Consider the following 51,694-nt stretch of genomic DNA (forward strand, 5'->3'; position numbering starts at 1 on the left):
TGATAGCTCCGAGCGTGTCGACGAAATCCTGGCCAATGAGGTGTGGAAATAACCGCGGTCATCGTCGACGCCGGGCCGTTGATCGCCTACGGCAACGCCGGCGATAAACATCACGAGACGTTCCTCGATTTTCTCGAAACCTATTCGGGCCCTTTCATTGTGCCCATGCTCGTCATCGCGGAAGTCACTCATGTTCTGTGTCGCGACCTAGGTGTAGTGGCCGAGCAGAAGTTTCTCAACGACCTCGATGAGGACGACTTTCAGGTGGAGCCCGTCGTCGATGAGGATTGGCCGCGGATCCGCGAATTGGTCGCCCAGTACCGAGGATTTCCGCTCGGCACGGTGGACGCATCGGTCGTTGCGACTGCTGAACGCCTCGAAATCACCCAGGTCGCGACCGTGGACCTAAGGCACTTTCGGAACGTGGAACCTCGCCACTGCCCAGCGTTCACGCTTCTGCCTTACGACGACACCTAGCCGTGTCCACACCCCTTAATGTTACCTTAAGCTACTCATACTTTTCTTAAGTTTGGTGTACGGTCGCTCGTCATGGGCTTGAGAGGCCAGCAGCACGCCTTTGCGTTCGGGGCGGTCAAACAACCCGTTTGGGGATCGACATCCCGCACGACCGAGGGCCCACCGCGTTGATCGGCAACCAGAAAAGGAGAAGCCCGTGCACGACTCAGCCGGGACGAATATGGACTTTGAGCAGCGATTGTCAGTGATGACCGCCGCAGCGTTGCAGCGACGATGCGTGGTTCGTGACGACTTGCTCGCCGTGCTAGCAAGCAGTGACGATGACCTGCTCGATGTGATCGCCGCGGCGGCACGGGTGCGGCGCAAGTTCTTCGGCCGGCGAGTCAAGCTCAACTACCTGGTGAACATGAAATCCGGTATGTGCCCGGAGGATTGCGGGTACTGCTCGCAACGACTCGGCTCAAGCGCTGAGATCCTCAAGTACTCCTGGATCAACCCCGACGAGGCCGCCGGCCACGCGCGCTGCGCGATCGAGGCCGGCGCCAAACGTATCTGCCTGGTCGCCGCCGGCCGCGGCCCCGCCGACCGCGACATTGAGCGCGTCGCCGACACGATCGCCGCGATCAAAAGCTCCGCCCCACAAGTGGAGGTGTGCGCCTGCCTGGGGCTACTGAAACAGGGGCAAGCCGACCGGCTGCGTGAGGCCGGCGCCGACGCGTACAACCACAACCTGAACACCAGCGCAGAGAACTACGCGCGGATCTGCTCAACCCACACCTTCAACGACCGGGCCGCCACCGTCGCCGCTGCCAAAACCGCTGGCCTGTCGCCATGCTCGGGCGCCATCATCGGAATCGGCGAATCCGACGACGACATCGTCGACGTCGCACTGGCATTGCGCGAGCTCCAGCCGGATTCGGTGCCGGTGAACTTTCTGATCCCGTTTGAGGGCACCCCGATGGGTGGACATTGGGAATTGACCCCACAACGTTGCCTACGCATCCTGGCGATGTTCCGGTTCGCCTTCCCTGACGTCGAAGTGCGCATCGCCGGTGGAGGCGAAATACATTTGCGCACACTGCAACCGCTGGCCTTGCACCTGGCCAATTCGGTGTTCCTCGGCGATTACCTCACCAGCCAAGGACAGCCCGGCCAGGACGATCGGGCGATGATCGCCGACGCAGGCTTCGTGATCGAGGGCCTCGAGGAACCCGCGCTGCCAGTCGAGCGCCACGACCTGGTCATCACCCGCCAGCGCGGTGCCGGCACCACCACTCCGGCCAACACCTAAGCCGTTGATGACGTCGCACCACGAGATGAGCCCAATCGTGTCGCACAAACCGGTGATCATCGTCGGTGGCGGCCCCGTCGGATTGGCCGCCGCCCTGGAACTCGCCAGGTTCTCGGTTCCCAGCGTTGTTGTCGAGCGCCATGATTCGACGTCGTGGCATCCCAAGGCGCGCAATCTGAATGCGCGGACGATGGAGATCGCCCGAGGGTGGGGAAGTGTGGTGTATCAACGGCTGCGCGGCATCGATACCCCGCCGGGCTGGAAGAGCCCGATGAGGTATCTGGACGCGGTTGTCGGCCAGCAGGTGGGTCAGATCGAGACGGGAGGTTTCGAAGGGCCCGGGCCGGCGATCAGCCCGGTGCTGCCGATCATGTCGTCGCAGGATCTGACCGAAGCCATCCTGCGCGACGCGGCACGGGCCACGGGAATCGTCGACCTTCGGTTCGGTCACCAGGTCACCGACATTCTGTCCGGGTCACGCGAGCACGACGTCGAGGCGGCCGTGGCGGTGCGCGTCACCGCCACGGGAGACACCTACCCCCTGGCCGGGGATGCGCTGGTGGCCGCCGACGGTGCCGACAGCACGGTACGTCGCCAGCTGGGCATCGCCTTGAACGGCGAGCAGGGCATCCACCATTTCGTCAACTGCTACTTCCGCGCCGATATCGAACACCACGTCGGAGACCGCCGGGGAGTCGTGTTTTTCGTCGCCAACCCCAACGCCGCCGGTCTGCTGCAACCACTGGACGCGCGCGGGCGCTGGCTGTGTCAGATCGGTGTGTCGCCTGACCAGTGGGTGCTCGAGCTCTGGGACGCCGAACGGGTGAGGAGCTGGGTCCGCGGCGCGGTCGGGGTTCCCGATCTCGAGGTTGAGGTGAAAGGCGTTGGGCTGTGGCAGATGAACGCCGCGGTCGCCGATCGTTGGGTCCAAGGGCGCGTGGTGTTGTGTGGCGATGCCGCTCACCAGTTTCCGCCCACCGGGGGACTGGGCGTCAACACCGGCCTGCAAGGCATGCACAACGCCATGTGGAAGTTAGCCCTGTGCGTGCGTGGGCTGGCTGGGTGGTCGTTGCTCGAGACCTATGAGCACGAGCGGCGAGAACCCGCGATCACCACCATCGAACAGTGTTTGCAGAATCACGGCAATCTCGCGCGGCTTGCCGCGGCTTACTACTATCCGGCCAGCAGTGACCTCAGTGCCCAGGAGGCCGAGCGGGCCAGTCGACGCTTCGGTAATCATTTCGGCGTCGAGTTCGGCACCGTGTATCGCTCGACCGCCGTCATCTCCGATGGCACACCGGCTCCCGAGGTCGACGACGACTACAGCGACTACGCTCCCTGCGCGACACCGGGCTGCCGGGCCCCACATGTCTGGCTCGGCGCCGAGTCTGAACCGGTCTCCACACTCGATCTCTTTGGCGCCGGGTTCACGGTGCTTACCGGTCCAGGCGGGACGATCTGGCGAAAAGCAGCCGCGGTTGCCGCTCGAGAGCTCGGCGTGCCTATCGCCAGCTACGCGATCGGCGATCCGGGATTGGCCGACCACACCAACACGTTCTTCGACCTTTATGGAATCGGCTGCGACGGGGCGGTCCTCGTGCGTCCCGACGGGTATGTCGCCTGGCGCAGCTCGGCCGGCTGCTGCGACGGCGCGCCGCTCATTCAAGCCGTCGAACAGATCCTGGATCGCCGCGCGTAACTGGACTTTCCGGGGACCAGCGAACACGAAGGGTTGCATGTGGCAGACCATGCGGTAGTTGTTGCCGGCGCGGGCCCGACCGGGCTGATGCTGGCAGGTGAGTTGGCGCTGGCAGGAATCGACGTTGCGATCGTCGAGCGCCGCGGCAACAGCGATGAGTTGATCGGCTCGCGCGCGGGTGGGATGACGTCGCGCACGATTGAGGTTCTCGATCAGCGCGGGATTGCTGATCGATTCCTGTCGCAGGGATGGACGGGCCAGATCGGGCACTACTCGGGGATTTCGATCGACATCAGCGACTTGCCCACCCGGCATAACTATGGGTTGGGGTTGCCGCAGTACCGCATCGAGGGCATCCTGGCCGACTGGGTGAGCGAGTTGGGGGTGCCGATCTATCGCGGCCGCGAGGTGAAAGGTTTCACCCAAGACGACGCTGGTGTCGACGTCGAGATCTGCGACGGCCAGCCGCTACGGGCCGCATATCTTGTCGGGTGCGACGGAGGGCGCAGCGTCATCCGCAAGACCGCCGGCATCGACTTCCCGGGGTGGGATCCATCGATGAGTTGCCTGATCGCTGATGTCGAGATGGACGAGCAGCCGCCGTGGGGCATGCACCGACACGGCGGATTTCATTCATTCTTCAAACTCGAGGATGGCGGGCCGGTGCGGGTCATGGTCGCCGAACCGCATCTCGAGCAAACCGGTGAGCCTACCTTGCGTGAACTCAGGGATGCGCTTATCGCCGTTCGCGGAACCGATTACGGAATACGCAGTGCCATCTGGGTTTCCCGGTTCACCGATGTGACGCGACAAGCGGCGTCCTACCGGGACAGGCGCGTGCTTTTAGCCGGCGACGCCGCGCACGTGCACTTCCCGGTTGGCGGGCAAGGCCTCAACACCGGTATCCAGGACGCGGTGAACCTGGGCTGGAAGCTGGCCCAGGTCATCAACACGGCATCGCCGGAACGCCTGCTGGACACCTACCATGACGAGCGGCACCCGATCGCCGCTGGCGTGCTACGCAACACCATGGCCCAAACCGCGCTCCTCGCCACCGGCGAACGTCTCGACGCGTTGCGCGACACCATCTCTGAGCTGCTGAACATGGACGAGCCGCGCAAGAAAATCGCCGCGATGATGACTGGTCTCGACATTCAGTACGACCTCGGCGAAGGACACCCACTACTCGGGCGCCGGATGCCCGATCTCGACCTCCTCACCCCCACTGGTCCACTGCGACTATTCACACTTCTCCACGACGCCCGCGCGGTGCTGCTAAACCTCGGCACGCCTTGGGATGTCGACATCTCTCCATGGACCCATCGGGTCGTAGCTGTCAATGCCAAGTACACCGGGCCGTGGGAATTCCCCGTCCTGGGCGAAGTAACAGCCCCCGAAGCCGTATTGGTTCGACCCGACGGATACATCGCCTGGGTGGGAGATGGCACCGATACGGGTCTGCACGAGGCACTTACTACGCGACTCGGGCTCAGGGAACAATGAAGTCAATCGATGGTGGGCGGTATATCTGCTTCGCCGGCCACCGGGTCATAGCCTGGGAGAGCTCATTTCTGCGAACTCGGGGAGTCGTTCGGCGATCTGTTCCCAGGTGAGTTCGTTGGCGGCGATCGATTGGACAAAGGCTTCGGCGGTGTCGACGTCGAGGGTCGCTGAGATCCGATGTCCGTTGAGGCCGAGCAGCAGCCAGCACGCTGCCCAGCCTGTGCGCTTGTTGCCGTCGGCGAGTGCTTGCGTCGTGACCAACGAATGCAAGAGTGCTGCGGCCTTGTCCCAGATGCCGGGGTAGGCGTCATGTCCGAATACCGTTGCGGTGGGCCGCATTAGGCTCGACTCCAGTAGGCCTGCGTCTCTGACGATGGGGCGGAACCCGCAGGCGTACTCTGCGGCGATGAGGACCTCGGCGGTAGTTGGGTAGTCGGTCACGCCAGGCGTTGATTCAGCTCGGCTGAGCGTTCGGCGATCTGCTGGGCGAGCGCGCGCACGCGGCCTTCTCGGTCGCTGGCCTTGTCGAGGATCGCCTGCTTGGCGAAGGCACGCATGGATGCGCCCGAATCGCTGGCCGCAGATCGAACGAGTGTGAGTTCTTCGTCGGTGAAGTCGATATTGAGTGCCGGCATCTCACCCTCCCTTCCGGTACCACAATAGTACCACTGTCGGTACTATCGTGGTACCAGCGATAGTCCTCGCGGCGCAGGGGCCGGCGCAGCCTACACCGCGCGATGTCGCAGTCGTCGGCGACAATCGGGGCTGTCGAAACAACAGGTAGGAGGGCGGGGCGTGGGTGCACTCGATGCCAACCCAGCTGACCTGTTGCGATTCGCCGACGCCTATTCCGAGCTGGCCACGCGCGCAGCACAAATTTCCCCGCAGGCAGCCCAGGAGGTGCAGCGCATCGCCGACACCCACGGCCCGATGGGTTATGCCACCGCGGTCGGGATCGCTGCGGGGCTCGCGAAGGCGGAAGGTCCACTGCAGGCGAAGGTCGACGACTTCGACGCGTATGCGCAGCGCCTGACTGAACATGCCGCCACCTACACCACCGCCGACGGCGGCGGAGCCGCGAAACTCGACGGTCTTGACTTCGATCCCAGCAACCCTCCGCCCAACGGACACACCGGCGATGTCCACGAAGCGGGCTTCGGTGAACGCGGGCCCGGCACCGACGGAGGACCGCTTCCCCTGGACACCGGCGGTGGCATCGAGTTTCACCGGCGCTGGACCGATAAGGATCTGTTCCCTCACCCGCCCTCGGCGGCCGACATCAAGCAGGACAGCGTGGGTGACTGCTACTTCGACGCCACGATCGGGGCGATCGCGGAGGCCAACCCTCAGTGGATCAAAGACCGGGTCCATTTCGACGAGGACAACAACTCCTTTGATGTGACATTGTGGAACGGCCATGCATGGCAACACATTACGGTCACCCAAGACGACATCCAGACCGATATCGACCATCACGGAGCCAGTTGGTTGGATAACGGGCAGCCCAATGCGCCGTTGTGGCCCAGCGTGATGGAGTCGGCGTACGCGAAAATGCAATGCCCTGGCGATGACCTCGGACATGCACTCGATTACGGGATCGGGCGCGGCGGCTCAGCACCAGATGCGTTGCAGGCATTGACCGGTAACCGCGGTGTGAGCATCGACCCGCGGGAGGTGTGGTGGACCAATCAGCACATCGATCAGTCGATCTCTGGGGCGCTGGCAAGTCATCAACCCGTGACGATCTCGACCACCCCCACCGGTGGCCCACTGCTGAACACTCACGTCTACATCGTCGAAAGCATCAGCGGCAGCGGCAGCGACGCCCAACTGACACTGCGTAACCCCTGGGGAGGCAACCCCAACGATCCGGGCAACCCGCTGATCCAGGTTCGGCTGGGCGACGTCATCGGCTCCGGGCCGACCGGCAAGCTCGGCGGACTAGGAACCCATCCGACATTCAACGTCAACATTGGAGAACTGGGGAATTGACGTCCTCCTCTGGCTGAAGCCAGGGGATTCCAACCTTTCCCTACTACCTATGCGGCAGGAGCGCAGTGTTGAGGTTCACGGTTCATAGACCGGCTAGTGCCGAGGTCTCCCCGTGCTGTCACCGCCCGTCCGGCGGCGATATTGCGTGCAGCGTTTACGTCGGCGTTGCACGGACCTGTGGTGCAGGACTCGCAGTCGAATACCGCTTGGCTCTTGCGGTTTCCGGCAGCGACGTGCCCGCACGCCGAGCAACGTTGCGACGTGAATGCGGCCGGGATCTGCTCGACCCGACCGTAAGCTTTGTGCTGCAGCCGCGCGGCGAGCACTCCCCAACCGCTGCGGCTGATGCCGCGGCTAAGCCCGCGCTTTTGCCCGACGTGACGCCCGGGCTGTTCGATGGTTCCTCGCGCGCTGCGCGTCATCGCCCGCACATCGAGGGCTTCGATACGAATGGTGTCGAACCGCCGCGCGAGATCAGTGGTCAGCTTCTCCACCCAGTCCTTGCGGCGAGCAGCCTCGCTGGCTTTCAGTTTGGCGATAGCCAGCTTGGTGCGGGCTCGCCGGTTCGAGCCGCGCTGCGCGCGGGCGAGCCGCTGTTGGAGCACCCTCAACCGCACAGCTTCACCGCGGCTCAGCCCGGGCACACACAGCAGCTCACCGGTCGACAAGGCCGCGGCCACCGTGACGCCGCGGTCAATGCCCATGACCGAGCCGTCAGCAGGCCCGATAATCGGCTCAGGGACATGGGCAAAACACACATACCAGCGCCCGGCGCGGTCACGGGTAACCCGGTAGGACTTCACGCCATCGGGCACGGGGCGGGTCAGGCGAAATCTCACCCAGCCGACCTTGGGCACCCACACCCGGCCCAACCGTCGATTGAGTTTCTCGACGTGCTGCGGTTTGACCCCGACCTGCCGAAATCCCTCGTGCACACCGGCTTTACGCCACCTCGGGCGTCGGTGCGTCCCGCTGAAAAAGCTGCGCATCGCCTGAGCGAAATCCCGCAGCGCCTGCTGCTGCACGGTCTGAGAACCGGCAGCCAACCAACCATATTCGGCGCGCGCGGCAGTCAGCTGGGCGCACTGCTCGTGATAGCCCGGCACGCGACGGCCCGGCTGCCAAAACTGCTGCTGCTCGACCGCCAAATTCCACACATACCGGGCGTGCCGGCAATGCTCAGCCAACCCCACCACCTGACCAGCAGCGGGAAGCAACCGATAACGCGACACCCCCGCAACCTAACCCCCACCACCGACACCAGAGTGAAAGGAGAAGCGGCGTTTCCTCCCGCGGCTAAAGCCACGGGTCTCCACGCCGCGACAAACCGATGAACCGGTCAAAAAAGCTATGGGCTTCGGCGGCAACAGCGTTGGTCATCGTTGCGGCTGCAGTCTATTTCTGCGCGCAGTACACGCTCGCGCGCAAGCCGGCCTCACTGGCCAGCCTGCCCGAATATCCGTTTGTCGGCTCAGCCTATCCGATCGATGCCGTGCCCGGGCCCGACCGCGCCAGTGTCGAGGCGGTATTGCGCCAATTCGCGGCCGGGATCGAGCCGGGATATCGTCCGACCGCGGAGCGGTTCTTGGCGAGCAAGGGTGAATTCATTTGGGACGCAGTGCGTAACAGCGTTGGCGGCTACCTGTCCGCACCGACATTCCGTGTTGACAATGCTGGGCAAACAAGGCCGAACGGTGAGGACCTCGCGTTCGCGCTGTGGTCGCGCACCAACCGGGTGCAGCAGTGGTTTAACCCCACACACATCCTCGCCGTGGGCATGCAGGACGCCCTCCAGCCCGCAGCGGGCGGCGGGCAAGTACACGTCTATGCCTACTTCGAACTCACACCCGCGGGAGGGTCAGCATGAGTCAGGATCGAATCGACCAAGACGACGCCTACTGGCTGCGGATGATGGGCACCCGGTGGTCAGAGCACACGCTGTCCGCCGGCGACGTCGCCATGCTACTCAATGTCGGCGACCCGGCAGACCTGCTGCGGCGCGCAACCCTGCTGCCGGGCCCTGAGCGTGATCCTGGCGTTACTCAACGGTGGTCGCGCGCAACGATTTACAACTACATTCTGCTGCACCAACCAGAACTCCAAGACCAGGTTCCCCGGCTGTATCCGTTCACCGCGGCGCTGGCCCCGGCCACGTTCCTGTTCGGTCAGGTTGTCGACGGGATGGCCGTGCACGCGTGGCAGCCCGGCGATGGACGGGGCCCGGTCGCGGTGGCCTATGCCGGACACGAGCAGCACGAAAACGAACTTTATCGGCTCGCTGAACCGTTGTTGGCGCGCCTGCCGTGGGCCACAGCGGTGTGCCTGCCGGAAATGTCGACCCACAGGGCCAACGACGGCGCTTCAGCGCCCTACGTCGCCGTAGCAGAACGCCACCGCAAGAGAACCAGCTACGGGTGGTTCGAGGTGGCCGGGCTCCTGCGGGTCGATCTTCCGTGGTGGCCGCCCGTGTTGCGGAATGTCGACGCGATCGCGGCCTGGCAGCCGGGTGCCCCGGTGCAGCGGATCCGAGCCCGGGTGGGGGAGTGGCCGGATCCGCGTCGGCTAGCCGCTCTGGTCACCAAGGACACGTCGGAATACGTCACCTCTCTGGTGGGCCGTGCGATCGAGTTTCTCAACCGCGAGGCGGCATCGGGCTGCATCGGTGATGAGAATCGCGAACAGCTACCCGCCCGGCGTGGTCTGCTGCATGCTGCGGTAGCCGATGTCGACCTTAGCCGCCCGGCGGTGCAGATCACCGAGGCGGAGGTGGCGGTGCTGCTGCACCAGAATTGCGACGATGAGGCGGTCGCCGCCGACGTCCTCAGGCTGCTGGTTGGTCATAGCCCGATCTCCGGTGTTCTTCCGATCCCCATCACGTCGAATCCCTTGGCAGAGGAATGGATGACTCGCCTAGAGCCTGCTGATGGCTCCGAGCTCGGGTTCTGGAAGGCCCGTGGCCACCGTGAGTCCGCGGCGGCCACGATGGCCTACCGGGACCCGCTCAATCCGCACAGCTGGGTTGTGGTGACCGCTGACACCATCTACTCGACGGTGGGCCGATCGGTGCCGGCGACTGGCCAACTGACCGAACTGTTCTACGAGCGCAACGGCGGCATGTTCCGCGACTCGCGGGGCACCGTGTGGCCGTTGCCTGCAACAGGTTTCGGCGTGACCGATACCGGCCCCAGCGGCGGCAGGGCAGGCAAGGAGACGTTGGTGCAAATCCTGACGAACTTGATCCTGGATGCCAGCGGCGACATCACGCGCCGCGAGGTGTCCTACAGCCCCGACTCGCCCTTGGCGCAGCTGGTAGCCCACACGGAGCCGCCGTTGGTAATCAAGCCGGGCGACCCGGTCCTGGCGATCGGAGAGCGCTGATGGCTCTCGCGGCGCTGCCTGACCCGCCGCAAACCTGGGAGGAAGCCAGGCCGTTGTTGCGGTCGATCTTGCGGCCGGCCACCTACGCCAGCTTGCGCCGAGATGGTGAGGCGGTCGCGTGGCGGCAGCCGGTGTCAGCGTTCGCCAATGAGTTGGTGGCGGTGGATTTCCCGCAGGCCCGGCTCATTGTCACGGTCGAGAACACCTCGCTATGGGGGGTGGGCTGGCGTGAGGTGTTCGCCGCGGGCCGAGAAAATGTTGCGGCCCTTCACCCTGTGAGCACGGATGTGTCGTGCACCGAGGCGCCGGCCTTCTACGACGTCGAGCAGGCGACCTACATCAGCTCGGCGATCTTGACACCCGGATGGCTGGCAGGGTTCGGCCGGCCTGAGGGGCCCCGCCCGGTGGCGTTTGTGCCCAGCGAAGACGTCTTGCTCATCGGTAGCGATGACCCTGAGGAGGGGGCGAAGTTCTTCGAGGTTGCCGAGAAGATGTATTGCGAGGCCGAAAGGCCGGTCTCGCCAGAGGGATTCACGGTCCGGGGTGGGCGGTTGGTGCCCTTCGACAAGGCTGGTCCGCATCCGCTGCGGAGCCTGGCGGTGCGGGCGCGAACGTGTGCGGCGTTTCGCCAGTACGAGGAGCAGACGGAATTTTTGAAGCGGACCTATGAGGAGGACCTGGTCGCGGTGTATGTGGCGGCCGCGCAGGTCATCGAGACCGGACATGGTCTGGCCTCGGCCACGGTGTGGGGCGAAGGCGTGACCTACGACTTGCCCGAGGTCGACTACATCCTGTTCATCAGTAACAACGGGGAGCGGTTTGTGGTGCCCTTTTCCGTGGTCGTCGACATAGTCGGGATCGTGCCCACGGCGGCGGGGTTCCCGCGGCGCTATCGCGTTTCCGGGTGGCCCGAGCCAGCGCTGATGGAGTACCTGCGCCTCCACGCCGTGCCGCTCAATGCGTCCTGACGCCGGGGCGGCAGACGACGGTTCTACCGGCCACGCGGTCACCGATAGGTGATGCGGGGCGCCCGGGTGACTCGGCGGCCTGCAGTAACCGATAGGGCGCTCACCCGACGCGCGCGGAGGGAACGTGACCGGGCAGCGGGCTAGGTGGGCGCCCGTGGGGCCGGTAGCATCGACGCTGGTCGAGTCGGCAAGGAGGTGTGTCCCGTGGAACGTAGAACGCCGAAGAAGGTCGTGGTGTCGAAGGCTGCGGTGAAACGCTCTGCGATGCGCGCTGTGAAGGCGTCGGCCAAGTTGGAGGGGCGGGTCGTTCCGGCCGGCCACCAACGATCGGCCGCAGCGAGGGCCTACCTCGCAAAGCAGCAGCCGCCGAAGCGCTGATGCCTCTCGCCCCTGGTTACGGTGAGACCCCTCTTCCGCACGACGAACTTAGTGCACTGCTGCCAGAGGTCGTCGAGGTCCTCGGCGATCCCGTGACGCGCGCGGACGTCTATGACCTGGAGCAGGCCTTACAGGGCCAACTCCAAGAGGAGTTCATGGCGGCGGCGATCGACGGGTCGTTGCCACTTGACGAGCTGTTGACGGACTACTTCGTCCGAGACCTGCATGCCCGCATGTACGGGCCGATTTGGGAGTGGGCGGGGAAGTGGCGCCGGTTGGAGCTCAACATCGGGGTCGCGCCGGAGAGGATCGCTGTCGAGCTGCGAGAGTCGCTGGGCACCATCGCCTACCGGTGGGAGCACACCGAGGACTGGTCAGCGCATGAGTTGGGTATCGCGGTGCACGCCGAGACTGTGCGGATCCACCCGTTCGTCGATGGAAATGGACGGACGACAAGGTTTCTCGCCGATCTTGTGTTTGTCGCGGCGCAGGATCCGGCCGAGTTGAGGTACGACTGGGATCTCGACAAGCCCGTGTACATCGGGCTGCTGCGCGCTTACGACGGGCACCGCGACGTCAACGAGCTAGCGACGTTCGTCAAGAGCGTGCCGATCGAGGTCAACGACTGATCCGGGGACGTCGCACGGAGCTTGTGCTGCTGCCCTTGACGCCCGAGCGCGTCGACCCTTGGGAGCCTGCCGACGCCGGCGGCCGATTCCGCTACTTCCTGGGCACACCGCGTGACGAGGTCGCCGCCGTGCGGCTTGCCGGCCGATCAGCGGCGGCGCCGACGAACCGTTGAACGCGGCGACAACTGAGGAGCTCATCGAGGACCTGGGCGCTGCGCTGAAGGATCTGCCTCACCTATCCAGATGACGCTGACTCCGGTGTCGGGGTAGGCCGCACCGCGGGTGGGTTCCGACCAAAAATTCGTCGGAATCGTTCTGACGGAAACGGTCGATCTGGTCGGTACTTCGTAGGTGTGGGCCTAAGAAGGGCCGCCGTTGATCACATGGAAGGACGCCGATGACCGAACACCAGGACCACCCCCGAACCGACATCCGAAGGGCGTGGCCGGCGGGCGCGATCGCCCGCGCCGCTGCGGCCGTGGCCGTCGGCATCGGCTACTGGTATTGGACCCACGACGTCGGCCAGGCCCTCACCGCGACCCGTGTGGGGCTGAGCCTGCTGCACGACGCCTCCGGCAGCCGCCGCAGTGAGCGCGGACTCCTGCCTGCTGTCCCGCGTGCGTGCCACACTTATGCCATGCCTCGCAATCGCACCAGGGTGAGCACAACGGTCGACGCCGATCTGCTCGCCAGCGCGCGCACTCTGCGGGCCGGCGCCAAGGACCACGCCTTGTTCGACGAGGCCCTGGGCGCGCTGCTGGCCGCCAACCGGGCCGCCGAGGTCGACGCGAGCTACGCCGCCTACGACGAGCACCCGGCCGATGAGCCCGACCAGTGGGGCGAGGTCGCCGACTGGCGCCGGTCTGCGGGTCGACGATGACCCTGCCGGCGCGCGGTGAGCTGTGGTGGTGCGAGATCCCGGGCTCGGGGGCGCGGCCGGTGGTGGTGCTGTCCCGTGATGCGGCGATTCCGAAGTTGCGGCGCGTGCTCGTGGCGCCGTGCACGACGACGGTGCGGGGGCTGGCCAGCGAGGTGGTGCTCGACCCGAGTGACGATCCGGTGCCTCAGCGTGCGGCGGTGAATCTGGATTTGGTGGAAAGTGTGCCGGTGGCGGCGCTGGGGGCGCGGCTGGGTCGGCTGGCGGATTCGAGGATGGCGGCGGTGTGCGCCGCGTTGGTGGTGGCGGTGGGCGGCCGATGAGGCAGTACGCCGTCCCTGGTTGCCGTTGGAACCGCTGCAGGGCCGAGTTGTGCTCGATGTGGGGTGGCGATGACTGCTTGTGCGAGGTGTTCGGATTCGATCCGGACGATCCGCCGCGCAACGGCACGTTCACGGTGGTCCTGTCCCACGAGCCAGACTAGGGGCTGGCGCTGATGTCCCAGGAGCCGTCCTCGCCGTAGTCGGTGTCGAGATCCCATGACTGGCCGTTCGGGTCCAGGACGTGGTCGTGTTCGCAGGTTGGGCAGCGGAAAGCGGTGATCAGACCGACGAGGTGCTTGCCGCCACGGAGGCGGGCCCGTCCGATTGCCGTTGGCGCACTGCGCTTGTCGGTCCAGATCCGGCCGATGTTGATCAGCGCGGACGCGACGCTACCGCAGTGTGCACAGTAGCTGACCTGTCGTGTGGTGCCCACGACCGGCGATACCGTCCGATGCGAGGAGCTGCGAGTGGCCGCAGGAACGGAGCCCTCACCCGCGGGTGTGGTACCTAGCAGCATCAGTGTGGTACCATCTACCTATGGCGCTAAACATCAAGGACCCTGAGGTCGACCTGCTCGCCGAAGAACTCGCCGCCCGGATGGGCCACCGCAACAAGACACAGGCCATCCGCGACGCCCTCCGAGCCCAGCTCGCCCTCCTCGAAGCCCAAGCAGGCGACCGCGTCACCCATCTGCTCGACGTCGTGCGGACCGAAATCTGGCCCCTGCTGCCCGACCACACACCGATCACCAAGCAGGAACGCGAGCAGATCCTCGGCTATGACCCCGAGACGGGAGTCTGACCGTTGATCGTCGACACCTCAGCACTCATCGCGCTGATCCAAAACGAGCCCGCCGCCGAACAGGTCGCCGCCGCCCTTGCCGGCACCCGCGATCCCGTCATCGGCGCGCCCACGCTGACCGAAACACTTATCGTGCTCACAGCCCGACAAGGCCCAGTCGCGCGAACCGTATTCGACCGCCTCCGAAGCGAAATCAACCTCGGCGTGGTTGAATTCACCACCGACCACGCTTACGCGGCCCAACGGGCATACCTCCAATACGGCCGCGGCAACCACCCCGCCGCTCTCAACTTCGGGGACTGCATGAGCTATGCCACCGCCCAACTCGCGCACGAGCCACTTCTAGCCATCGGGAATGACTTCCCACAGACCGACCTCGAATTCGGCGCAGGCATCATCGGTTACTGGCCCACACCACTCACAAGTGCGGAACGCCTGCCGAAATGACCGACCGCTACACGGGGTTACAGCGCAGCGCCAGCGCCCTAGACCTGAACACCGGCACAAACCGAGCTCGACCGAAGGTATGTCGTTGTCGGGCCACCGGATTCGTACCTGACGCCGGTGATTGATCGACCTCTGCGCCGGTGCGTCGTATGTCGTGGCTCAATCTGCCGACGAGACCGTGTGTAGCTGACATTGGTCGGCCGCCTGTTCACATGTGGCTCGGGACGCTTTGGCGTGACCAGCCGTCGCTGGTGGTGAAGCGAAGGACGTCGGTGTTGGTGACGGCGATCAGTATGTCGATCTCGGCCGGTAGACGCACTGCGGCGGTGGGCGCGGTACCGGGGTTTTCCATCAACGTGTGGATCATGCCCGAGGCGGGGCCGTCCAGGCTGGCGACGAGAGCGAGCACGTGCACGCCGGCGCGGCCGGCCAGGGACCGGCGGGCGTTGTCGGATTGCTCGGAGTCCAGCCAGTCCTGCAGGAAGGCAGCAACGTCGTGGTCGAGGTGGGTGGTGCGGGGCTGCTCACTCATGGTGCCGGTGAACAGGATCCCCGGCTGCATCCCGGTGTCGGGAAGGACGGTGCAATGACCATAGAAGCCAGCCATTTTCGCGAATCGTGGCCAGTTGTCGTGATCGGTGAACGCGTCGGTGATGCCACGGGATTCCAGCTCGCCGATGAACTGTGTCAGCGAGTCGATCAGGGTTTTCACCCGAGGACTCTCGGGTCTGCCTTCATAGGCTTGGTGAGCCGCCGACAAGTCCAGCGACACGGCCCACAGGTGATGGAACGTCGGGATGCCGATGTACCTGCCCGGCAGCGCGTCGTAGGCGGCGACGAAGCCGCGCAGCGGTCGACTGGTCAGCTCTTTGACTTCGACGACGTGGCGCCGTGAGTGGAAGTCGGGAATCGGGCCGCCGGTGAATGCCGGGTCCTGATCGCATACGCGGGTTAGATCCGGGTCGTCGAGCACTGCGGCGGCCGCCGCCGCTGCTCGCCGCTCCACGGAGGTGATTCGGCAGCCGCGATGCCCGCACGGCGCCGGCGTGGTGTCGCCCTCTGCTGCACCCATCTCAGCCGCACATGTTGGCGAACGGCAGACGCCCGTAGTGGGCGCGGAACTGGGTGATCATCGCCGTCTCAGTGGTGGCGGCGGCGCCGTCGTCGGTGCCGTGCCATCCCACCAGCAGGTTGTCGTGGTCGGCGAGCTGCCAGACGCGGCGGCCGCCAGTGTGGCCGACCGGTTCACCGGCGCCGGATCGGCGGAACTCGTCGAGGCGCTTGCGCAAGCCACGGCGTCCGCTGGCGCCGGCGCTGGCCTTCCCGATGTAGACGATGCGGGTGCCGGGCACCCACAGCGCCTGCAGCTCGGCGACGGGCGCCGTCGGGTCCTTGCCCTTGAAGTGTCCGGCCGGCGAGGTGTCCAGGAAGGTCGGCGGTTCGTCGGTGGGCCGCACGATCACGTACACGCCGGGGCCGGTGGGCACGGCGGCGGTGGGCAGCGCGGTGAACGGGACCCAGCCGGTGAAGCCACTCAGGTCGATCGGCTCGGACAGTTTCATGGTGTCAGCGGCGCCGGCGGCGTTCGGTGTCGAGGTCCACGACGTCGACGTCCTGGTGCTCGCCGCCCCCAGCTGCGGCGGCGGCGGTCTGGTGTTCGGCGACGGCGGCGGCGATGCGGTCGGCCATCGTGCTGATTGTGTCGTCGGTGATGTAGATCTTGGCGGCCTGGCGGCCGATGCGCACGAGGCGGGCGACGTGGTCGAGGTCGTCAGAGATGTCCTGGCGGGCGGTGTCCTGGCTGATGGTGAGTCCGTGCCGGTCGGCGAGCAGGGAAACCAGCAGTGCGGCGCGGTTGTCGAGCCAGGGGGAGCGGCGTGCTTTCATCGTGGCTGAACCGTACCGGCGGCGCCGCAGCACCGGATGCGGCCGGTGTGCGCGGCGCCGGCTGTTGCTGTGGACTGGCGGGCGTGAAAAGAGGGCGCTGCAATTGGCGGGCAAGTGTCGCCTGGTGTCGCATCTATCGGGGAGAATCAGGGATAGTTGTTGAATTGGTGCAGGTAGGAGACGTGTGTGGCTGAGTTAGACGTCAATCCGGCTGATTTGGTGCGTTTTGCTGGCGCCTATTCGGAGTTGGCGCAGCGTGCGGCGCAGATTTCGCCGCAGGCCGTCGACGAGGTTCAGAAGGTGATCGACACGCACGGACCGATGGGTTATCCCACCGCGGTCGGGATCGCGGCCGGTCTGGCCAAGGCTGAGGTGCCGGTGCAGGCCAAGGTGGCTGATTTCAACACCTACGCGCAGCGGCTCACTGAGCACGCGGACACCTACACCCGGGTCGACGGCCAGGACGCGCAGCGGGTGAAGGCACTGGATTTCTCCACTGATCTGCCCGGCACGGGGCAAGGCAAAGACTCGCCGGCTACGCCGTTGGACTCCAAGGACTCCAAGGCGTGGAAGCCCGGCGACAAACGGCACATGCCCTACATTGCAGGGAAAGGCGGAAAGGGACCGCCGAACACTGCGGACGCGCCGCCGTGGGTTGACATCTACGACAGGACCCAAGATCCGGATCAAGTTCCGCACAGTTTCGTGCGGTCTGATGAGATCCCGGGCGTGAAAGTCTTGCCGCCCAACCAATTAGGCCCGGCGCCGTTCTATGACGAACACGGCAACGAGATCCAATACGTTGAGTTGAGCCCCAAGTCCGGGGTGTGGGTGCCGCAATCGGATTTCCCTGGCGCCAAGATGTATTCGCCGGGCGTTACGCCGAACCCTTTGCCGCCCTATGGGTATGACGAATGGCTGCCGGGATCAGGGATCTATCTGTGGCACGGAGATATGGTTCCCGAGCCGTACAACCCCCATAGCATGCTGCCCGGGCAGACCACACCGCAATAACGCGCGCGGCCATCCGACCGTCAGCTACGGCGTGGGTGCGTTCGCCCAAAACCACGCGCTAGTAGCGAGTTTCGGGCGGCGGCCTCGGCGGTGGCACGGGTACGGCGTTGCGCGCGAAGGTCTCGGTCGAAGCGGCGGTGCAGGATGCGTTCCTCGCGCCGGCTGGGTTCGCTGTTGACGAGTCGGCTCAACTGGGTGTCGGTCAGGCTGGTCGGTTGACCAGCGCTGTCGTGCGCGGCGATGACGATGTCGCCGCGCAGCAAGGGCACCTCGTGGGCGGTGAAGCGGGTGATGGCCAGCAGCAGCCCTGTCGCGTGACGGTTGACCCGCAGCCACGGGTGGTGGGTGAACCAGAAGTCGAGCGTGCCGTCAGTACTGGTCAGCACTTGCAGTTGGTGGGCGCGGACGAGGTCGGCGATGTCGGCCACACATCGAGGCTCCACCTTGTACAGCTCTTCGTTGTGACTGGCCAGAAGCGTAATCATGATCCTCCTTGCTCCGGCTACTTTCCTTCGGGGTCGAACCTCAGACGGGGAGCGGTAGACAACAGATCGGCCGAAAACAATTGCTGCGCAGACTAATCGCATTCGTCTCGTTCAACGCTCGAATGGTAACAACCGGAGCGGACACCGTCGTCAATTGATCATTGCGGCCGTGCGAATGCGTGTATGCCCGGTAAGTCCGGTGACGCGTTGGTAGGCCAGCCGCGGCCGCCGCCTTAGCCGTAGCCGCGGTCGTTGTCGACGATCGCCTGCAGCGCCGAGTGATAGCGGACAATCTGCATGCGCACCAGGTCGAGTTGCTGCAGCGTGGCCGCCAATGTTGTGGTGGTGTTCCCGTATGTCGCGTAGCTCGTGGCGCCGAGGAGATCAACGCCAAGGGGCTCTGCGGGGTGTTCACGTGCTTCGGCGATGTCGTTGCGCACCGCCTCGAGCTCGACCTCAACCCGCGCGATCAGATCCGCGGCCCGTTGCAGGTGTCGGTCGCGCTGCCGCGCCACGAGCTGGCGGCAGTGTTCCCAGGTGGGCACATTGGCCGCGGGCAGGTAGGCGTGCCCGCGCGCGGATCTCACCGCTTGCGGCAGCAGCTCATCAGCAATGAGCAGCTGCAGCGTTTCAGCGCTGATACCGCAGAGTTTCGCGGCCTCGGAGAGTTTGAGGCCTTGCGGCTGTTCAGGATTGGTCACTGCTTAGCGGCCTTTGCGTAGCACGTGCACCCGGGGTTTGGGAGCGATCAGCGGGGCGCCCTTGGGGCCCTTGATGTAGTCGCCGATGTATTTGGGCTTTCGCCAGCTGTGGTTGGGGCCGTAGGCCTGCTGGCGCCAATGGCCCGTGACGGGGAAGCGGTGGTTGTAGGTGCGGCCGGGCTCGGCGCCGGGTTCATAGCTGGCGGCTCGGGCACGCAGATCGACGATCGTCACGGTTGAGGGTTCTTGGGGCGGTCGCTCTGCCGGCGGGTGGTCGTCATCGGTGTCGGCTGGTGGGGGTTCTGGCGGTCGAGGCGGTCCGATGGTGCGGGTTTCGGCGACGTTGGCCTGGGCCATGAGTAGCCAGGCCGCCCCGACGGCGCTGACGAAGGGGTGCGCGCTTTCGGTGTTGTGGACTTCCTCAGTACGCGGGATGTCGGGGTTGACCATGATTGTTTGCGCCCCCCAGACCGGGGAGGTGGTGTCGGCGAGCCGCAACACCTCAGGGTCTTGGTCTTCGCGGGAGAACGGCACCATTTGGAGTAGGCCATCTGGTCTGCTCCACCACCACACGCCGTCCCAGGCGATGTCGATGATGGTGGCTACGTCTGGGGTGAGGCCTTGGGCCAGGTAGGCCGGGTTGTTCAGCCCAGCCTCCACCGCTTCGGGCTTCAGCAGTCCAGACGGGACGGTGCCCGCGGATTTCGCCCAGCACAGCATGCCGGTTGGCGCCGGTAACGCGGCTGCCGGCGTCCACTCAGGTAGCGATTGCGCGGCATCCAAAACGATGTCGACCATGTCGCGGGAGACCCAGTACAGCTCGGCGGTGCGCAGGGCCTGGGCCTCGGCCCTGATGATGGGGGCGGTATCGGCGAATCGCGTGATCAGACGTTGGATTCTCTTCGCCGTGGCGATGTCTTGTGCTGAGGCATTCGGCGGAGGTGGGGCCTTGTACTGGTCGAACGAGATCTCCGCCGTGGCGTCCAGCGCGCTACACCACTGCCGGCGGATGATCGGAACGCTCGTTGCCGCCCACGGGGCGCCGCGCCGCCGGCTCATAGAAGCTCGTCCTCTGAGACGATGCGCCTGTTTTCCTCGGCGCTGACGATTGGGCACTTGATGTGGGCGAGCCGCATACAGGTATTCTGCGCCACCATCCTCGACCCGCCGGTCGGTCGGCGCTTTACCGGGTGAGTGTGCGGCGGTGGACGGTTTCGATGCTCTTGGTGAGGTTGGCCGTGAGGCGTTCAGGGATGACGGCAGGCCGCGGTTGCGGCCGCGCGGTCTTTGACGGTGATCGGCAGGTGGTACTTGACGGTGACGGTCAGATAGCGGATCACGTAGGGGCATTTGCCAATCGCGGGTAGCCATTCGGACAGGGTGGAGTCGCCTTTGCTGCTGTTGGCCGAGCTGGATACCGCGATCAGCTCGGTCATGTCGTTGGCGAAGATTCGGCGCTGCTGCAGATCCCATTGGGCCGCACCAGCATCCCAGACTGCCTTTAAGGGCACGATGTGATCGACTGCGACGTGTTTGAGGTCGACGGCTTGCCCGGTGTAGGGGTCCGGCTCCAACCGGCCCGCGATGACCTTGCAGTCCCGGGTTCCCGGCTTGTACTCAATGTCTTGTAATGCTGTGCGTAGCAACCTGTTTCGGGTATCACATCCGCTGTGATCGAGGGGGTCATTCCACGCGGGGCCAAACACACAGCCGTGCCCTTTGCCGCATCCGCGGTCATACCCGGGTACGGGGTTGATCTGGTCGACGATGCGTACCTGTGCGAGCAGGCCGGCCACGGAGCCGGTAGCCGGCGGCGCCGCTGGGCCGGCTTGGCTGACACCGAGGTGGGCGCAGCCGACAGTGATCGCCGCGGCCGCAACCACGGCCCACCGGCTGCCGCGGCGCCGTCGGGTTGTAGTGGCGGTGGCGTGCATGTTGCCGACCGTAGCGCCGTCTCATGACAGGGCGAGCAATTCGTCCGCGGTTGCCTCTTGGGGCGTCGAGCTGTTGCGTCGGTGATGTCGGTTCGGTCGTCGATAATGGGCTGGTGTCTGAGCCTTTGCACAGTAGTCGGCAGGCGCCGAAACTGCCTCCCGCGCGAATCCAAGATCTGACGATGTTGGTTCGAGTTCCTGGCCGGCCCGAGGCGATCCGCGCGTTCACTGATGCCGAGCACGCTCTCGCCGAGCACTATGCCTCCCAAGAAGGGGGCGTGATTACCACGCTCGGGTGTGACTGACACTGCTATGCACGGCGGACGCCACGATGGGTGAGCATGAAAGAGGTGGGCGGTGGAGCGATTTCAGCCGCGCGGTGTTCGAGTTCGCGTGCGTTCTGGCTGCCACGAAGTCCGACGCCTGGCCGGATGATCCGTGGGAATTCTGGGAGATGCCGTGGCATTGGGACAACGCGCATGCGCTGTGGGAAAGGCTCGGCAAGCCGCGGCGACCCCACCCGAGGTGGGCCCGTTTCGTTCACGCGGTGGACACCCATAGCGAGGTTGCGGCACTTGCTGAGCTGGAGGAGTCCGGCACCCTCAGCTCGCTGTGGTGGGAGGACGACAGGGAGTGGTCGGCCTTCGCGGCTGCTTTTGCAGCGGCGGGTCACCGCTACGTCGCCGCCTACGATGCACCGCTGCTGGGCGAGGGCGACACCGGCCTGGTGTTTCGCTGGGTCTTCGACGAACCATATTCAGCCTGGGTGAAGCTCGGCCGGCCCCGGCCGCATGAGCGTGGCTGGGCCGAATTCATGATCGGGTGGAGGTTCGTTGAGCCGACATCTCGAAATGACTGACGGAGGTGGCGCCGGTACCATCGACGCGAGCGGTTCTTCCGATGCGGGCGATGACGCCCCACGGAGCGCTCGGCGATGGCTATCTTGTAATGGCGCTCGAAAGCTCCCCTTCTGCATCAACTTTCGTGAGGATTGCTGTGCGCGACGAATTGTTTTCCGGCTTCAGCGAAACCGGGTGGGATGAGGCACCCTGGGATGCCGAACCCAGGTTCACTGCAGACGAGCTGCAAATTCTGCTCAATCCGACGCTATCGGCCGCGGAGGCAGCCGAGCGCGTCGGCTGCGTGGTACACGACGTTCTGAGGCTGCGCCGAACCGCCTAAAAGCAACAGACTGAACACGCCTTTGAGCTCATGGCCAGTCTGAATCCCTATGTGGCAGTGAGTCGCTTGGGCCTGATGCTGCGTGCATGAGGACGTCGGTGGCGACGACGAGGTCACCGCGTTGTTCGACGAGGCCGTTGCGCCGCAGCTGGCCGAGGTAGGTCGAGAAGGTGCCGCCGCTGACGCTCACATCAGCTGCCTGGGCGATCTGGTCTCTGGTCAGTCCGTTCGGGTAGGCGTCGATGGCTGCTTGCAGCATTCGTGCTGCGCCGGCGCGCAGGATGCCGAGGTAGTGCTGCTGGAGTTCCTGGGCGGTCATTGGTTGGGGCCGGTGACCGACGTAGCGCCAGCCGGCATCGGTCAAGGTGAACCCGGTGTCGTTTTCATCGATGAGCCCGGCGCGGCGCAGTTGGCCGAGGTAGGTCGACCAAGTGCCTCCGGTGTGCTTCATTCGCGCGACCGTGGCCCACTGGGATTTGGTAAGTCGCAGCGGCGCCATTCGGGCCAGTGCTGTGATCATGCGGTGCGCTCCGGATCGAAACCGTAACGGCGCGTAACTATTTGGTTCGGCCGGTTGGGCGCTGCTGGTGGGGGAGCATGGGGCGCCGTTGTGCTGTGCGGTGGCAGCGTTGGTGGGGCGTGGTTGGCTCGGGTGCTTGGGCTCGGCAGGACGTGTCGAGGACGTTGTCTCGTGGGCTGGTGCAGTAGGCGGTGCCGGGGCTGTGGTGAGGGTGTGCAGTGCCGAGTTGATCAGATCGGCCGCTGAGCGCAATGCCTTGACGACGTGGGGGTCTTCATGCCGTCGGGTCTGAAGGTCGGTCAGTTGTGCGCGCAGTGTGGCGATTTCGCTCTCGCGCTGCTCGAGGAGTTGGGCGGAGGCGGATGCCTGCTGGGTTGCCTGGTCTGCGCGTGCGGTGGCGGCGGCGAGTTGGCTGCGCAGGGACTGGATTTCGGTGTGAAGAGTGTGGGGGTCGTTGTGGTGGGCGCGCTCTCGTGTTGCGGCGATCTCTGCGCCGAGTTTGTCGAGGTCGATGTCGGCGCGTTTTTTCGGGATCACCCGTGTTTGTCCGGGCTTGGGTGTGGCGTGCGAATCGAAGGTGCTGAACATCGGAAACTTTGTGCGCTTGAGGATTCGAAGAAACCCGGGGCTCCATACCCATCCCTCGCCTATGGGCAGTGACGGCAGGGAGGCTATGACTTGGCGGGCGGTGGTCTCGTCCTGGTCGGCATTGACATTGATCCAGTCTTGGACGGCTTTGATCGAGCGGGGGCCGGTCATGCGGAGCAGGATCACCGTCTCCATGAGTTCCAGTACGGATTTCGCGGTTTCCTGTGCGCGCTGGCTGACTACCGTGAGGCCTAAACCGCGGTGGCGGCCGCGTTTGGCGAGGTCTTCCATTGCACCCAAAAGGCGTGCTGTGTCGGCTGATACGCGTTGGGGGATGAGGACGTCGGCTTCTTCGATCACCACGTGGAGGGGGTCGCGGTTGCGGTGGTAGAGCCGTTCGGCGAATGCGGTGGCAAATGTGCGTGCTTGGGCCTTGCTCATGTGTGATAGGTCCAGGACAGCGGGGATCCGGTCGTCGACGATGAGGTCTGCGAGTAACTGGCCGGCGGTTGGTTCCAGGGGGACGTCGTGGTGGTCTCCGCCAAAGATGACGAAGGGTAAGCCCGGGCTCTTGCCGTCGGCGCTGGAGCGGATGCCCCACCAGTCGCCCTTAACGTCGAGTACCACCACTGGCAGTCCGGCGGTGTACATCAGTTCGACGAGTCGGTGTGTCACGGCTGATTTTCCGCCGCCGCGGTTGGCTAGTACCGCGACACCGGCGGTCACGATTTCAGGTGGCAGCTCTACGCCGGGCGCGAGGTCGATTGCGCCTGGTCTTGTGGTGTCGGCCCGGGTGCTCATGCTGGCCTCATGGGGCGACGATAGCGCCGCAGAGCGACGTTGCGGCTTTTTACCTGACGCGGGTGGCGGAAGCTGCGACGAAGGCTGTGCAGGCGGCGGGGTCTTTGCGGCCGTTCGCGGATTTGAGGCGGCTGTTGGCGTCGACGCCGAATGGGTGCACGGCGTGGATGGCTTGGCCGACGTTGTCTGCGGCCAGGCCGCCGGCGAGGATGACTGGGAGTGGGTGCAGGCGTTCGACGATGCGGCGGCTGGTGGCCCAGTCGTGTGTGAGTCCGGTGCCGCCCAAGCGGGTTTCGGTGCGGCTATCGAGCAGTAGCGCGTGGGCGGCGGTGGCTGCTTCGTCGGCTTCGTTGAGGCTCTGTGGGCCGGTGATGTGCACGGTGCGGATGATGCGGCGGTGTGCGCGGTGGCACCATAGTTCGCGTGCGGCGGCGGGGGTCAGGGCGCCGTGGGCTTGGATGGTGTCGACGCCGAGGAGGTCGGCTATTTCGCAGATGCGGGAGGCGTCGGTGAGGTGGGTGACGAGCACCTTGGAAACGAAGACCGGGGTGGCCGCGGCGAGGTGTTGGGCGTGTTCGATGTCGAGTTCGTCCTCACTGAGGTGTGTGGTGCCCACGATCAGCCCTATTGCGTCGGCGCCGGCGGTGACCGCGGCCGCTAGGTCGTCTAGCGTTCCGATGCCGCAAATCTTCACGCGCACAGCAGAATCCATCGCCGGTAGTTAGTCGCGTTGTGCGCGGATGTAAAGGAAGAACGGTTGAGTGTTCAAGGCGTGGAGCAGCTCGGCGTCGATGTCCGGAGTGGGCTGGATCTGTGGTTCTTCGACGGTGTCGATGCTGAAGCCTGCGCGTCGGAGTTCACCGAAGATGCTCGATAAGGGCCGGCGGTATGACTGGGCTGTGACCTCGAGGCCGCCCCAGTTCCACTCCTCGCTGACCAGCTGCGTGCGGTGGTAGTCCGTGCGATCTGACAACAGCCATCCGGTGATGGGGTGATGCAGGGAGAAGACCAGCGTTCCGCCGGGCTGGAGGCAGCGGTGAAGCTCTCGCATTAGCGGGGCCCAGTCTTGGATGTAGTGCAGGACGAGCGAGGCCACGACGACGTCCACGCTGGCGCTTGGGGCGATGTCGGTGGGCTGGTCGAGGTCGACCAGTTTGAACTGCGCCGCGGTGCCCACCCGTTGACGGGCGAGCTCGATCATTTGCGGCTCGGCGTCCACGGAGAGCACCTCAGCGGCTCGTTGGACCAGGTGGGTGGTCAGGCCGCCGGCGGCGCATCCGAGTTCGAGAACACGTTTTCCGCTCAAGTCGCCGGCCAGTTCGAGGATGGTGGGCCGGTCGTATTGGGTGTTGACCGGATTCTTCACTGACCAGGCGGCGTAGGCGCTGGCGTGGTCTTTGAACAGCGAGGTGGCGGTCATCGTCTTCATCGTAGGGTCACTCGGCGCCCAGTTAGCCGAGCGCGATGTCTCTTCCGGGCCTCTCTCGTCTTTCAGAGTCGCGTCGAGTCGCGTGGTGAAGTCGCATAGAGTCGCTTTTGGCTTCTAGGCTGGCTGTGTGGCGAATTTGTTGAAGGCACTTCTCGACGAACGTCACATGCACGCGTACTCCGAATTCATCGCTGAATATAAGCGCGCGGCCCGGGAATTAGACTTGCCGCGTAATGCCGTCCCGCCGACGAAATCGCAGTATTACCGCTGGGTCGGAGGTCAGGTGCGGACCCTTCCCCAGGGGCATCACTGTGTGGTGCTCGAGCGGATGTTTTCGGGCTGGACTGCCAAAGAGTTGTTCGGCCATGAGCAGCCTCGCGAGCCGTCTGTTGCGGTGGATGACGATGTGCTGGCCGGGATCGGGCCGGGCTTAGACCCTGGGCTGTTGGCAGGGGTGTGGGCGACGGGATATCTCATCAGCGGCGGGTACCGGCACGTCGATTTGTCGACGGTCACCGTGCGGGGGGCGGGGATGGTGTCGCGTAACTATCCGCCGGCGCCGCGGTTTGAAGGTCATTCGGCTGGGCACGAAACCGATGTCACCGCGCGGCTGTTCGGCCGGCACTTGATGGGTCATTTCCGTAATCACAACGACCGCTACTTCTTTGGCTCGTTGCATCTTGTGATGCTGCCCGGTGAAACGATTCTCGACGGCTACTACACCGGTTTTCTCAATGATGCTGCGGTAGTGGCTCATCCGTGGCGGTGGGTGCGGGTGGATCCACGGACGGTTGAGGGCGTCGACCTCCATGCGGTCGCCTTGGACGATCCCGCCGTTGTTTATGACGCCCTCGCCGGGCGTAACCAGTTCGACGGGCCGCTCGCGCTCTCAGACATCGTCGGCGCTGCCTGAACGGCGGCCGCGCGACGCGGTAGCCGAGTCGCGTCGAGTCGCGCGGTGTGGCGGGACGAAATACGACTTGGTACGCGACTAAACGGGTCTGCAAGACGTCGCGGAACGACCGCCCGATCGCGCATTGTGTCGCTATGTCACCGATGTCGAGTAGTGGTGCGGTAGGGGCCGGGGCCTGTTCAAGCCAAGGGGTGAAGCCCCGGGCGCTGCCGTGCCGCCATGGATGCTTTGGGATAGACCACAGCGCAAACCATAGCGCAGTGTTTCAAACCATTGCGCCGCTGTGTTTTTGTTGGTAGCGTCTGCACCATACCCACCAGGCCCGGACAAGGAGACCCGCCCTGTGAGCGTCTCGAAGCCAGCCGCGAAGGCCCCAGAAAACAGCGCGGCAAAACAGAGCGCCAGCACATCGCGGCGCACCGCCACCGCACGCTGGGCACCCCTCGGCGCTACGTCCCTATCCCTGCTGCTTACCGGCTGGTCCCATTCGCGGCCCCTGCTCCGCCCGCAGCGATTGTTATCGAATCGTTATTGGCGAGTTGTCGTTTTTTCCTTTGCTCACTTTCGTGACTTTCCGCTTTTGACCTGTTGGAATTTTTCTGTACCCAGCCGCAGTGCTGAGGCAAAGGCATAGGGCGTTCGGAGGACCGATGGGAATGGAAAGGCTCGCCAGCAGGCCCGTTGTGGCTGTGGCTGCTGGTTGCGCGCCGATCCCGCCCCGCGCGCAGCACAGCTGCGCGGCGCGTACCGATGGAGGCTATGTCGGCGGCAGGGATTTGCTGGGGATGTCGGCGTCGTTATACCGGCGCGCCAGGCGGCCGTTGGCGGGCGCGCTGGTAGGCCGCTTGGTATTCCTCGACGCTGATTCCGAGCCGTTGTGCGAGCTTGGCCGCGTTGGTGTCGGTGAGGGCCGCGTCGGCGCGTTCGATGCCGCGCAGCGTGGTGGTGGCGATCTTGGCGGCCGCGGCCAGCTCGGGCTGGGTCAGCCCCTTGAGGACACGCCAGTCACCGGGGTAGCGCTCGTCGGCGGGAATGGTCACAACCTGCTCGATCGGGGTGTCGAGGATGCGCATAACGCGGGCCAACAGATCCACCTGAGGGGTTCCCTTACCGCCTTCCCAGTTGAAGATGGTCGCCGGCGAGACGTCGGCGACCCGGGCGAGGTCGCTGACGCTGATGCCGTTGTCGCGGCGCACCTGCGCGAAGCTCGCGGCGTCGAAGCCGCGCAACACACGACGCGTCATACGAGGTCTACGGCCTGGCGCGTCATAACTAGACAGGTTCACCGAGGGCTCCCCAAACTTGTTAATCCTAGTGTCTTACTTTATCGTCTTAGATTAGAGTATGGTTGGGCCGGAATCGGCGATATGAGGAGGATTCGGTGAAACTGCCTCACGCACTTGGGCATCGCCCGACGCCTCAGATGCCCTCACTTGCGGGGTTCGAGCCATGCTTCGCCCCGGTTCCCAGCTCGCGGATCAAGCAGCCCGCCCAGGTCGTGCGTCCCGTGTACTGGTGGACCACTGAACTGCGCCGGCGCGGAGATCTGCTGCTCGGCGTGCGCTTCGATGCCAACCACCTGGTGGCGCGGGTGAGTGTGCGCCTGGCCTCGTATCGCATGGTCGAGGTGGTGCGCAGCAACGAGCGCAATCCTGCGCTGCCGCATGATGTTCCGAACCTGCTGGCCGAAGCGGTGTGGCGCCTGGGTGCCCTCGGGTGGAGTGAGCAGCTCGACGAGCTCCTGGACCTGTTGCGCGCGCTCGGCTTGATGAGCGCGCCGGCGCCGATCCGTAAGTGCGTGGCCCCGATTCCCGGGCTGGTGTACCAGCCTGACCGTGGGGTGCGGATCGCGTACTGGTGGGCGCTGGGGTTGCGGCGTCAAGGGTGGCAGCTGCACGCCTGTGGTGAGGATGTTGCCCGGTTCGGGTTCGTTGCCGAGATTCCGGCCTCAGACGGCGAGCCGCGGTTGGTCGTCTACCCGGGGGATATGGCGCAGGACGGCACCGAGGCCGCGGCGTTGGCCAACCATCTTGTCCGGCTGAGCACTCGCCAACGCCGGCTTGTGTGTCAACTCGTCGCCGACAGCGGGGTCGGGAAAGGCCGGGTGCTGTGATGTTGTTTGGGCCGCAGGGCTTTTCGAAGGTGGTGGTACGGCTGCTGAGCTAGCTGCGCCCCGCTGCTGGCGCGGCGCTTTTCGTACATGTCAATAGCGATGACCCTGTCCCAGAAACAGAGAAGCCCCCCGAAGGGGGCCAACTCTGGGATTTGGACGACGAAGGTACCAGCTTCGCGCCCAAGGGTCTTCCCCCCTGAAGGAGGAGATGACTTTGCTGAGTCAATCTCAGGGTAGAGGCTACCCATCAGCGGAATCAAGCCTTTCTACTCTCAATGCCCGTTCGACGGTGCTGACGTGCACCGACGCACCTCTGGGCGCGTCCGCCGCAGCCGTAACCGCCCCCCGCAGCGATGCTGGGCACCCGCCCGCGGTCTTCGCCGACTGCCCGCTGTGCGGCAGGGAGCCGATCGAGCCGGTCCGGGTGGAAGGCCAGTGGGCCTGCCGTAGTTGCACCAGCGCCTGCCTACTGTGCAGTGGGCCGTGTGTTCCTGGTGACGAGGCGTGCGATGAGTGTGTCCGGCACCTGGGCCTGGACCGGCAGGCGGTGCTGATATGAGCACACCGGCGCTGCTCGTTGAGGCGAGCACCCTCGAAGACCTCTCGACACCTGCCGAGTTGTTGGCGGCCCCGGCAGGTCCCTACCAGTGCGCCGAGTTGGCGATTTGGGCGGAGTTGACCCGAAGCCTGATCGAGTACCCGCGCATCTGGGGGTCAGTCGAAGAGGGCGCCATGCTGCTGGGCGAGGAGGTTGACGAGCTCTGGGAGGACGTGCGCGCCAACCGAATTGATCATGCCCGCCTGGAGGCGACGCAGGTCGGCGCGATGGCCGTCCGTTTCATCGCCGACCTCTACAACCCGGTTGGGCCCGCCTGCGACCGTTGCCGTGCCGCCATGGCCGAGCAGCGCGCAGTGCGCGCGGCGGTGGGCCCGGCAGGGCGCATCTTATCGTCGAGCCACGAGGGATTTGGCTTCCTGCGACGCGAATACGACGCGCTGTGGTCAGCGATTCGTTTCGAAGACCCCGCCCGGCCCGCCGCCGCGCGAGTAGCGGGCATGGCGGTGCGGTTGATCGCTGAAATCACCAGCACGCCAACGCTAGTGGGGCGTGCGTCATGATCATGACGCTTCGTGAGCAGCAGTGGCGCAAGCAAGCCGTGTGCTACTTGGAGACCTCGGATGCCCCGGAGTTGTGGACCCCTGAGCATCGGCCCAAGCAGGATGTGCGGGTCCACCTCGAGCAGATGTGCCGGCGCTGCCCGGTGCGGCAGGAATGCGCGGGCGACGCGGTGGTGTCTGCGGCCGAGAGCGGGCTGTATGCCGGCGTTTGGGTGCCTGAGCGCCGCAAGAAGACCCAGTGGGCCATGGCTATGGGCAGGTTGGGGGAGATCGCCGGCCTGGATGCGGGTTCAGGTGAGCTCACCACGCTGGGGGTTTCAGCATGACCGCCACCAGGTGTGCACCCCCGCGGCGGCCGCGGCCGCAGTCGCAGGACTTCGCTGCGGTCGTGTCTGCGGCCCGGCTGCATCTGTGCGCTGTGCGTGAGGATCCCGAGACGCGTACGCGCCACGTCGCGGCGGTGTTGGCGTTCACACCCACCGAGCGTGTCGGTCAACGGATGCGGATTCACTTCGACGACGGGCCCACCGCCTTGTGGATGGCCCAGGCGTTGGCGCACAAGGACGTCGAGTTGGTCGACATCGGCGCCGATGGCGGCACCATCATCATCGCTAATCCGCAAACCGTGTTGGGCCGCTACGGGTTTCGTGATGGTCGCTGGCTGTTCGGGCAAGGCATGCCCGCAGCGGTGGGGGTCAGCCGCGGGGCGGTGCATGCCGCGGCGCATTTCAATCGGCAAGGCATGAAGGTGGCGTGCCCAAGCGCGTCGATGATGCTGACGCTCACCGCGGTGATGTCGCGGTTAGGGATCCACGCCAAGCCCACTGATGGGCACCCGCGCGCGGCGGTCGGCCCGGGCCGTGTTGCCGATGCGCTGGCGCGGCTCGGTATCGCCGAAGTCGGCGCGCAGTATCGGCGGCTGCGCGAGAACACGTTGGGGGACTGACCATGAATGATGTTGACAGCAAGCCGAATACGCGGTGGATCAACCACCGGATCACCGCGCATCGGATGCGCGGCCGTGGCCAGTCACTGGACGCGATCGCCGACTACTTGCGAGTCACTCCGCGCTCGGTGCAGCGGTATTTGGAGTTGCCGTGCCCAGAACCGCTGCCAGACAGGGACGAAGTGGAATTGTCCAGCTTCGTCGTCGACGGGGCCTGCGCTGCCTTTCCCGAGGTGGACTGGCTGAGCCGTAGTCCGTTGGTCCAGGCCGAGGCCAAGGCGATCTGCCAGTACTGCCCGGTGTTGGACAAGTGCCGCAGCTACGGGCTGAACAAGGGCCGTGACCAGCGCGGTGTCCTGGGAGGCATGACCATGGCCGAACGTGCCCGTGAGCTGCGCCGCCAGCGGCAGCGCGGCTCGCAGCAGCCCCAGCGGCCAGGAGTCGTCGCCCGAGACCAGGGGGCGGCATGAGCGCGGCGGCCGGCGCGCCGAGACGAGCGCCGGCGGCGGTAGGCAACGGGGTGCCTGCCGATGGACATGACGCATACCGGCGCGGGTTGTGCGTGGACTGCAAAGCCACCTGGCACTCACCGGGGCGGACCCGCTGCGATGCCTGCCACGACATCTACGCCGGCGGAGTCGGGCAGCGCACACCCAGTACCCGGCAAGGAAGGACCAGAGCAGCATGACGATGAGCGTGAGTGTCACCCCGGCGGCAGCCGGCGCGGGCGGCGGCTACATCGACGCCGTGCGCGTCGATGAGTTGTTCGTCGATCAGTCCTATCAGCGCGCGGTCGACATGGGCCGGGCCCGCAAGCTGGCCGCCGGGTGGGATCGCCGACTGGCCGGGGTCATCGAGATCAGCGATCGCGGCCGCGACCACAGTCCGCGCTACGCGGTGGTCGATGGCCAACACCGTTGGGAGGCTGCGCGACTGCGCGACCCCCAGGCCTCGATGGTGGCCCGCGTCCACGAGGGGCTGACGGTGGCTGACGAGGCCCGGCTGTTTGATCGGCTCAACCGGGAACGGCGGCGCCCCTCAACCTGGGATCACTGGCAGGCCCGCAAGGCCAGCGGTGATCCGGACGTGCTGGCGATCGAACACGTCGTGACCAGTTTGGAGCTGCAGATTCATCACGCGCCCAAGGCTGGAAACGTGCGCTGCACCGCGACGTTGGAGAAGCTTTTCGCCCTCGGCGGCGCCGATCTCATCCGCGACACCCTGGAACTGATTGTTCAGGTGTGGGACCTGCGCATGGATGCCTACGACGCGCCGCTTGTCCATGCCATCGGCTTGATCCAACACCATCTGGGCGACCGTATCGATCCTGAGCGGCTGGCCGACACCCTGCTCGGTGTGCTTCCGCCGGCTTTGCGCACCCACGCTGCCGCGTTGGGGGAGACCCTGACCGGTACCGCGGGTGTGCGGATGGCGATCACCATCATGGTGCTCTACAACAGGAACCGCCGCGTACCAGGACAGCGTGTCTTGGTGTGCGCGCGCACCTTCGGCGGCGGGGCGCGCAACGCGCGCTCGCGTCCTCTATCTGCCAAAAGCGCCTGACCCGCAGGGTCTTTCAACTCTTAAAGAGGTGTGTTGTGACGTTGATGTTGGATCTTCACCTGCCGCACTGGCATCACCCCGAGCGCTGCGCGCACTTCTCGCCTGATCGGCGCTACCGGTACTGGCTGAGCTGCCGGCGCGGGCCCGGGCCGGCACTGATGTTTATCTCTTTGAACCCCTCCACCGCCGATGAGCACCGTGACGACGCCACGTCGCGGCATGACATCGGGTTTGCCGACGGCTTCGGCTATAGCGCGGTCACCTTGACCAACCTGTACGCCGCGCGGGCTACCAACCCCAAAGACCTTGCCGGGATGGGTGATCCGATCGGGGTCAGCAGCGATCCTCGCTACGACAATGACGCTCAGCTGGATGCCCAGGCCGCCGCTCATGACGTGATCGTTTTGGCCTGGGGTGCTGAGGCCGACGCGGCGCGGGCCCGGACCGTTGCCAGTCGCATGTGGCGTATCTGCCGGGCCACCGGTGGCAGCTTAGCCGTGCTCGGCTGGACCTCGAGCGGGCAGCCACGCCACCCGCTATACCTGCGCAAGGACACTCCGCTGCAGTGCCTGACTGCGCGAGCGCACCTTGACATGCTTGATGTCGACCCGCGGTGGTCGGCACTGCTGACAGATAGTGATGTGCTCTGCGACCTCGATGGCGTGGTGGCACCGTGAGCGCGCCGCACTACGCTATGCACGGCGCGGCAGCGGATGCGGTGGCCATCGCTGACCACGTTGTGGCGGTCCTGGGGCGGCGGATCTACCGGGCGGCGCGCGAGACCGCGCTGCAGGACGGTATCGAGCAGGTCTTGCAGGAGCACGCATTTCGGGTTGATCGGGAATTTCGGCTCTCCAGCTGTGATCGGCCTGACTTCCTCATTGATGGCTGCGTGGCCCTCGAGGTGAAGATGCGGGCCAGCGGTTCGTCGGTGCTGTCGCAGTTGGCGCGGTATGCCTCGCATGAGCGCGTGCACGCGTTGGTGGTCGCGACGCCGCGGCTGTCCTCGCTGTCGGGGATGCCGGCGGAGATCTTCGGGGTGCCGGTGCGGGTGGTTGCGCTGCCGGGGCCGGGGTTGGCGCTGTGACGGCGCGTGTCGTTGGCCAGTACCGGTGGGCCCCGGAGGGCGTGTGGGAGATCGAGGCTGAGCCCGACGTCATGATCCGGATCAAGCGGATTTTTCCGCGGGTGTCCGCTACAACTCGTGGCACCGTGACGTTGACGGGCACTCTTGAGGTCGCGCGGGACCTGGAATGGTTGACCGATCGGTGGCCGATGAAGGCCTCTGCGCAGGATCGGCAGCGGCTGCGGGCGATGGCCGGCGAGCATCGGCGCGCTGAAAGCGCTGTGCAGCATGTTCTTTCCGGCGGCGCGCTCTCAGTCGACGCGGGTCCTGGATGGGTGTCGCCGGCAGTGCCGCTGCGGGGTTATCAGCGCACCGCGCGGGATCTGGTCTGGGCGACCGGTGGGGTGCTGGTTGCCGACGAGCTCGGCATGGGCAAGACGTTCACCAGTCTGGCTCTGTTGGAGCAGCCGCAGGCGCGGCCGGCGATCGCGGTCACGTTGACCGGCACGATGCCCAAGCAGTGGCGCCGGCAGCTGGCCAAGTTCTATCCACAGCTCACCTCGGTCGAGGTCAAGACCGGGCCGATTCATTCGCTGCGGCGCCGTGGGCGCACCGCGGATCTGATCGTGATGAGTTACTCGAAGCTGGCCAAGTGGCAGCACCATCTCAAAGGTGTTGCGAACACGGTGATTTTCGATGAGGTGCAGGAACTGCGCCGCGACCAATCCGACCGGTACAAGGCCGCGATGACCGTTGCTCGCGAGGCCACCTACCGCGTTGGGCTGTCGGCAACCCCGATCTACAACTACGGCGGGGAGATCTACAACGTCATCGACGTACTGCGCCCAGGCGCGTTGGGCGACCGCTACGAGTTCGCGCGGGAATGGTGCCACACCTCGGGGTTGGACACCAAGACGCAGGTGTATGACCCGACGGCGCTGAGATCATATTTGACCTCGCAGGGTCTGTTGCTGCGGCGCACCCTCGACGAGGTCGGTATCGAGGTTCCGCCGATCATTCCGATCGAGCAGTCGGTGCCCTCGGATCCCAAGGTGCTCAGCGAGATCGAGGGCAACGCGGTTGCGTTGGCCCGGCTGATCTTGGACCAGTCCGCCAACCCTCGCGAACGCTGGACTGCAGCAGGGCAATTCGACTGGATGATGCGCCAGCACACCGGTATAGCCAAAGCTCCGTTCGTTGCCGACTTCGTTGAGCTGCTGTTGCAAAGCGAACAGCGGGTGATCCTGCTGGGCTGGCATCACGCCGTGCATGACATCTGGGCCGAACGGCTGCGCCCGTACCGGCCGGCGATGTACACCGGGCGCGAGACCACCACGCAAAAAGAGCGGTCCTTAGACGATTTCATGGCGGGCCGCTGCCGAGTGCTGATCATGTCGCTGCGGTCGGGGGCCGGGATCGATGGGCTGCAAGAGGTGGTGAACACGCTGGTATTCGGGGAGCTGGATTGGTCCCCGGGGGTGCACAAGCAGGCCATGGGCCGGCCCGGCCGGCCCGGACAGACCAAACCGGTGCGTGCCTATTTCGCGACCACCGATTTCGGCTCTGATCCGGTGATGCTCGAGACGCTCGACCTCAAGACCCTGCAGGCCGATGCGCTCATCACCGGTTCTGGTGATGGCGTGGGCAAGCCGGCCCCGGATCGGATGACCCCGGAGCGCTACGCGCAGATCAGGCGATTGGCGGCCCACGTGGTGGAACTGGCCGATCAGTCACCAGCAGTGAGGAGGACGGCGTGAGACCGCAAAGTCAGGTTCCGGTGAATACAGCTGGCGCGCAGCGCCTTCAGCAATTGCGGCCTGCGCGAGCTCACCGCGGCATGGTTGTGATCGGCCCGCAGTGGGTGTCGCCGCTTACCGGCGCCCACACAGTTGCCGCGTACGACGCCGCCGACACTGCGCCGGTGACTCGATGAGCAGCTATGGAGAGTCGCGATTTGCCATCGCGGCGGCGGGCGATGGATTGCGGTGGCGTTGGCACGCAATTGATTTCGCCGTATTTGGTCCTCGCTTGGCGGCGGCGGGCGCCGACGAATGCTACCGCCCCGAAATCTATTCAGTGTGTGGGCAACGCTGCAACCACGTCGCCACCCGGCTGGGCCCCTTCACCTACGGCAGCCGTTGGCTGACTTCGCGGCGCTGTGAACGGTGCGGATGGGTGGTGGCGCTCAGCCGAGGAACAGTGGAGCACGAAATCGCCCAATACCTCCCTGATGACGCGCATCGCGATGTCATCGCGGCCGCCGGTACTGACCCAGATCTGATGCGGCGCATCTTCGTGGCGATTCTGGCTGACGCCCCGCCGGGGCGAGCTGGCGAGCCCGGGCATCGTTCGGATCTGCTCGCGCACGCGACCCGGCACCGCCCGGCGGTCATGGTGTGCCAAGGCTGCAGCGAGAGCTCGAGCGCTGCTGCGGTCCATGGCGAGGACGCCCTGTCTTGCCCCGACTCTGCTGTGGTCTGCGCCGAGTGCACCTTTAGCGCCGGGCCCTGGGCAGGGGAGCGCGAGGGCATGACCACCGGTGAATGTGTCGTCGGCGCCCCCTGTTCGGTCCTCATCGCCCTGGCCCACCACTACGGCGTCGCCATTGCCGAGGGCAGCGATGCCGACCCACCGGGGCGCATTGCCGATGCCCCCTCGGCTCTGAGGTTCCCGCACCCGCCAGTGGTGCACCTGAAATCAGAAAGGAGTTCTCATGTCATCAGCCAAGAGCGCTGACTGTGCGGCGGACCCAGCCCGCCCGCCCGGCCATCGCGGCTGGGTCGTCTGTGATCCTGCTGGCTACCCGTACGCCTGGTACCGCATCGACTTGGTCGCGGAGGCCGCGGCGGCCATGGCCCTGCTCGAGCCCGACCCCGTTCTGCGACAGCAGATGACCGACGCCGGGTGGTCGGTACGGATCGGCAGCGGCGTGGAACTAGCGCTCGGTGCCGGGCTGACGAAGGCCACGGCGTGATCCGCGGCCGCCCCGACAGCGGGTGCTTGCAATTGTTAGCGCCGTCGAGCGGCGATGGCGGTTGTCCAGCCCGAGAAACGGTGCCGACCTGGGCTTTTCATCATGTCCGCCGAGGGGCTAACGCGTCAGCAAACACAATTCTGCAGGGGTACAGCCCCCTCGCGGCACCGGTTAGCGGCCAGCAAACAATTGCAGGAAATGCCGTCCTACCAGCGGTTTTACCCATCACGTCGCCAGTGGGCGTGGCCCAGCAAACATGGTTTGAGCGCCCCCGAGCGAGCGCATGACACGGGGCTAGAGCCCAGCAAACAAGGTAATTCCGTGTCGGTCCGCCTTCATCGGTCAAAGGCATGGTCCGATGAAGCCGACGACTCGGAATCAGGAAGCCCAGTCGGAAAGGAGGCAAATAGCCGCTCACCATCCCCGAACACCAGGGGAGACCCCACAAAAAAATAGCGGGACCAGAACGCAGAACCCCCTCGGAAGGGGGATCTGGGAATCGATCAGAAGGTCGAATTCGGAGCGCCAACTCCGAATTTCGTGAGGTCCGAAGCGCCAACTTCGAATCTCGGTCCCCGTGCTGAACAGGGAGAACTGCGTGACAAGTAGTTCCCAGGGTAGTTCCTACCCCGGACACAATTCAACGTATCCGCGCGAAGTGTCGCAGGAACACCGCCTGAACTGCGCAAAGACGCAACGTTTCAGGGCGTGCCGTCGCGGCGGACAACGGGCGGACGAAGTTTGCCGGCCTCGCCAGCGGGTGGCCTTCTCCGATGCCGAGATGGTGCGCGGCCGCGTCGAAACACACGCTGCCCAGCTTGGCCTGCGGGGCGCCCGACGCCACGTACTGAGCGCGGTACTCAAGCTGCTGTGCGGCTGGAGCCGGATCACCGACGACCGGGTTGCGCTAGGGCAGCTCGTGGAGCTCATCGCAGCCGCCGGCGGCCGGCGCTACGACCTCAAGACCGTCGGGCGGGCACTGGCGACGTTGGCGGCCGACGGCTTGATCGTCTATCGGGCAGCCCAAGGCCGCAACACGCGCGCACTCGTGGCGATCAACGAGCAATTCACCGCTGATATCGCCGTGCTCGCCCGGGATCGCGACGGCCGGATCATCACCTCCCACAACCACTCCGACGCCGATTCGGTCACCTTTTCGCGGCGCCTTCCTTATAAGAACCAATCTCTCTACCCCCCTACCCCCCGGAACGACGAGCTGCCCAGCAGCTCCCGGCCGGTTGAGGTCGAGGTATCCACCGACGAACTACGCCAGGTGCTGGCCGGCCTGCCCGAGGTGCTGGTGCGGCTGCCCAAGCACCTGCGGTTCATGCTGGGTGCGCAGATCCAAAACCGCCTGGCCGCAGGGTGGTTACCCGAGCAGATCCTCGACAAGCTATGTCGGCCCATGCCGGCGGATCTGCAGCGGCCCTGGCGCCTAGCGCTGTGGCGGCTGCACCACAACGTGCCAGGTGCGGGGCCCCGGCTGCGCCCCTTGCAACGCGCATGGGAACAGCGGACGCGACGCGAGGCCCGTGAGGCGCAGGACCGCACCACTGCACACTGGTATGCCCAAGTCACGGCGGTCACCAGCCCCGCCGGCCGCGCCGAGTTGCTGAAGGCACACGAGGTGAAGTTCGGCCGTCCCGTGGACCCGATGGCAGCGCTGGCCGCGGCGGGACGGCGAGTCAATCGGCTGTTCCCGCAGATGCCGTTGGCGGCGGCGTTGACCCGCTGGGCGGACGAAACCCTTACCCACGCCACGACGAACCCCGTTGCGGTCGACGACATTCCGACTGCGGCCACGATCGGCACCGACTTGCTGATGGACTTGGCGATCAGCGGAGGCTGCCAGTGCATGCTGTGCGGTTCGCACCGGGCCACCATGCGCCCCGAGCTGCCGCTGAAATCGATGGTGTGTGATCAGTGTTGGCCCGTGATCGCTGCCGAACTCGCCGGCGACGGCGACCAGGGCCGCGAGGGCGACGAGTGGGTGGCCGCGTGACCGATCTCGAGATACCCATGCAGACCCGCGGCCGCCAGCGCGTGCAGGCCTACACCGAGCTCGACGATCGGCGCCAGCCCCCGCAGGACCTCGACGCCGAGCAGTCGGTGCTGGGCGGGATGCTGTTGAGCAAGGACGCGATCGCCGACGTGCTGGAAAGGCTGCGGCCGGGTGACTTCTACCGGCCAGCCCACCAGAGCATCTACGACGTGATCCTGGACCTGTACGGCCACGGTGAACCCGCCGACGCGGTGACGGTGGCCGCCGAGCTCGACCGGCGCGCTTTGTTGGCCCGGGTTGGCGGTGCGCCCTATCTGCACACGTTGATCTCCGCGGTGCCCACTGCGGCCAACGCCGGCTACTACGCCGGCATCGTCGCTGAAAAGGCCGTGCTGCGCCGCCTGGTGCAAGCCGGGACCCGGGTGGTGCAGTACGGCTACGCCGGCGCGGACGGCGCCGACATTGCCGAGGTAGTCGATCGAGCCCAAGCCGAGGTCTATGACGTCACCGAGGATCGCGCCTCCCAGGACTACGCGCCGCTGGGCGATCTCATCCAAGACACCATGGATGAGATCGACGCCATCCAGTCCCGCGGCGGACTGACCCGCGGTGTTCCCACCGGGTTCGCCGAACTTGATGAACTCACCACCGGCCTGCACGGTGGACAGATGGTCATCGTGGCGGGCAGGCCCGGTCAGGGAAAGTCAACGCTGGCATTGGATTTCATGAGATCGTGCTCCATTCACCACAACAGGGCCAGCGTCATCTTCAGTCTGGAGATGAGTAAGTCAGAGATCGTGATGCGGCTGCTCTCAGCAGAAGCGCGGATCAAGTTGGCCGACATGCGCTCTGGGCGCCTCAGCGACGACGACTGGACTAAAATGGCGCGACGCATGGGCGAAATCAACGATGCTCCACTGTATATCGACGATTCGCCGAATTTGACCATGATGGAGATCCGCGCCAAGGCCCGCCGGCTCAAACAGAAGACCGACCTGGAGCTGATCGTGGTGGACTATCTGCAGCTGATGAGCTCAGGCAAGCGAGTCGAATCCCGCCAGACCGAAGTGGCTGAATTTTCCCGCAGCCTCAAGCTGATGGCCAAAGAACTCGATGTGCCGGTCGTCGCCGTCAGCCAGCTCAACCGCGGGCCCGAACAACGCACCGACAAAATTCCGCAGCTATCAGACCTTCGCGAGACCGGTCAATTGGAGCAGGACGCCGACATGGTGATCCTCATTCACAGACCCGACGCCTACGATCGGGACAGCCCCCGAGGGGGCGAAGCGGACCTGATCGTCGCAAAACAGCGAAACGGGCCTGCCCCAAGAACTTTGACGGTGGCCAGCACTCTTCACATGTCAAGTTTTCGCGACCTGGCCCGCTGCTGCTGAATGCGTCATCTACAGATCTTGACCCGAGCGGTCTAGGGCCCCAACGACTCTCGGCCGGTTGCCGCTTTGGTGTCGTGCGCGTGCGCGGATAGGACGTACCCGACGGCTTCGACGACATCAGGCCCGATCTCGTTCATCGCATCACCGACGACCAGCCAATTTTCGACGGCATCTTGATCGACGTACCGGAAGACCTGTTCGAACGCGAACACTGGCATGAGTGTGATCGATACCGTGCCCGGGTGCTTCGGCCGGGTGAATTCGACCCGATCCAGCACCGATCCTCGCGTGACGACACCCTGGTTAATCGTGGAGACCACCCCGCCGAGCGGCTCAGGAACGACGCTGACACCGCCGAGGTCGACTTGGTTGTTGGCCACGATATTCAAGAGCTGGTGCTTGTCGGTGTTCGAGAGGAATTGCAGGATGTGCAGCGGATGCAACTTGCCGGTACCGACGGCCTTGAAGGGCTGACTGTTCTTGAGTACCTCGAACACTGTCGGCCCGTACCAGTCCTGGCGCTTGTTCGCCCAGGCGGTGTAGCGTTTTTCGGTCGAGTGCAGCGGAAATGCCACCTCGGTCGGTCTCGCCTCTTGAATATGTCGCGGGGTGATCGCCCACATGGCGTGGTCCAGAGCAGCGCGCAGATTATGCAAGAAGTCCCCCATGAGTAGCGCTGCCTCTGTGTAATCGAGATCCGACTCCAGCACCCACTCCACCCAGGCCGTGCGCGACGTGTGATCGGCGCGATTGTCTCGCCTGCTGTATTTCCGCTCGGTCGCCTGTTGCTCGGCTAGTGCGCCGCGCAAACGGTCTCGAATTGCGAAGCCGTGCTCAAGCTTGCGGAACGCCGACTGGCCCAGCGCCTCGTCGTCGCCGCGTCCGTCCAATGTCATCAGGTTCCACAACTATCGATTTCCCGCTTCCATCGCCGGCCGGAGTCGGAGTTGAGCCCAGGAAGCACGTCGAAGGGATTCTACCGGCGTGCACCGCCGATAATCACGGCGTTTGTGGGGCAGCAGAGGGATTCAAACGCGCCTGCAAAGCGGGAAAGATGACAGCTATGGGGAAGCGCGCTCGGCTGGACCGACGCAGCAAGCGGCATATCAAGGTCGATGACGCCGCCGACGTCGTGGCAGCGTTGCGGTTGTGGGCCGGCGGTGGTGGCACACGCGGGCCCGAGGGGCGATGGATGCGCGCCGCGACCACAGCCATGATGACCCGGTGGGACACCAGCCCAGTAGTTCTGCGCGTTGACGGCGACTTTGCTGCCGCCCTGATCGACTCGCATACCGACGTTGAGCTCGTCCCAGACTGGCTCGACCGCTTCCCTTTTAATGCGATGGCCTACAGCCTCGCCGAACCTCTATCGTTGCATGACGGCATCCGGATGTGCCATTACACGGGCATGATCACTACCGGAATCCGCTCTGTCGACGCCGCGGTAACACCCGGGCTGAACCGGTCCCCTTCTGCCGGGCCGAATGAGGATCGGTGGCATCCTGACGGCGCCCAGTTCACCCACTACATCGACGTCCCCGGTTCGGATGGAGTGCGCTGCCTTTGGGTTTTCAAAGAGGACGGCGACCCCCGACCCCGCTTGCAGAGCGTCTCCTTCCAGCTGCGAGGCGAACTGGCCGAACAGACGACCACTCTGGCCGAGCTGATCGACAGCTCGGTTTCCATGGCAACCGACTTTGGGCAATCCCAGGGGTTGGAACTGCCAACACTGATCACCCTGTCGTTATCGCTGCTGCTCTACACCGCCGCGACCGATCCCGAAATTGACTGGCCGCCTGCCGAACACATCGCTCGCCCCCACCAGCTCAAGACCGCCCACATCGGCAACCTCGGCTGGCGCACCGGAGCCGCCCTTCGTCGATACCGGGCAGCCCCGCCGGCCGGTGGCATGAACGAAGAAGACGCCGGCACTCCCAGCGGCCGGCGCCTACCCGCACATATCCGCAAAGCGCATTGGCATCGCGTCCGGATCGCCGAACGCGATGCCAATGGCAAGGTCACCGGTAACCTGCGCGGCACTCAGGGAATCGACTGGCACTACGAACTGCGCTGGTACCCGCCTACCTCGGTCAACGCCGAGCACGGACTCAACCCCACGGTGCGTGACCCTTAACTGATGGGGGTTGCGCGCATTCGGAAATCTGAAAAGCATTGATATATCAAGCTACGCCGGACATCTGAGCGCGGCCGATCTTGGCGCCTTTGTTGGGGTGAGGCTGATCGAACCGTAATCCGCGCGTGGCTGACGGCCGCTCGTGAGGAGCCATCGGGTTTGGCGAGCTCGATGTCGGGGATGGAACGCTAATCGGGGTTTTCCGTGCGGTGAGCAAGCCAGTTTGCGGCTCGTTCAGCGGCTGGCCGATGGCGCTCGGAAACGGTTGCGAGGCGGGTAGCGATTACGTGCGGGTCAACGAGACCCGCGGTGATGAGCGCGTCGACGAAGTTCTGGTCCTTCTCCCGAAGAGCGCATAGTTTGGCGACACACAGGTCTTCCTTGTCGAGGCACCAGCCGATGAACTGAGGCTCACCCGACGAGGCTGCCGTGTTGGCGTTCTGCACTTTGACCAGTCGATCGCGCCATCCGTCAGGTAGGGCCGACGTCTGCAGATCTACGCCGTCGATGCTGAAGCCGTGAAGTTCTGCGAATGGCGACAACTCACCTGCTACGCCCTCTATTTCGTCTGCGATGCGCGTGATTTCGCCACTATCATCGGCGATCGGCAACACGTCGATTTCCGCTGACCTGGTGGCGTAGAAGGGTAGTTCGTCTTCGGTGAAGGTACCAAGGATCGCCTGTGAGCCGACAATGATCACTTCAGTTATGCCAGCGATTTGGCAGGCGGCCCGAATGGCGTGCTCGAGCTGGTCGCGCCGCATCAGTGCACCGACCGCAGTACGTGGATGCGCTCCTCATCAGTGAGCAGCCCGGTCATCGGTGAGACTTCGCGCATCTCAATGCAATCGCGGCTGAGACCGGTCAGGACGCGATGAAGACCGGGTACATCGCCGAGTTTCACTAGCGATTCCCAGCGGTCGAGGTTGCGCAAGTGAGGCTGCCCGCTGACGCCGGAACGTAGTTGCCGCAGGTTGCGCTGGATCGTAGGTTGCCATTGCGTGAGGGTGGAACGCGTCAGATGCCTGGCTAACTCACGGTGCAACTTCCAGGAGCGGCGTTCTGAGCGCGTCAGCTCGGGATTGATTGGCTGGCGGGTGATTTCAAGTCGATAGCCCATGCAGGACAACAGCCGGTCGAGTTGGTCATCGCTGAGTTCAACTTTGTCGGAGAGAAACTGGCTGATACTTGGCTGGTGAACGCCGCTGAGCCGAGACAGCTCCGACTGGGTGGTGCCCGTTTCGTGCATCACCGTTCGCAGCACGTCGCTACGATCACCCATAGGGGGGATTATAGCATCAGATGCTATAGGTTGCGGGTCTCACCGCTACCGGCCAGTCGCTGGCCCGGCTCCCCAGCGCGGCTAATGCCCGGCCGGAGCGACGAAAACCTGGGACGCGTTATCCCCACAGCGCGGTATCCATCGACGGTGTCCGTTCCGGCTGTTACGATCCGGCCAAACCCGCCGATGTCGGCTAATAGCTTGTGCTACAGCAGATTCGGAGCGCAGACACTGTCGACAGCGACCTTTATAAGCCCCAGGTCTACCCCCAGAGACGGAATACGAAAACGAGAACCCTATGACACTCCTTGATGAGGATGCCCCAACACGTAATGGGGCAGACACCGCCGAGCACCTGCGGTCCGTTCCTTCTTGGCCAGGTCCGGCGCGCACAGATCCCGCGCTCGAGGCGAAGCCGTCCCGGACTCTTGCCGAAAGCGATGTTCCAAAACCCGATGACACGCGGCGCCACGCAGTGTGGTTTTTCTGGATGTGGTTGCTGTTCGCCACCGTGGTTTCCATCGGCGGCAACGTGATTCATGCGTGGATGACTGCGCCGGCTCCCCACCTGAAGCTGTTAGCCGCTACCGCGGCCGCCGTCCCGCCCGCGATCCTGCTTGGGTCGACGCATTCGGTGGCTCTGTTGATCAAGAACCGGCGACACGGCTACCGGCGCGTCGACGCGGCCGTCCTGGGCGCTGCCCTACTGCTGATGGCGGGCGTCGCCGGCTGCGCGTTCGCGATGTCGTTCGTGTCTCTGCGGGACCTCATGATTTTGATCGGTATGAGCGCGGGTACAGCGTGGCTATGGCCGATCGGGGTCGACATGTCGCTGATCTGCTCGACCTTGGCGTTGCTGACCCTGGCCTCCCCGCGTCAAGGTCGTGAGGGTCTCGAGGCGCCGGCCGGTGTGACAGTGCCCCGCTCACCGGCCGCCGGCACTGTCAGCAGCGGCCCGCGATCGCAGGCCGAGCGGCGCCTCTGGTGGGAGTCCATCGCCGCAGTCATACGCGAGCAGAACAGCGACGTGCGCAAGATCGGCGAGCTGCCCACCGCGCAGCTCGCCGAGATCTTGCATCGTCTCTACGACAAGAGGGATTCCAAGCGGGCTGTATGCGCTGACCACGACCTGCACCACCGCGACGTTCGTACGATCACGCACACCGCAGACGACGTGCTGGCCCGGCTCGCTGCCATTCCGTCGTCGGCGGACGGGGCCAACCAGCCTGACGGCGGCGCGCGGCTGTAGGCAAAGGCTGTCCAGCACCGCGTCCGCCGCGGGGTGGGGCCCGCGACGTGCACCTCAACCGCCGATGGTCAGCGGTTTACCCTGTCCAAAGCGAGCAGTAGGCTGAAGCCGGCCCGAGCGCAGACACGGGCGCGGGCAAAGACACCATGGGGGGTGGACATGGCGGAATTGAACGTCAACCCGGCTGACTTGGTACGGTTCGCTGACGCCTACTCCGAGCTGGCGCATCGTGCGGCGCAAATTTCTCCGCAGGCCGTCACCGAAGTGCAGCGGGTCATGGAGACTCACGGGCCGATGGGCTATCCCACGGCGGTGGGCATCGCCGCCGGCCTGGCCAAGGCCGAGGGGCCGCTGCAGGCCAAGGTCGCCGACTTCAACACCTACTCACAACGGTTCACTGAGCACAGCGCCACCTACACCAAGGCCGACCAGACCGGCGCGCAGGCACTGGACAACCAGTTCCGCCCCGTCGACAGCAAAGACGCCGCGAACGACCCCGACCAACCCCAGCCCGCGATCGACCCGCGGAACCCCTTCGTCGGCGATGAACGGTTCGGTCATTGGAGCGATGTAGTCCCGCCGCCCTACGTCGGGAAAACCCCGCCGCCGCCGTGGACTGGACACCGCCCATGGAAGGGCCCTTCACTCGAGGGCGGCCCGACCGGCTTCTATCCGCCCGGCGGCAAAACATGGGCCGACGACAACGCTCCACCGTTCGCCTACCTCCAAGAACAATATCGCTTCCGCATCTCAGGTGAGGACTACACGCACTACACCCGCACCGACCCCGTTGACGGCCACCAGCAGCAATGGGTGCAGTACACCTACGAGGCTCAAAAGTGGACGCAGGGCACTGTCGCTGGGGAAGTCTGGGCCTCCAAAGGCCCCAACGAGATCACCGGCGAGCTCGGCGGTGTCAACACAGGTGGCCTCTCCGGCATTAGCCCGCCGGCATACAAGGGGCCATGGGAGCCGATAACTCTTCCGCAAATCGCGACCCTGTCGGCAGCGAACCCCAGCATCCACTACTACATGCCCGATGACTGTGGTTTCCAGTTCTCCTTCCTCAACGGCTCTGCCACAGGCGGAAATTCAGGACTGGGCCCGATCATGCCCAGCATGATCGCCGGCCACTAAGCGCCGGTCTTCGAGCGCAGTAAACGTCACCGGGTGAGCCGAGTTCAGTACTGCGCGGTGGTGGCGAAATGCGCTGCGCTTGAACAGTATTAGTCTTTCGTCCTCCCCAAGCGGCCAGCCGTGACCGCCCCCGAGGGGCGGTTTAGGTGCGTGTGCCTTGGTTCTGTGCCGGCGGATTGATCCACGGATAGGTGACTGCGAGGTACTCGTCGCGCGACACAACGAGGGTGGGTGCAGGTGTCGACATATCGACATAGTTATGGCCGGCGCGACCTTTCTCGCTCAAAACCGCTAAGTCAAGCGCAATCTCGTCCGCCTTCGCAGGATCGAGCCGCCAAGATACGTGCGTTGGGGTGAGGGTGATATCGGCAGCGCCGGCGCTGATGACGAAGTCATGAGTCACACCGTCGTGCTCCAGGCGTGACGACCCTCGTTGCATAGCCTCGGTGAGTGCAGCACGGAAAGTGTCGAGCCCAGGCCCATCCAGAGTCAGCAGCACCGCATCATGCCCGTAATCAAATCGGGGCAGATAGTTCACGCGAATCACGTTCATGGACATCACGGACCTTCGGGGGCTGTCGTCATTGCATGATATCGAGCCGCAGCGACAACGCCGGTGGTGCGTGAGTTCTTCATCGGAGTGCGGCTCACAGTCTCGGATCGTGTGGGCGGTCAATGCTGGCAAGCAGCGAGCGATAGAGGTTTTCAGTCAATGCGGCGCACTCCTCGGCTAACGCCGACTGGGCATCGGCGCCGACGACGACGGCCTGTTCGACGAGCGCTCCGCCTGCGGCGCTGTTGACGACGTAGTTGTTGAATTGACCGAGCACCTGGCGGTTACCGGTGGTGAGGCGGCCCGAGGCTCGGGTGGCGATGATCCCGTATTGCGGCGGTACGTCGAGTGGCTGTGCGCTGATATCGGTTGCTTGACTGTCGCGCAAGATGCGGTCGGCATTGCGCAGCACAAGTGCTGCTGGCACCGCGCCCGGCACCCGGTACAGGTTGAGAACCTCGCAGCTATCCCAGTGGTTGGTGCTGTTCAGACGGCGAAGCAGCAGACGGGTCACGTCGGCGCCGTCAGCGTCGGCGATGGTCCATGCGGAGGGGATGGTGAGTGCTGGCAGCCAGAGGTGCAGGTGTGTCGTCGTCACGCGTTGCAGGGGTCCGACGTGTCGGGCGATTTCTTGTGCCAGTGATGACACCGCGGTGGGGTCAAACGCGGTCGGTAGAGGGGCATTGTCGGTCATGCGATGGCCACCGCGCCCAGGAGGAGCAACAGGAGTAGTCCGCCGCCGGCTACCTCGGTTTCGGCGGGGCTAGGCGGTGGCACGTTGATGTGTGGCGGGCTGATGTGGGGGATCAGGCCCGGCCCTGGCGGCGGGGAGGTTGCCGGGGGTGGCGCTGGTATGGTTGCGCCGGGGAACGGTGCCAGCAGCGGGTTCTGTGGTGGTCCGATCACCCCTGGCGGCGCGGGTGCATTCGGATTGAGTAGCCATGGCGGCAGTTCGGAGATGATGGAGGGGCCGCGGACCGGAGGTTGGCCATCAATAGGGATGTTTTCCCAGTCAGAGCCGGGCCCGGGGCGGGGTTTGTAATCCCAGTGGGGGCTGTGCTGCCATTCATCACCGGGGTAGTAGCGCCACTCGCCGCCATTTTGGTCGTAGAGGCTTCGTCCTCCTCGTGCCACCGCGCTGGGACGACTCGCCGGTCCTTCTGTTAGCGGGCCCTCGACGGGCGGCCGCATGCCCTCAGGGGGGAGGCCTTCGACTGGGGGCTTGGGCGGGGGTGGGGGATCTTGTTTGAAGGTGTGATGGTCGACCGCCTGCGCACGCGGTGTCGATCCTTGTTCGCCGGCGGCAGCTGCGCGTGCGCCTAACGCTTGCTCGGCCGTCGCTGCTTGTTCCACGAGGGCGGCAGCCTTCGCTTGGTGGTCGTTGATGCGGCTCAGGATCTCCGCTTGACCTGCCGGCGAATTCGGGTCTGGGATAGCGCCGACTTCGGAAGCCTCGAGCCGGGCGTTTGCGTCGATAGCCCGGGCACCTTCCAGGTTGATCCGACGGCTCTCGTCGGTGATAGAGGCCCAGATGGTGTGAGAACGCGCGGCGCCGTCTAGGACGAGGTGATCGGCTTGTGTGGCGGTGGTGTAGGAAGCGGCTACGGCGGTTGAGAACCTCAGCCCGATCACCTGGGCGCGCGTGTCTTGGGTCCCGTGGCTGAGGGTATGCGCGTAGCTACTCAGGTCACCAAATCCGCCGCCGTCGACAGGGGTGGAGCCGAACAATTCGAAATAGCGACGATGCTGTTCTTGTGACAGCATCTCCAGCTGCTCGATGGCATCCACGAGAGAGCGCCCTCCTCCGCCGCGCCTGCGGTGCGTGGAGTAAACCTACCAACTGCGCGAGCTTGCTGAGCTGCAGTTCTGCAACAGTGGCGGGCGGCGGCCCGGCGCGTCGGTCAGGGCGCGGGCGCACCGGCCATTACGCGCCTGTAGCTGGCGGCTCGAGATCTAGAACGGTTGACAGTGTCTTGGTCCACCAACGCAGTTGGCGGTGGCGGCGGCTTACGTCGGGTTCCTTGATGCCTGCGGTGCGTCGAAAGTCAGCACCGTAGACGGGTTCGGTGGCCAGCGCCTGGTGCAGGGCGGCGACGGCGAGACGGGTGTCGTCGCGGGCGGGGCGCCGGCCCCCGGCCTTGCGACGGGCGGCGTGGAGCACATCAACGACCGGTTCCAGGATGCCGCCGCTGTTGTCGCGCCATCCTGCGCCGTGAAGGGCCATCGCGAGCTCGCCGTAGCCGTCGGCGTAGACCGCTGCAATACGGTCCACCAGCTCAGGTAGCTGCGCGCCGGCGGCCACCCACTCCTGGGTGGCGTCCTCGACGGCAGCGCGGATCCTGTCGCTGCTGTGACGCAGCAGTGCTTCGAGCAGCCCTTCGCGGCTGCCGAAGTGATGGTTGACACCTGCGTCAGTGATGCCGACGCGCTCGGCGACGGCGCGCACTTCGATCGCCCGCGGACCGGCCGCGATCAGCAACTCCTCAGCGGCATCGAGGATTAACGCCTTAGTCTCCTCGGGGCGGCGGCGTTTTCGAGATGATGACATACAACAGATCATACCTTGACACATCAAGGAGCCGAGGCTACGCTTTGACATGTCAAGGTAAAGAAGTGCGAATGCCTCCGTAGCTCAGTTGGTAGAGCAGCTGACTTTTAATCTGCGGGTCCGGAGTTCGAGTCTCCGCGGGGGCACTGTATTTTTCACAACCGGTCGGCGCGGTCAAACCACCGATCGGCATCGGCATCGGCATCGGCATCGGCATCGGCATCGGCATCGGCATCGGCATCGGCATCGGCATCGGCATCGGCATCGGCATCGGCATCGGCATCGCCTCTCCGGCTACCTTACCCAGGCCAGAGGCGAAGGCGCCCATTCGCAACAACTTTCCCACCCTCCACCCGGCACGGGTGTGGGGTGGAGGTGAAATGCGCGTTGCAGCAGCCGGGTTGTTGTCGAGATGCAGTGAAGATTGACAAGGTGGCCAGTGTTGTTTAACAACAGGTCGCGCAGGCATGCCGGGCCGTAATTGCTCCGGGAGAGTGGCGATTTCGGCGGGCAGTTAGTTGTTGTTTGACACCGGTACGCGACACGCCGGGTATCTGTCAAAGTACCTCGGTGATTCTGGTCAATCTTCGCTGCATCTCCTCAGTGGTGGTTGTTCTTCTTCTTCTTCGTCGTCGTCGTTCGCTGGTGGTTGTCGGACTCGTTGTTGTCGGTGGGCGTTGGTAGTGTCGTTGATGTTGGGCAGGCCAGTCGGGTCGGCCCGAGATTCCCACGAAAGGGGAGCAGCATGACTGCTGTTTTGGACAACCCGGCCGTCGTCGGGGAGGCGTCGGTGGAGGGTGTGGCGACGTCGGTGGTCAACACGTTGAAGGCCAAGGCGTTGTTCACAGCCGTGTCCGATGCGCTGCTGTTCGCGGCACCGGCGTCGGCGAAGCTGCCGTTTCTAGAGGCGGTGCGTCTGGAGTTCGGGGTGGATCAGCTGGTGGCGGTCGCTACGGATCGGTTTGTGTTGGGCGCCTCGCGGGTCGAGTACTCCGGGGTTGCCTTCACCGTGATGGTCGCAGGGTCCGATGCGAAGGCGCTGGTGAAGATGGCCAAGACGGCCAAGCGGGATGAATCGACGCGTGAGGTGACAGTCGAGGTGGCCGACGCGGGTGCACAAGTGACGTTCCGATTCACCACGGGGGAAGCGATGACCGTGCGCGGCTTGGACGTCCAGTTCCCGAAGTGGCGTCAGCTGTTGCCGGCGGATGCCTCACGGATGGGCGGCATTGTCGGAATGGGATACACCCCGGCTTACCTGAAGCGTTTCACCCAGGTACGTGCTGATGAGCAGGCCAGCGGCGCGCAGATGGTGGTATTCCCGTCGGTGACATCGAGTGGCAAGCCCGGCCCGACCGCGATCGGGATTGGTGAGGACTTCTTCGGGCTGCTGATGCCCGTACGCCCCCCGGGTGACGAATGGACGTTCCACCGGCCCAGCTGGCTCGACGAATCCGCCAGCGTGGCCGTCAGCGGCTTTGCGGGGGTCCGCTGAGATGACGACGACGATGAACCCGCGTGGTGCGGCCGCCGGTACCGTCACCGACTTGCCGGCCGCGTTCCTCGTCAGCCAGGACCAGCTACGGGCGGCGGCCGAGCGTCGCGCGGTCGAGGTGGTGCGGGCCTGGCTGATCGAGCGTGGTCGCACATGGTTGGCGATCGAGTTCACCAAGACGCGGCCCGAGCCGCCGTTCGACGGTGACTCCGACCTGTGCGCTGCCGTCGGCAAGCTGCCGCGCCGGCCTTACGGCAGCGGACTGGACGTGCGCGGCAGCTTCATTGTGCGGCTCGCGGATCTCAACGGGTCGCTGAGCCGTACGCACGACGACGCGACGGCCGCTTTGCAGGCAGAGTCCTACGACTGTGCACCTGGTCACCAGCACATCGACGACACACCGGATAGCTGTCCCGTCGAGCACAGCGAGGCGCTCTGATGGCGAATCATTGTGAGCCACAGCGTAAGACAGTGGCGATCGAATGGATCGAAGAATCAAGGCACCGGGTGACGGTGCAGGTTCCTGTGGACTTCGATCCCGACGAGTGTGACCTCGGTAATGGCCTGGCCGAGCTGAGCAACGATGGCTTTCAAGGGCTAGAACGCAGCCAAATCGTAGTGCGTGATGCCGATCCCGATCCGGCGGCGGAGTTCTTCGACCCGCCCCGCCATGACAGTGAGGGGGCGTCCGCGTGAGCAGCCACTACGAGTGGGGACAGGCCCGCGCCGGCAACTACCAGCTGGTGACCCGTGAGACAGCGCCTGACGAGTGGAATCTTCCCGAACCCGACCCGATCGACCCATGGTCGGTGGGGGTCACTGCAGAGCATGCGCTGGGACTGTTCAACGAGAACGGCGATGGCACCGTGCTCGAAGGATCGCCGGGCGAGATCCTCGACTACGTGGATCTGCTGCACGCCTACGCACACCGTGAACTCGACGGCCTGGTCGAGTACGACACCAGGCCTTGCGCCCAATGCGGGGACCACGTCGTCATCCTCTCGTCGCGGGACTGGTGTGATGCGTGTGAGGCGATCACCATTCCCGACGAGGTGTGGACGGCGTTCCTGGACCAGGAATATCAACTCAATCTCGAACACCGGGGTGAGGTTTCCCTGTCGGCCGTGGTCGGTGAAATCCTGCGACTGCTAGCAGAACACGAGAACCAGTAAGCCACAGCACAGCCGTCGCGCCCAGCGTGTCCTAGGGCGACCTCGTTGTCGGTGGGCGTGGGTAAGGTTCTGTGTTGGGCAAGCCAGCAGGGCGGGCCTACGGTTCTCGAAGAGGGGAGTGGTGAGGATGGCTGAGGTGTCCAAGGCGGCTGGGGTGACGGCTTGGACGGGGGCGTGGCGGTTGCCGACCGATAAGCGTGATCACCAGCGGGCGGTGCGTAAGCAGCGCCGTAGGGATCGGCGTGCGGTGGCCTCTTTGCGCAGGGTCTATGACCGCCGCTAACCCTCCGTGGCGCGCGTCAGCGCGCCACCCCCTACCGCCTACCCGGTGCCCCGAAGGCCCCGCCTGCCGGGGTACCGTCATAGATCCGTCTCACTCCCACCTGGCGCGCAGCGTCGAAAAATGATCGCTCGGAAAGTGTTGTAAAGCAGCGTGATTCGAGAAAAACGTGTAGTATGGCGGTATGACGTTGAGCAGCAAGGCAATCCGCGGGCGCCGCGCAAACGGTAGCGACAACCGCGAAAGCGGTTGCAGCGCAATGCCAAGCAGCGCGAGAGGGCGCAACGTCACCACCACGGCACCGCGTCAGCGGTGCGAATACCGAAACACCAACCGCGACAATGAAATCCGAGACAACCGCGTAAGCGGTTGGCGCACAGGGTAACTCGTCGGGCGGGCTTGCCCGCCCGGGCATGGGAGCCGGCGCAGCCGGCTCGCGAGGACAGACGG

60 protein-coding genes and 1 tRNA gene (1 of these 61 cut by a window edge) are annotated in these 51,694 nt (G+C 65.0%); 39 read left to right on the forward strand and 22 right to left on the reverse strand.

Annotation, left to right across the window (positions count from 1 at the left end):
• The 5 genes from K883_RS25935 to K883_RS25955 all read left to right on the forward strand — a co-directional run.
• On the forward strand, positions 1-52 hold the final stretch of the coding sequence (locus K883_RS25935) for a hypothetical protein (RefSeq protein WP_156035719.1). Its footprint begins 1,337 nt before the window's first position; only the last 52 of its 1,389 coding nucleotides appear in the window; the start codon falls outside the window, past its left edge; the stop codon is at positions 50-52.
• A complete protein-coding gene (locus tag K883_RS25940) occupies positions 43-477 on the forward strand; it encodes a type II toxin-antitoxin system VapC family toxin (protein WP_231119640.1) in 435 nt (144 codons plus the stop codon). The genes K883_RS25935 and K883_RS25940 overlap by 10 nt, the downstream gene beginning before the upstream one ends.
• Before the next feature lie 196 nt (positions 478-673).
• Complete coding sequence (gene bioB, locus K883_RS25945; RefSeq protein ID WP_255359013.1) at positions 674-1,768, forward strand: biotin synthase BioB; 1,095 nt, start codon at positions 674-676, stop codon at positions 1,766-1,768.
• A gap of 37 nt (positions 1,769-1,805) precedes the next feature.
• Positions 1,806-3,467: an FAD-dependent monooxygenase gene (locus K883_RS25950; protein ID WP_179945140.1), complete on the forward strand. Its 1,662-nt coding sequence runs from the start codon at positions 1,806-1,808 to the stop codon at positions 3,465-3,467.
• 39 nt (positions 3,468-3,506) lie between these two features.
• Positions 3,507-4,970, forward strand: a complete 1,464-nt coding sequence (locus K883_RS25955) for an FAD-dependent monooxygenase (RefSeq protein WP_036456496.1) — start codon at positions 3,507-3,509, stop codon at positions 4,968-4,970.
• Positions 4,971-5,015: 45 nt separating this feature from the next.
• Here the strand turns inward: K883_RS25955 and K883_RS25960 are convergent, their stop codons facing one another.
• Together K883_RS25960 and K883_RS25965 are read right to left on the reverse strand one after the other, a co-directional pair.
• The gene (locus K883_RS25960; protein ID WP_036456498.1) at positions 5,016-5,411 is read right to left on the reverse strand and encodes a type II toxin-antitoxin system death-on-curing family toxin; all 396 of its coding nucleotides are present in this window, start codon (positions 5,409-5,411) and stop codon (positions 5,016-5,018) included.
• Positions 5,408-5,605 (reverse strand): hypothetical protein, encoded by a 198-nt coding sequence (locus K883_RS25965; protein ID WP_036456500.1) that lies wholly within the window; start codon positions 5,603-5,605, stop codon positions 5,408-5,410. The genes K883_RS25960 and K883_RS25965 overlap by 4 nt, the downstream gene beginning before the upstream one ends.
• Before the next feature lie 160 nt (positions 5,606-5,765).
• Between K883_RS25965 and K883_RS27815 the strand changes: the two genes are divergently transcribed.
• Positions 5,766-6,962 carry a C2 family cysteine protease gene (locus tag K883_RS27815; RefSeq protein ID WP_051701221.1) on the forward strand — a complete coding sequence of 399 codons (1,197 nt, stop codon included), beginning with the start codon at positions 5,766-5,768 and terminating at the stop codon, positions 6,960-6,962.
• 47 nt (positions 6,963-7,009) lie between these two features.
• On the opposite strand, the gene K883_RS25975 is transcribed toward K883_RS27815, so the two are convergent.
• The gene (locus tag K883_RS25975; RefSeq protein WP_255359016.1) at positions 7,010-8,194 is read right to left on the reverse strand and encodes an RNA-guided endonuclease InsQ/TnpB family protein; all 1,185 of its coding nucleotides are present in this window, start codon (positions 8,192-8,194) and stop codon (positions 7,010-7,012) included.
• A gap of 98 nt (positions 8,195-8,292) precedes the next feature.
• Here K883_RS25975 and K883_RS25980 point away from each other — a divergent pair, with 98 nt between their 5' ends.
• The 6 genes from K883_RS25980 (at position 8,293) to K883_RS26005 (ending at position 13,515) form a co-directional block, all read left to right on the forward strand.
• Positions 8,293-8,829 (forward strand): hypothetical protein, encoded by a 537-nt coding sequence (locus K883_RS25980; RefSeq protein ID WP_156035721.1) that lies wholly within the window; start codon positions 8,293-8,295, stop codon positions 8,827-8,829.
• On the forward strand, positions 8,826-10,340 hold the full coding sequence (locus K883_RS25985; protein WP_036456505.1) for a hypothetical protein: 1,515 nt from the start codon (positions 8,826-8,828) through the stop codon (positions 10,338-10,340). Before K883_RS25980 ends, K883_RS25985 begins: the two co-directional genes overlap by 4 nt.
• Complete coding sequence (locus K883_RS25990) at positions 10,340-11,308, forward strand: DUF1444 domain-containing protein (protein WP_036456507.1); 969 nt, start codon at positions 10,340-10,342, stop codon at positions 11,306-11,308. The genes K883_RS25985 and K883_RS25990 overlap by 1 nt, the downstream gene beginning before the upstream one ends.
• Before the next feature lie 377 nt (positions 11,309-11,685).
• On the forward strand, positions 11,686-12,315 hold the full coding sequence (locus K883_RS25995) for a Fic family protein (protein ID WP_036456509.1): 630 nt from the start codon (positions 11,686-11,688) through the stop codon (positions 12,313-12,315).
• A 397-nt stretch (positions 12,316-12,712) separates the two neighbouring features.
• Complete coding sequence (locus tag K883_RS28505; protein WP_304413423.1) at positions 12,713-13,195, forward strand: hypothetical protein; 483 nt, start codon at positions 12,713-12,715, stop codon at positions 13,193-13,195.
• Positions 13,192-13,515 (forward strand): type II toxin-antitoxin system PemK/MazF family toxin, encoded by a 324-nt coding sequence (locus tag K883_RS26005; RefSeq protein ID WP_036456511.1) that lies wholly within the window; start codon positions 13,192-13,194, stop codon positions 13,513-13,515. Before K883_RS28505 ends, K883_RS26005 begins: the two co-directional genes overlap by 4 nt.
• A gap of 157 nt (positions 13,516-13,672) precedes the next feature.
• Here the strand turns inward: K883_RS26005 and K883_RS26010 are convergent, their stop codons facing one another.
• Positions 13,673-13,948 carry a hypothetical protein gene (locus K883_RS26010; protein ID WP_051701222.1) on the reverse strand — a complete coding sequence of 92 codons (276 nt, stop codon included), beginning with the start codon at positions 13,946-13,948 and terminating at the stop codon, positions 13,673-13,675.
• A 104-nt stretch (positions 13,949-14,052) separates the two neighbouring features.
• Between K883_RS26010 and K883_RS26015 the strand changes: the two genes are divergently transcribed.
• A complete protein-coding gene (locus K883_RS26015; RefSeq protein WP_036456513.1) occupies positions 14,053-14,316 on the forward strand; it encodes a type II toxin-antitoxin system VapB family antitoxin in 264 nt (87 codons plus the stop codon).
• Positions 14,317-14,319: 3 nt separating this feature from the next.
• Positions 14,320-14,763 carry a type II toxin-antitoxin system VapC family toxin gene (locus K883_RS26020; protein ID WP_036456515.1) on the forward strand — a complete coding sequence of 148 codons (444 nt, stop codon included), beginning with the start codon at positions 14,320-14,322 and terminating at the stop codon, positions 14,761-14,763.
• A gap of 208 nt (positions 14,764-14,971) precedes the next feature.
• Here the strand turns inward: K883_RS26020 and K883_RS26025 are convergent, their stop codons facing one another.
• The 3 genes from K883_RS26025 to K883_RS26035 are packed head-to-tail and all read right to left on the reverse strand — an operon-like array spanning position 14,972 to position 16,650.
• Positions 14,972-15,835 (reverse strand): hypothetical protein, encoded by an 864-nt coding sequence (locus K883_RS26025; RefSeq protein WP_156035725.1) that lies wholly within the window; start codon positions 15,833-15,835, stop codon positions 14,972-14,974.
• Position 15,836: 1 nt separating this feature from the next.
• Complete coding sequence (locus tag K883_RS26030) at positions 15,837-16,325, reverse strand: hypothetical protein (RefSeq protein WP_036456520.1); 489 nt, start codon at positions 16,323-16,325, stop codon at positions 15,837-15,839.
• A 4-nt stretch (positions 16,326-16,329) separates the two neighbouring features.
• Positions 16,330-16,650: a hypothetical protein gene (locus K883_RS26035; RefSeq protein WP_036456522.1), complete on the reverse strand. Its 321-nt coding sequence runs from the start codon at positions 16,648-16,650 to the stop codon at positions 16,330-16,332.
• A 186-nt stretch (positions 16,651-16,836) separates the two neighbouring features.
• Here K883_RS26035 and K883_RS26380 point away from each other — a divergent pair, with 186 nt between their 5' ends.
• Positions 16,837-17,664 (forward strand): type VII secretion target, encoded by an 828-nt coding sequence (locus K883_RS26380; protein WP_081914438.1) that lies wholly within the window; start codon positions 16,837-16,839, stop codon positions 17,662-17,664.
• A gap of 20 nt (positions 17,665-17,684) precedes the next feature.
• Here the strand turns inward: K883_RS26380 and K883_RS26045 are convergent, their stop codons facing one another.
• The 4 genes from K883_RS26045 to K883_RS26060 all read right to left on the reverse strand — a co-directional run bounded on the left by K883_RS26045 (position 17,685) and on the right by K883_RS26060 (position 20,784).
• Positions 17,685-18,149 carry a hypothetical protein gene (locus K883_RS26045; RefSeq protein WP_081914439.1) on the reverse strand — a complete coding sequence of 155 codons (465 nt, stop codon included), beginning with the start codon at positions 18,147-18,149 and terminating at the stop codon, positions 17,685-17,687.
• Positions 18,150-18,382: 233 nt separating this feature from the next.
• A complete protein-coding gene (locus K883_RS26050; protein WP_036456525.1) occupies positions 18,383-18,850 on the reverse strand; it encodes a MerR family transcriptional regulator in 468 nt (155 codons plus the stop codon).
• 3 nt (positions 18,851-18,853) lie between these two features.
• Positions 18,854-19,909, reverse strand: coding sequence for a hypothetical protein (locus tag K883_RS26055; protein ID WP_036456528.1), 1,056 nt, complete (start codon positions 19,907-19,909; stop codon positions 18,854-18,856).
• A 188-nt stretch (positions 19,910-20,097) separates the two neighbouring features.
• Positions 20,098-20,784, reverse strand: a complete 687-nt coding sequence (locus K883_RS26060; protein WP_036456531.1) for an HNH endonuclease family protein — start codon at positions 20,782-20,784, stop codon at positions 20,098-20,100.
• Between the two features lie 331 nt (positions 20,785-21,115).
• On the opposite strand from K883_RS26060, the gene K883_RS26065 reads away from it, so the two are divergent.
• Entirely contained in the window at positions 21,116-21,643 is a 528-nt protein-coding gene (locus K883_RS26065) for a hypothetical protein (RefSeq protein WP_156035727.1), read from the forward strand.
• A gap of 137 nt (positions 21,644-21,780) precedes the next feature.
• Complete coding sequence (locus K883_RS26070; protein WP_036456680.1) at positions 21,781-21,966, forward strand: hypothetical protein; 186 nt, start codon at positions 21,781-21,783, stop codon at positions 21,964-21,966.
• Positions 21,967-21,994: 28 nt separating this feature from the next.
• On the opposite strand, the gene K883_RS26385 is transcribed toward K883_RS26070, so the two are convergent.
• The 3 genes from K883_RS26385 to K883_RS26085 are packed head-to-tail and all read right to left on the reverse strand — an operon-like array spanning position 21,995 to position 25,295.
• Positions 21,995-23,875 (reverse strand): ATP-binding protein, encoded by a 1,881-nt coding sequence (locus K883_RS26385; RefSeq protein ID WP_051701224.1) that lies wholly within the window; start codon positions 23,873-23,875, stop codon positions 21,995-21,997.
• Between the two features lie 49 nt (positions 23,876-23,924).
• On the reverse strand, positions 23,925-24,575 hold the full coding sequence (locus tag K883_RS26080; protein ID WP_255359017.1) for a phosphoribosylanthranilate isomerase: 651 nt from the start codon (positions 24,573-24,575) through the stop codon (positions 23,925-23,927).
• A 21-nt stretch (positions 24,576-24,596) separates the two neighbouring features.
• Positions 24,597-25,295 carry a class I SAM-dependent methyltransferase gene (locus tag K883_RS26085; protein ID WP_179945141.1) on the reverse strand — a complete coding sequence of 233 codons (699 nt, stop codon included), beginning with the start codon at positions 25,293-25,295 and terminating at the stop codon, positions 24,597-24,599.
• A 136-nt stretch (positions 25,296-25,431) separates the two neighbouring features.
• On the opposite strand from K883_RS26085, the gene K883_RS26090 reads away from it, so the two are divergent.
• Positions 25,432-26,217, forward strand: a complete 786-nt coding sequence (locus K883_RS26090) for a hypothetical protein (protein ID WP_156035729.1) — start codon at positions 25,432-25,434, stop codon at positions 26,215-26,217.
• A 797-nt stretch (positions 26,218-27,014) separates the two neighbouring features.
• Here the strand turns inward: K883_RS26090 and K883_RS26095 are convergent.
• The gene (locus K883_RS26095) at positions 27,015-27,461 is read right to left on the reverse strand and encodes a helix-turn-helix domain-containing protein (protein ID WP_051701225.1); all 447 of its coding nucleotides are present in this window, start codon (positions 27,459-27,461) and stop codon (positions 27,015-27,017) included.
• 137 nt (positions 27,462-27,598) lie between these two features.
• On the opposite strand from K883_RS26095, the gene K883_RS26100 reads away from it, so the two are divergent.
• The 13 genes from K883_RS26100 (at position 27,599) to dnaB (ending at position 39,394) form a co-directional block, all read left to right on the forward strand.
• The gene (locus K883_RS26100) at positions 27,599-28,330 is read left to right on the forward strand and encodes a hypothetical protein (RefSeq protein WP_036456543.1); all 732 of its coding nucleotides are present in this window, start codon (positions 27,599-27,601) and stop codon (positions 28,328-28,330) included.
• Between the two features lie 555 nt (positions 28,331-28,885).
• Positions 28,886-29,449 (forward strand): hypothetical protein, encoded by a 564-nt coding sequence (locus K883_RS26105; protein WP_081914440.1) that lies wholly within the window; start codon positions 28,886-28,888, stop codon positions 29,447-29,449.
• Positions 29,450-29,451: 2 nt separating this feature from the next.
• Positions 29,452-29,775, forward strand: a complete 324-nt coding sequence (locus K883_RS26110) for a WhiB family transcriptional regulator (RefSeq protein ID WP_036456684.1) — start codon at positions 29,452-29,454, stop codon at positions 29,773-29,775.
• Positions 29,772-30,395: a hypothetical protein gene (locus K883_RS26115; RefSeq protein WP_036456545.1), complete on the forward strand. Its 624-nt coding sequence runs from the start codon at positions 29,772-29,774 to the stop codon at positions 30,393-30,395. Before K883_RS26110 ends, K883_RS26115 begins: the two co-directional genes overlap by 4 nt.
• A gap of 2 nt (positions 30,396-30,397) precedes the next feature.
• Complete coding sequence (locus K883_RS26120; RefSeq protein WP_255359018.1) at positions 30,398-30,865, forward strand: WhiB family transcriptional regulator; 468 nt, start codon at positions 30,398-30,400, stop codon at positions 30,863-30,865.
• A gap of 220 nt (positions 30,866-31,085) precedes the next feature.
• Entirely contained in the window at positions 31,086-31,958 is an 873-nt protein-coding gene (locus K883_RS26125) for a DUF6551 family protein (RefSeq protein WP_255359019.1), read from the forward strand.
• A 44-nt stretch (positions 31,959-32,002) separates the two neighbouring features.
• Positions 32,003-32,635 carry a DUF1643 domain-containing protein gene (locus tag K883_RS26130; protein WP_255359028.1) on the forward strand — a complete coding sequence of 211 codons (633 nt, stop codon included), beginning with the start codon at positions 32,003-32,005 and terminating at the stop codon, positions 32,633-32,635.
• Positions 32,632-33,045, forward strand: coding sequence for a hypothetical protein (locus K883_RS26135; protein WP_255359020.1), 414 nt, complete (start codon positions 32,632-32,634; stop codon positions 33,043-33,045). Before K883_RS26130 ends, K883_RS26135 begins: the two co-directional genes overlap by 4 nt.
• Entirely contained in the window at positions 33,042-34,781 is a 1,740-nt protein-coding gene (locus tag K883_RS26140; RefSeq protein WP_036456551.1) for an SNF2-related protein, read from the forward strand. The genes K883_RS26135 and K883_RS26140 overlap by 4 nt, the downstream gene beginning before the upstream one ends.
• 172 nt (positions 34,782-34,953) lie before the next feature.
• On the forward strand, positions 34,954-35,760 hold the full coding sequence (locus K883_RS26145; RefSeq protein ID WP_156035731.1) for a hypothetical protein: 807 nt from the start codon (positions 34,954-34,956) through the stop codon (positions 35,758-35,760).
• Entirely contained in the window at positions 35,738-35,998 is a 261-nt protein-coding gene (locus tag K883_RS27825; RefSeq protein ID WP_156035733.1) for a hypothetical protein, read from the forward strand. Before K883_RS26145 ends, K883_RS27825 begins: the two co-directional genes overlap by 23 nt.
• Positions 35,999-36,758: 760 nt before the next feature.
• Complete coding sequence (locus K883_RS26150; protein ID WP_036456553.1) at positions 36,759-38,000, forward strand: hypothetical protein; 1,242 nt, start codon at positions 36,759-36,761, stop codon at positions 37,998-38,000.
• Between the two features lie 17 nt (positions 38,001-38,017).
• Positions 38,018-39,394, forward strand: a complete 1,377-nt coding sequence (gene dnaB / locus K883_RS26155; RefSeq protein WP_051701235.1) for a replicative DNA helicase — start codon at positions 38,018-38,020, stop codon at positions 39,392-39,394.
• Positions 39,395-39,426: 32 nt separating this feature from the next.
• On the opposite strand, the gene K883_RS26160 is transcribed toward dnaB, so the two are convergent.
• A complete protein-coding gene (locus K883_RS26160) occupies positions 39,427-40,290 on the reverse strand; it encodes a hypothetical protein (protein ID WP_036456555.1) in 864 nt (287 codons plus the stop codon).
• Positions 40,291-40,457: 167 nt separating this feature from the next.
• Here K883_RS26160 and K883_RS26165 point away from each other — a divergent pair, with 167 nt between their 5' ends.
• The gene (locus K883_RS26165) at positions 40,458-41,528 is read left to right on the forward strand and encodes a hypothetical protein (protein WP_036456558.1); all 1,071 of its coding nucleotides are present in this window, start codon (positions 40,458-40,460) and stop codon (positions 41,526-41,528) included.
• 188 nt (positions 41,529-41,716) lie between these two features.
• On the opposite strand, the gene K883_RS26170 is transcribed toward K883_RS26165, so the two are convergent.
• Entirely contained in the window at positions 41,717-42,292 is a 576-nt protein-coding gene (locus K883_RS26170; protein WP_036456561.1) for a DUF6036 family nucleotidyltransferase, read from the reverse strand.
• Positions 42,292-42,810 (reverse strand): helix-turn-helix domain-containing protein, encoded by a 519-nt coding sequence (locus tag K883_RS26175; RefSeq protein WP_218917181.1) that lies wholly within the window; start codon positions 42,808-42,810, stop codon positions 42,292-42,294. The genes K883_RS26170 and K883_RS26175 overlap by 1 nt, the downstream gene beginning before the upstream one ends.
• 490 nt (positions 42,811-43,300) lie before the next feature.
• Between K883_RS26175 and K883_RS26180 the strand changes: the two genes are divergently transcribed.
• Positions 43,301-44,059 carry a DUF2637 domain-containing protein gene (locus K883_RS26180; protein ID WP_255359021.1) on the forward strand — a complete coding sequence of 253 codons (759 nt, stop codon included), beginning with the start codon at positions 43,301-43,303 and terminating at the stop codon, positions 44,057-44,059.
• Positions 44,060-44,218: 159 nt separating this feature from the next.
• Positions 44,219-45,196 (forward strand): type VII secretion target, encoded by a 978-nt coding sequence (locus K883_RS26390; protein WP_081914449.1) that lies wholly within the window; start codon positions 44,219-44,221, stop codon positions 45,194-45,196.
• A 142-nt stretch (positions 45,197-45,338) separates the two neighbouring features.
• Here K883_RS26390 and K883_RS28480 read toward each other — a convergent pair whose 3' ends face one another.
• The 4 genes from K883_RS28480 to K883_RS26195 all read right to left on the reverse strand — a co-directional run bounded on the left by K883_RS28480 (position 45,339) and on the right by K883_RS26195 (position 48,348).
• Complete coding sequence (locus K883_RS28480; protein ID WP_255359022.1) at positions 45,339-45,755, reverse strand: hypothetical protein; 417 nt, start codon at positions 45,753-45,755, stop codon at positions 45,339-45,341.
• A gap of 88 nt (positions 45,756-45,843) precedes the next feature.
• Positions 45,844-46,443: a hypothetical protein gene (locus K883_RS28485; protein WP_255359023.1), complete on the reverse strand. Its 600-nt coding sequence runs from the start codon at positions 46,441-46,443 to the stop codon at positions 45,844-45,846.
• On the reverse strand, positions 46,440-47,537 hold the full coding sequence (locus tag K883_RS27375; protein WP_081914441.1) for a hypothetical protein: 1,098 nt from the start codon (positions 47,535-47,537) through the stop codon (positions 46,440-46,442). The genes K883_RS28485 and K883_RS27375 overlap by 4 nt, the downstream gene beginning before the upstream one ends.
• Before the next feature lie 136 nt (positions 47,538-47,673).
• Positions 47,674-48,348 (reverse strand): TetR/AcrR family transcriptional regulator, encoded by a 675-nt coding sequence (locus K883_RS26195; RefSeq protein ID WP_218917182.1) that lies wholly within the window; start codon positions 48,346-48,348, stop codon positions 47,674-47,676.
• 22 nt (positions 48,349-48,370) lie between these two features.
• Between K883_RS26195 and K883_RS26200 the strand changes: the two genes are divergently transcribed.
• The 5 genes from K883_RS26200 (at position 48,371) to K883_RS26225 (ending at position 50,964) form a co-directional block, all read left to right on the forward strand.
• A tRNA-Lys gene (locus K883_RS26200) sits at positions 48,371-48,443 on the forward strand.
• Between the two features lie 599 nt (positions 48,444-49,042).
• On the forward strand, positions 49,043-49,792 hold the full coding sequence (locus K883_RS26210; protein WP_179945142.1) for a beta clamp domain-containing protein: 750 nt from the start codon (positions 49,043-49,045) through the stop codon (positions 49,790-49,792).
• 1 nt (position 49,793) lies between these two features.
• Positions 49,794-50,231, forward strand: a complete 438-nt coding sequence (locus tag K883_RS26215; protein WP_036456570.1) for a hypothetical protein — start codon at positions 49,794-49,796, stop codon at positions 50,229-50,231.
• A gap of 32 nt (positions 50,232-50,263) precedes the next feature.
• Entirely contained in the window at positions 50,264-50,488 is a 225-nt protein-coding gene (locus K883_RS26220; protein ID WP_255359024.1) for a hypothetical protein, read from the forward strand.
• Positions 50,485-50,964, forward strand: a complete 480-nt coding sequence (locus tag K883_RS26225; protein WP_036456574.1) for a hypothetical protein — start codon at positions 50,485-50,487, stop codon at positions 50,962-50,964. Before K883_RS26220 ends, K883_RS26225 begins: the two co-directional genes overlap by 4 nt.
• The last annotated feature ends 730 nt before the right edge of the window (positions 50,965-51,694 follow it).

This window comes from Mycobacterium sp. TKK-01-0059, assembly GCF_000709305.1.
Taxonomy (GTDB): domain Bacteria; phylum Actinomycetota; class Actinomycetes; order Mycobacteriales; family Mycobacteriaceae; genus Mycobacterium; species Mycobacterium intracellulare.

What these genes read in the sequence shown, in the direction of transcription:
- K883_RS26125 (WP_255359019.1), top strand. Translation starts at nt 31,086, where the DNA reads ATGAGCGTGAGTGTCACCCCGGCGGCAGCCGGCGCGGGCGGCGGCTAC.
- K883_RS26170 (WP_036456561.1), bottom strand. Translation starts at nt 42,292, where the DNA reads ATGCGGCGCGACCAGCTCGAGCACGCCATTCGGGCCGCCTGCCAAATC.
- K883_RS26210 (WP_179945142.1), top strand. Translation starts at nt 49,043, where the DNA reads ATGACTGCTGTTTTGGACAACCCGGCCGTCGTCGGGGAGGCGTCGGTG.
- K883_RS28505 (WP_304413423.1), top strand. Translation starts at nt 12,713, where the DNA reads ATGACCGAACACCAGGACCACCCCCGAACCGACATCCGAAGGGCGTGG.
- K883_RS26060 (WP_036456531.1), bottom strand. Translation starts at nt 20,784, where the DNA reads ATGCACGCCACCGCCACTACAACCCGACGGCGCCGCGGCAGCCGGTGG.
- K883_RS26105 (WP_081914440.1), top strand. Translation starts at nt 28,886, where the DNA reads ATGAGCACACCGGCGCTGCTCGTTGAGGCGAGCACCCTCGAAGACCTC.
- K883_RS26160 (WP_036456555.1), bottom strand. Translation starts at nt 40,290, where the DNA reads ATGACATTGGACGGACGCGGCGACGACGAGGCGCTGGGCCAGTCGGCG.
- K883_RS26175 (WP_218917181.1), bottom strand. Translation starts at nt 42,810, where the DNA reads ATGGGTGATCGTAGCGACGTGCTGCGAACGGTGATGCACGAAACGGGC.
- K883_RS26215 (WP_036456570.1), top strand. Translation starts at nt 49,794, where the DNA reads ATGACGACGACGATGAACCCGCGTGGTGCGGCCGCCGGTACCGTCACC.
- K883_RS25995 (WP_036456509.1), top strand. Translation starts at nt 11,686, where the DNA reads ATGCCTCTCGCCCCTGGTTACGGTGAGACCCCTCTTCCGCACGACGAA.
- K883_RS26120 (WP_255359018.1), top strand. Translation starts at nt 30,398, where the DNA reads ATGAATGATGTTGACAGCAAGCCGAATACGCGGTGGATCAACCACCGG.
- K883_RS28480 (WP_255359022.1), bottom strand. Translation starts at nt 45,755, where the DNA reads ATGTCCATGAACGTGATTCGCGTGAACTATCTGCCCCGATTTGATTAC.
- K883_RS27825 (WP_156035733.1), top strand. Translation starts at nt 35,738, where the DNA reads ATGTCATCAGCCAAGAGCGCTGACTGTGCGGCGGACCCAGCCCGCCCG.
- K883_RS26030 (WP_036456520.1), bottom strand. Translation starts at nt 16,325, where the DNA reads ATGAAACTGTCCGAGCCGATCGACCTGAGTGGCTTCACCGGCTGGGTC.
- K883_RS26110 (WP_036456684.1), top strand. Translation starts at nt 29,452, where the DNA reads ATGACGCTTCGTGAGCAGCAGTGGCGCAAGCAAGCCGTGTGCTACTTG.
- K883_RS26195 (WP_218917182.1), bottom strand. Translation starts at nt 48,348, where the DNA reads ATGTCAAAGCGTAGCCTCGGCTCCTTGATGTGTCAAGGTATGATCTGT.
- K883_RS26025 (WP_156035725.1), bottom strand. Translation starts at nt 15,835, where the DNA reads ATGGGTGCAGCAGAGGGCGACACCACGCCGGCGCCGTGCGGGCATCGC.
- K883_RS26180 (WP_255359021.1), top strand. Translation starts at nt 43,301, where the DNA reads ATGTGGTTGCTGTTCGCCACCGTGGTTTCCATCGGCGGCAACGTGATT.
- K883_RS25980 (WP_156035721.1), top strand. Translation starts at nt 8,293, where the DNA reads ATGAACCGGTCAAAAAAGCTATGGGCTTCGGCGGCAACAGCGTTGGTC.
- K883_RS26065 (WP_156035727.1), top strand. Translation starts at nt 21,116, where the DNA reads ATGGGTGAGCATGAAAGAGGTGGGCGGTGGAGCGATTTCAGCCGCGCG.
- dnaB (WP_051701235.1), top strand. Translation starts at nt 38,018, where the DNA reads ATGCAGACCCGCGGCCGCCAGCGCGTGCAGGCCTACACCGAGCTCGAC.
- K883_RS26130 (WP_255359028.1), top strand. Translation starts at nt 32,003, where the DNA reads ATGTTGGATCTTCACCTGCCGCACTGGCATCACCCCGAGCGCTGCGCG.
- K883_RS26165 (WP_036456558.1), top strand. Translation starts at nt 40,458, where the DNA reads ATGGGGAAGCGCGCTCGGCTGGACCGACGCAGCAAGCGGCATATCAAG.
- K883_RS26385 (WP_051701224.1), bottom strand. Translation starts at nt 23,875, where the DNA reads ATGAGCACCCGGGCCGACACCACAAGACCAGGCGCAATCGACCTCGCG.
- K883_RS26035 (WP_036456522.1), bottom strand. Translation starts at nt 16,650, where the DNA reads ATGAAAGCACGCCGCTCCCCCTGGCTCGACAACCGCGCCGCACTGCTG.
- K883_RS26045 (WP_081914439.1), bottom strand. Translation starts at nt 18,149, where the DNA reads ATGATTACGCTTCTGGCCAGTCACAACGAAGAGCTGTACAAGGTGGAG.
- K883_RS25990 (WP_036456507.1), top strand. Translation starts at nt 10,340, where the DNA reads ATGGCTCTCGCGGCGCTGCCTGACCCGCCGCAAACCTGGGAGGAAGCC.
- K883_RS25965 (WP_036456500.1), bottom strand. Translation starts at nt 5,605, where the DNA reads ATGCCGGCACTCAATATCGACTTCACCGACGAAGAACTCACACTCGTT.
- K883_RS26085 (WP_179945141.1), bottom strand. Translation starts at nt 25,295, where the DNA reads ATGACCGCCACCTCGCTGTTCAAAGACCACGCCAGCGCCTACGCCGCC.
- K883_RS28485 (WP_255359023.1), bottom strand. Translation starts at nt 46,443, where the DNA reads ATGACCGACAATGCCCCTCTACCGACCGCGTTTGACCCCACCGCGGTG.
- K883_RS26055 (WP_036456528.1), bottom strand. Translation starts at nt 19,909, where the DNA reads ATGAGCCGGCGGCGCGGCGCCCCGTGGGCGGCAACGAGCGTTCCGATC.
- K883_RS26015 (WP_036456513.1), top strand. Translation starts at nt 14,053, where the DNA reads ATGGCGCTAAACATCAAGGACCCTGAGGTCGACCTGCTCGCCGAAGAA.
- K883_RS26115 (WP_036456545.1), top strand. Translation starts at nt 29,772, where the DNA reads ATGACCGCCACCAGGTGTGCACCCCCGCGGCGGCCGCGGCCGCAGTCG.
- K883_RS26005 (WP_036456511.1), top strand. Translation starts at nt 13,192, where the DNA reads ATGACCCTGCCGGCGCGCGGTGAGCTGTGGTGGTGCGAGATCCCGGGC.
- K883_RS25985 (WP_036456505.1), top strand. Translation starts at nt 8,826, where the DNA reads ATGAGTCAGGATCGAATCGACCAAGACGACGCCTACTGGCTGCGGATG.
- K883_RS26390 (WP_081914449.1), top strand. Translation starts at nt 44,219, where the DNA reads ATGGCGGAATTGAACGTCAACCCGGCTGACTTGGTACGGTTCGCTGAC.
- K883_RS26095 (WP_051701225.1), bottom strand. Translation starts at nt 27,461, where the DNA reads ATGACGCGTCGTGTGTTGCGCGGCTTCGACGCCGCGAGCTTCGCGCAG.
- K883_RS26145 (WP_156035731.1), top strand. Translation starts at nt 34,954, where the DNA reads ATGAGCAGCTATGGAGAGTCGCGATTTGCCATCGCGGCGGCGGGCGAT.